The 57,671-nt window shown below is 68.9% G+C and carries 39 protein-coding genes; 13 read left to right on the top strand and 26 right to left on the bottom strand.

Annotation, left to right across the window (positions count from 1 at the left end; genetic code table 11):
• The first annotated feature begins 28 nt into the window (after positions 1-28).
• A complete protein-coding gene (locus ACWEPL_RS39950) occupies positions 29-592 on the top strand; it encodes a DJ-1/PfpI family protein (protein ID WP_452439223.1) in 564 nt (187 codons plus the stop codon).
• Positions 593-621: 29 nt separating this feature from the next.
• Entirely contained in the window at positions 622-918 is a 297-nt protein-coding gene (locus tag ACWEPL_RS39945; protein WP_452439222.1) for a hypothetical protein, read from the top strand.
• Here the strand turns inward: ACWEPL_RS39945 and ACWEPL_RS39940 are convergent.
• From ACWEPL_RS39940 to ACWEPL_RS39900, 9 genes are all read right to left on the bottom strand, one after another.
• Entirely contained in the window at positions 871-2,949 is a 2,079-nt protein-coding gene (locus ACWEPL_RS39940; RefSeq protein WP_452439221.1) for a beta-galactosidase, read from the bottom strand. The genes ACWEPL_RS39945 and ACWEPL_RS39940 overlap by 48 nt on opposite strands.
• 20 nt (positions 2,950-2,969) lie before the next feature.
• Positions 2,970-3,881: a carbohydrate ABC transporter permease gene (locus tag ACWEPL_RS39935; RefSeq protein WP_363984255.1), complete on the bottom strand. Its 912-nt coding sequence runs from the start codon at positions 3,879-3,881 to the stop codon at positions 2,970-2,972.
• Entirely contained in the window at positions 3,878-4,780 is a 903-nt protein-coding gene (locus ACWEPL_RS39930) for a carbohydrate ABC transporter permease (RefSeq protein WP_452439220.1), read from the bottom strand. The genes ACWEPL_RS39935 and ACWEPL_RS39930 overlap by 4 nt, the downstream gene beginning before the upstream one ends.
• On the bottom strand, positions 4,777-6,141 hold the full coding sequence (locus ACWEPL_RS39925; protein WP_452439219.1) for an extracellular solute-binding protein: 1,365 nt from the start codon (positions 6,139-6,141) through the stop codon (positions 4,777-4,779). The genes ACWEPL_RS39930 and ACWEPL_RS39925 overlap by 4 nt, the downstream gene beginning before the upstream one ends.
• Positions 6,138-7,163: a LacI family DNA-binding transcriptional regulator gene (locus ACWEPL_RS39920; protein ID WP_363984261.1), complete on the bottom strand. Its 1,026-nt coding sequence runs from the start codon at positions 7,161-7,163 to the stop codon at positions 6,138-6,140. The genes ACWEPL_RS39925 and ACWEPL_RS39920 overlap by 4 nt, the downstream gene beginning before the upstream one ends.
• Positions 7,164-7,663: 500 nt before the next feature.
• Positions 7,664-9,130: a hypothetical protein gene (locus ACWEPL_RS39915; RefSeq protein ID WP_452439218.1), complete on the bottom strand. Its 1,467-nt coding sequence runs from the start codon at positions 9,128-9,130 to the stop codon at positions 7,664-7,666.
• A complete protein-coding gene (locus tag ACWEPL_RS39910; protein WP_452439217.1) occupies positions 9,127-10,002 on the bottom strand; it encodes an OmpA family protein in 876 nt (291 codons plus the stop codon). Before ACWEPL_RS39910 ends, ACWEPL_RS39915 begins: the two co-directional genes overlap by 4 nt.
• 11 nt (positions 10,003-10,013) lie before the next feature.
• A complete protein-coding gene (locus ACWEPL_RS39905) occupies positions 10,014-12,497 on the bottom strand; it encodes an Hsp70 family protein (RefSeq protein WP_452439216.1) in 2,484 nt (827 codons plus the stop codon).
• Positions 12,494-12,817, bottom strand: coding sequence for a nucleotide exchange factor GrpE (locus ACWEPL_RS39900; protein ID WP_363984269.1), 324 nt, complete (start codon positions 12,815-12,817; stop codon positions 12,494-12,496). Before ACWEPL_RS39900 ends, ACWEPL_RS39905 begins: the two co-directional genes overlap by 4 nt.
• A gap of 648 nt (positions 12,818-13,465) precedes the next feature.
• On the opposite strand from ACWEPL_RS39900, the gene ACWEPL_RS39895 reads away from it, so the two are divergent.
• Together ACWEPL_RS39895 and ACWEPL_RS39890 are read left to right on the top strand one after the other, a co-directional pair.
• Complete coding sequence (locus tag ACWEPL_RS39895) at positions 13,466-15,307, top strand: serine/threonine-protein kinase (protein ID WP_452439215.1); 1,842 nt, start codon at positions 13,466-13,468, stop codon at positions 15,305-15,307.
• Between the two features lie 76 nt (positions 15,308-15,383).
• The gene (locus ACWEPL_RS39890) at positions 15,384-16,145 is read left to right on the top strand and encodes an FHA domain-containing protein (protein WP_452439214.1); all 762 of its coding nucleotides are present in this window, start codon (positions 15,384-15,386) and stop codon (positions 16,143-16,145) included.
• Between the two features lie 569 nt (positions 16,146-16,714).
• Here ACWEPL_RS39890 and ACWEPL_RS39885 read toward each other — a convergent pair.
• Together ACWEPL_RS39885 and ACWEPL_RS39880 are read right to left on the bottom strand one after the other, a co-directional pair.
• Positions 16,715-18,241, bottom strand: a complete 1,527-nt coding sequence (locus ACWEPL_RS39885) for a glycoside hydrolase family 43 protein (protein WP_452439213.1) — start codon at positions 18,239-18,241, stop codon at positions 16,715-16,717.
• A 31-nt stretch (positions 18,242-18,272) separates the two neighbouring features.
• Positions 18,273-19,607 carry an extracellular catalytic domain type 1 short-chain-length polyhydroxyalkanoate depolymerase gene (locus ACWEPL_RS39880; RefSeq protein WP_452439212.1) on the bottom strand — a complete coding sequence of 445 codons (1,335 nt, stop codon included), beginning with the start codon at positions 19,605-19,607 and terminating at the stop codon, positions 18,273-18,275.
• 1,333 nt (positions 19,608-20,940) lie between these two features.
• On the opposite strand from ACWEPL_RS39880, the gene ACWEPL_RS39875 reads away from it, so the two are divergent.
• From ACWEPL_RS39875 to ACWEPL_RS39860, 4 genes are all read left to right on the top strand, one after another.
• Positions 20,941-23,667 (top strand): beta-L-arabinofuranosidase domain-containing protein, encoded by a 2,727-nt coding sequence (locus ACWEPL_RS39875; RefSeq protein WP_452439211.1) that lies wholly within the window; start codon positions 20,941-20,943, stop codon positions 23,665-23,667.
• A complete protein-coding gene (locus tag ACWEPL_RS39870) occupies positions 23,664-25,685 on the top strand; it encodes a family 43 glycosylhydrolase (RefSeq protein ID WP_452439210.1) in 2,022 nt (673 codons plus the stop codon). The genes ACWEPL_RS39875 and ACWEPL_RS39870 overlap by 4 nt, the downstream gene beginning before the upstream one ends.
• 105 nt (positions 25,686-25,790) lie before the next feature.
• Positions 25,791-27,212 carry a non-reducing end alpha-L-arabinofuranosidase family hydrolase gene (locus ACWEPL_RS39865; RefSeq protein ID WP_452439209.1) on the top strand — a complete coding sequence of 474 codons (1,422 nt, stop codon included), beginning with the start codon at positions 25,791-25,793 and terminating at the stop codon, positions 27,210-27,212.
• A gap of 169 nt (positions 27,213-27,381) precedes the next feature.
• Positions 27,382-28,404, top strand: coding sequence for a LacI family DNA-binding transcriptional regulator (locus ACWEPL_RS39860; RefSeq protein ID WP_363984285.1), 1,023 nt, complete (start codon positions 27,382-27,384; stop codon positions 28,402-28,404).
• Between the two features lie 124 nt (positions 28,405-28,528).
• On the opposite strand, the gene ACWEPL_RS39855 is transcribed toward ACWEPL_RS39860, so the two are convergent.
• From ACWEPL_RS39855 to ACWEPL_RS39815, 9 genes are all read right to left on the bottom strand, one after another.
• A complete protein-coding gene (locus tag ACWEPL_RS39855) occupies positions 28,529-29,575 on the bottom strand; it encodes a LacI family DNA-binding transcriptional regulator (RefSeq protein WP_363984287.1) in 1,047 nt (348 codons plus the stop codon).
• Positions 29,576-30,116: 541 nt separating this feature from the next.
• A complete protein-coding gene (locus ACWEPL_RS39850) occupies positions 30,117-31,808 on the bottom strand; it encodes a cellulase family glycosylhydrolase (protein WP_452439208.1) in 1,692 nt (563 codons plus the stop codon).
• A gap of 90 nt (positions 31,809-31,898) precedes the next feature.
• Positions 31,899-33,344 (bottom strand): glycoside hydrolase family 43 protein, encoded by a 1,446-nt coding sequence (locus tag ACWEPL_RS39845; RefSeq protein ID WP_452439207.1) that lies wholly within the window; start codon positions 33,342-33,344, stop codon positions 31,899-31,901.
• 14 nt (positions 33,345-33,358) lie between these two features.
• Entirely contained in the window at positions 33,359-35,374 is a 2,016-nt protein-coding gene (locus ACWEPL_RS39840) for an alpha-galactosidase (protein WP_452439206.1), read from the bottom strand.
• Positions 35,371-37,302 carry a beta-galactosidase gene (locus tag ACWEPL_RS39835; protein WP_452439235.1) on the bottom strand — a complete coding sequence of 644 codons (1,932 nt, stop codon included), beginning with the start codon at positions 37,300-37,302 and terminating at the stop codon, positions 35,371-35,373. Before ACWEPL_RS39835 ends, ACWEPL_RS39840 begins: the two co-directional genes overlap by 4 nt.
• Before the next feature lie 107 nt (positions 37,303-37,409).
• Positions 37,410-38,444, bottom strand: coding sequence for a LacI family DNA-binding transcriptional regulator (locus tag ACWEPL_RS39830; RefSeq protein ID WP_452439205.1), 1,035 nt, complete (start codon positions 38,442-38,444; stop codon positions 37,410-37,412).
• 4 nt (positions 38,445-38,448) lie between these two features.
• Positions 38,449-39,408 carry a carbohydrate ABC transporter permease gene (locus ACWEPL_RS39825; protein WP_363984297.1) on the bottom strand — a complete coding sequence of 320 codons (960 nt, stop codon included), beginning with the start codon at positions 39,406-39,408 and terminating at the stop codon, positions 38,449-38,451.
• On the bottom strand, positions 39,405-40,265 hold the full coding sequence (locus ACWEPL_RS39820) for an ABC transporter permease (RefSeq protein WP_452439204.1): 861 nt from the start codon (positions 40,263-40,265) through the stop codon (positions 39,405-39,407). Before ACWEPL_RS39820 ends, ACWEPL_RS39825 begins: the two co-directional genes overlap by 4 nt.
• A 53-nt stretch (positions 40,266-40,318) precedes the next feature.
• Positions 40,319-41,983, bottom strand: a complete 1,665-nt coding sequence (locus ACWEPL_RS39815) for a hypothetical protein (RefSeq protein ID WP_452439203.1) — start codon at positions 41,981-41,983, stop codon at positions 40,319-40,321.
• Between the two features lie 311 nt (positions 41,984-42,294).
• Between ACWEPL_RS39815 and ACWEPL_RS39810 the strand changes: the two genes are divergently transcribed.
• Positions 42,295-44,991: a glycoside hydrolase family 3 C-terminal domain-containing protein gene (locus ACWEPL_RS39810; protein ID WP_452439202.1), complete on the top strand. Its 2,697-nt coding sequence runs from the start codon at positions 42,295-42,297 to the stop codon at positions 44,989-44,991.
• Positions 44,992-45,067: 76 nt separating this feature from the next.
• Here ACWEPL_RS39810 and ACWEPL_RS39805 read toward each other — a convergent pair whose 3' ends face one another.
• The 6 genes from ACWEPL_RS39805 to ACWEPL_RS39780 form a co-directional block, all read right to left on the bottom strand.
• Entirely contained in the window at positions 45,068-48,472 is a 3,405-nt protein-coding gene (locus ACWEPL_RS39805) for a ThuA domain-containing protein (protein WP_452439201.1), read from the bottom strand.
• Positions 48,473-48,866: 394 nt separating this feature from the next.
• On the bottom strand, positions 48,867-49,700 hold the full coding sequence (locus tag ACWEPL_RS39800) for a sugar phosphate isomerase/epimerase family protein (RefSeq protein WP_452439200.1): 834 nt from the start codon (positions 49,698-49,700) through the stop codon (positions 48,867-48,869).
• A gap of 26 nt (positions 49,701-49,726) precedes the next feature.
• Positions 49,727-50,923 carry a substrate-binding domain-containing protein gene (locus ACWEPL_RS39795; protein WP_452439199.1) on the bottom strand — a complete coding sequence of 399 codons (1,197 nt, stop codon included), beginning with the start codon at positions 50,921-50,923 and terminating at the stop codon, positions 49,727-49,729.
• Complete coding sequence (locus tag ACWEPL_RS39790; RefSeq protein WP_363984310.1) at positions 50,910-51,860, bottom strand: ABC transporter permease; 951 nt, start codon at positions 51,858-51,860, stop codon at positions 50,910-50,912. Before ACWEPL_RS39790 ends, ACWEPL_RS39795 begins: the two co-directional genes overlap by 14 nt.
• On the bottom strand, positions 51,857-52,858 hold the full coding sequence (locus ACWEPL_RS39785) for an ABC transporter permease (RefSeq protein ID WP_452439198.1): 1,002 nt from the start codon (positions 52,856-52,858) through the stop codon (positions 51,857-51,859). Before ACWEPL_RS39785 ends, ACWEPL_RS39790 begins: the two co-directional genes overlap by 4 nt.
• On the bottom strand, positions 52,855-54,288 hold the full coding sequence (locus ACWEPL_RS39780) for a sugar ABC transporter ATP-binding protein (RefSeq protein WP_452439234.1): 1,434 nt from the start codon (positions 54,286-54,288) through the stop codon (positions 52,855-52,857). Before ACWEPL_RS39780 ends, ACWEPL_RS39785 begins: the two co-directional genes overlap by 4 nt.
• Positions 54,289-54,637: 349 nt before the next feature.
• Between ACWEPL_RS39780 and ACWEPL_RS39775 the strand changes: the two genes are divergently transcribed.
• The 4 genes from ACWEPL_RS39775 to ACWEPL_RS39760 form a co-directional block, all read left to right on the top strand.
• Complete coding sequence (locus ACWEPL_RS39775) at positions 54,638-55,771, top strand: inositol-3-phosphate synthase (RefSeq protein ID WP_452439197.1); 1,134 nt, start codon at positions 54,638-54,640, stop codon at positions 55,769-55,771.
• Positions 55,768-56,613 carry an SCO3242 family prenyltransferase gene (locus tag ACWEPL_RS39770; RefSeq protein WP_452439196.1) on the top strand — a complete coding sequence of 282 codons (846 nt, stop codon included), beginning with the start codon at positions 55,768-55,770 and terminating at the stop codon, positions 56,611-56,613. Before ACWEPL_RS39775 ends, ACWEPL_RS39770 begins: the two co-directional genes overlap by 4 nt.
• On the top strand, positions 56,583-57,467 hold the full coding sequence (locus tag ACWEPL_RS39765) for a sugar phosphate isomerase/epimerase family protein (RefSeq protein ID WP_452439195.1): 885 nt from the start codon (positions 56,583-56,585) through the stop codon (positions 57,465-57,467). The genes ACWEPL_RS39770 and ACWEPL_RS39765 overlap by 31 nt, the downstream gene beginning before the upstream one ends.
• Positions 57,421-57,671 (top strand): hypothetical protein (locus tag ACWEPL_RS39760; RefSeq protein WP_452439194.1); only part of this gene is annotated, 251 nt, incomplete at its 3' end. The genes ACWEPL_RS39765 and ACWEPL_RS39760, both read left to right, overlap by 47 nt.

The following is a 57,671-nucleotide window of genomic DNA, read 5'->3' as shown; positions in this document are numbered from 1 at the left end:
ATCCACCATGGGAGAATAGGAGTGAGTCATGGCCCGAGTGCTTGTTCTGACCGGCGATGCGGCGGAAGAGCTGGACTCCATGTACCCCGTCTTCCGGCTCCGGGAAGGAGGTCATGAGGCGATCGTGGCCGCCCCCACCACGCGTGCGGTGAAGCTGGTGGTCCACGACTTCGAGCCCGGCTGGGACGCCTACACCGAGAGGCCCGGCCATCAACTGCCGGTGGATCTCGCATTCGCCGACGTGCGCCCCGAGGACTACCAGGCGCTGGTGATCCCGGGCGGCCGCGCGCCGGAGTACATCCGCACCGATCCCGACGTCGCCCGTATCGTGCACTACTTCTTCGAGCGCGGCCTGCCGGTGGGCACGATCTGCCACGGCCCGCAGGTGCCGGCGGCGCTTGGCCTGCTGCGCGGCCGTACCACGGCGGCGTTCCCGCCATTGAGGACCGACATGGAGATGGCGGGTGCGACCTTCGTGGACGCCCCCGACGTGGTGGACGGCGCGATGGTCTCCTGTCGTGGCTGGCCGGACCTGCCTGAATGGTCGCGTGCTTTCATGCGCGTGCTGGAGGGCGCGAACGTGCCGTTGTAGGTGGTTCGGTCGTACCCCTTCGCCTGGCCTTGTCCGGTGCCGCGCTCGTACTCGGCCAGGATCTGTCGCAGGTGCGCCTGCTGCCGCTGGTCGTGGAAGATGTGGCGGACGAAGGTGAGCGGGCTGGCGAGTTGGAGGAGCGGTTTGCCGCCTTGGCGCGCGAACTCGACCGCTCGGCGCCGGAACTCGTCGCCGCCGAGCGCGCCGATCTCGGCCTGCGCCTGCAGGAGGTGCTTACGGGAGCGGCCCCGGCCCGAGAGGCCGGGGCGAAGCGACGGCTATGGCGTCTCCAGCAGGACGCGTACATCCCATGGACCGAGACGTAGTTCCGCACCGGCCGCATGGTCAGCGCCGGCGAGCACATCACGCACTGCGGTCGGTGCCGTGACGGCGATCTCCTGCCAGGTCCAGTTGTGCAGGAAGCGCAGCCGCCGCCCGTCCGCCGTGACGGCGCCGGTCGAGGTGACGCCCGCCGGCATGCCGCCCCACGACCCGGCGTCGGGGACGAGCCAGCGGAACAGCGCCGTGGCCATGCCGGGGTTGGGGATGGTGCCGACGCAGGTGATGCGGCCCGCGCCGTACGGGCGGGTGGTCACGGCCGCCCACCGGCCGAAGTGCGGGTGCCGGTAGTCGGCGAGCACCTCGGCGTCCTGCGCGTGCACGCCGTCCGCCCATCGGGTGCCCGCGGCGTCGGACGGCAGCGTCAGCGGCGAGCCGGGCATGGCCCGCACGGGCAGGTCGGCCGGCAGGTTGCTGAACTCGTCGTACGACACGCCCGCGGGCTCGGCGAGCCGGGCCGGCTGGACCTCGCGGCGCGCGCGGGCCTCGTGATCGGCGTAGGCGGTGCGCGGCCCGAGCACCAGGTGGCCGCCGGCCGAGGCGTAGGCCGCCAGCCAGTCCAGCGTGGCGTCGTCGGCCGCGTACAGACCGGCGGCGACGAGGACGGGGTGCCGTGCGGCCAGCTCGCCCGGCTCGGCCGCCACCGCCTGAGCCGCGTGCAGCACCCGCACCTGGAGGCCCGCCTCGAACGCGCCACGGTAGAACGGGTCGAAGATGCCCTGGTAGGAATGCCGGTCCGGGCCGCCGTCCGGCAACGCCAGAGCCGGCTGGGCGGTCAGCGCCCACTTGCTCGGCGTGGAGTAGAGCATCGCGACGTCGGCGTCCGGGGTCAGGCCCGCGACCAGCTCGCCGGCCGTCTCCAGCTCCGCGCCGATCTGGGCGATCTCCCGATAGACGCGGCCCGGGCGGCCGCTGTGCGGCAGGACGCCGCCCCAGTAGGTCTCGGTGCCGGAGACCAGGGTGCGCCACTGCCAGTACTCGATCATGTTCGCGCCCCGCGAGACGAGGGCCCAGGCGGCCTGCCGCCACTGACCGTCGTACGCGGGATGGTTCATCCACGACGGACCGATGGCCTGCGCGTTGGTCTCGGTGACCAGGAAGGGCTCCTGACGTGAGGAGAACATCCGGTCGGCGCCGAGGTAGAACGACCAGGTGTCGTGGGTGTCCCACAGCTGCGGGCCGCTCTGCCCGGCGGGCAGGGCGAGACCGTCCTGCATGGCGTAGTACGGGTTGCCGGCGGTGACGTCGAGACGCCGGGTCAGCTCGTCGTCGGCCACTCCGGGCCGTTCGTAGGAGACGCAGGTGGTGACGAACTGGTCCGGCCTGGCGTATTCGCGGACGATGTCCGCCTGCCAGGCGATGAACTCGGTGACCTGCTCGGCCTGAAAGCGACGCCAGGCCTGCTCGTACTGCGGTTGCGCGTTGCCGTCCGGCGTCCACAGGTCCGCCCAGGTCGACAGGCGATGCGACCAGTAGACCAGGCCCCACTCCTGGTTGAGCGTCTCCACGTCGCCGTAGCGGTCGCGCAGGTGATCAACGAAGCGCTGGAAGACGCCGTGGTTGTGCAGCAGCACCAGGCCGGGCTCGTTGTCCACCTGGAAGCCGATCACCGCCGGGTGGCCGGCGTACCGCTCCACGACGCGCCGGATGATCCGCTCGGCATGGAAGCGGTAGGCCGGGTGGGTGAAGTCCATCTCCTGGCGGCCGCCCCACGGGATGCGCCGTCCCGCGCCCCGCTCGCCGGCGATCTCGGGGTACTGGCGGGCGAGCCAGGGCGGCACGGCATAGGTCGGGGTGCCGAGGATGACGCCGATGCCGCGCTCGTGCGCGCCGTCGAGCGTGGGCTGGAGCCAGTCCAGGTTGAAGCGCCCGTTCTCGGGCTCCCAGGTCGACCAGACGGACTCGCCGACCCTGATGACGGAGAAGCGCGCCTCGGCCATCAGGTCGAGGTCGGTCTTCAGCAGCTCACTGGGGTGGTATTCGGGATAGTAGGCGGCGCCGAAGAGTACCCGGGGCACGTGTGTTTCCTTCGTTTCGTTCATTGCTTGACCCCGCCGGCGGTGAGGCCGTTCTGCCAGTAGCGCTGGAGCATCAGGAACGCCGCGACCAGCGGGATGATGGACAACAGCGAGCCGGTGACCACGAGGGGGATGACGTCGCCGGTGCCGCCGCCGCCCACCGACGCCCGCGCGGCCCAGTTGGCCAGGCCGACGGTGACGGGGTAGAGGGAAGGGTTGTTGAGCATGATCAGCGGCAGGAAGTAGTTGTTCCAGGTGGCGACGAGCGTGAAGAGCAGCACGGTGACGAAGCCCGGCGCGAGCAGGCGCAGCACCACCTGGCGGAAGATCCGGAACTCGCCGGCCCCGTCGATGCGGGCCGCTTCGAGGATGCTGTCGGGCACCGCCTCCTCGACGTACACCCGCATGAGGTAGAGCCCGAACGGGTTCGCCAGCGAGGGCAGGATGACCGCCCAGGGCGTGTTCACCAGCCCGGCATTCGAGAAGATCAGGTACGTGGGAATGACCAGGGCGGTGCTGGGCACCATGATCGCGCCGAGGACGGCTCCGAACAGCAGCCTGTTGCCGCGGAAGGCGAACTTGGCGAACCCGTAGCCGCCCAGGGCGGCCAGCAGCGCCGCGCCGCCCGCGCTCACCAGCGCGTACATCGCCGTGTTGAGCAGCCAGTGGACGTACACTCCGCCGTCGGCGGTGAAGACGTTCCGGACGTTGGCCGGCAGCGCGAAGTCCCCGCCGAACCAGAGCCCGAAGCTGGAGAACAGCGCGCCCGTGGTCTTCGTGGCCGCCACCACCAGCCAGAACAGCGGCAGCAGGAAGTAGACCAGGACGGCGAGCATCCCCAGCGTGAGCACCGGGCTACGACGCCGGACCACTGCGGCGGAATGGGCGGCGCCGGCCGCGGCCCGGGGCGGCGCCGTTGCGGTGACGGTCATGTTCTCCTCCGGGCGACGGCGAGCTGGACGGTGTACGACACCACGACGATGACGAGCCCGAGCAGGAAGGAGACGGCCGCCGCGTAGTTGACGTCCTGGCTGATGAAGGCCAGGGAGTAGGTGTACAGGTTGGGGGTGTAGGCGCTGTCGATGACGTTGGGGGCCAGGCGCTGCAGCAACGCCGGCTCGTTGAACAGCTGGAAGCTGCCGATCACCGAGAAGATCAGTGCCATCAGAAGGGCGGGACGCAGGGCGGGGATCTTCACGCTCCAGGCGATCCGCCAGGCGCCGGCACCGTCCACGGCCGCGGCCTCGTACAGCTCGGTGGGGATGGCGCGCAGCGCGGCATACAGGATGATCATGTTGTACCCGGTGAACTCCCAGGTCACGATGTTGGCCACCGAGCCCAGCATCAGGTCGCCGCTGAGCAGGTTCGGCGCGGGCAGGCCCAGCGCCTCGACGAGCTGGGTGATCGGTCCGAACTGCGGGCCGTACAGGTAACTCCACATCAGCGCGGCGATCACGCCGGGCACCGCGTACGGGACGAAGATCCCCAGCCGGATCACCCGCGACAGCCACATCACCCCGCTGTCCAGGGCGAGGGCGAACAACAACGCCAGCCCCAGCATGATCGGCACCTGGACGAGGAAGAACCGGCTCACGCGCAGCACGCCGTCGAGCAGCCGCTCGTCGCTCAGCGCCTGGATGTAGTTGTCGAGACCGGAGAACCTGACACCGCCGATCAACTGCTCCCGGAACAGGCTCAGATATCCGGCGTACGCCAGCGGTGCCACGAGCATGGCGACGAACACGAGGAGGAACGGCGCGACGAAGAGGTAACCCACCCGGTTCCGGCGGGCGCTCGCCCGCCGGGACGGCGGCACTGTCATGACGCTCATGGCGCGACCTTGAAGCCCTGCTTCTCGGCGTAGGCGGTGATTGTCTGCTGCCACTTGTCCAACGCGGCGGCCGTGTCGGTCTTGTCGGCGAGCGACTTGCCCACCGTCTCGTTCCAGTCATTGTTGATCTGGTCCATGAACGGCAGCCAGGTGAAGTCGGTGGGGACCGTGCCGCTGATGTCGGCGAACACCTTGTTCACCTGCTGCCCGCCGTAGAAGTCCGATTTCTGCTCGACAAAGCCCGGGTCGCTCAGCAGCGCCTTGATCGGCGGATACAGGAACTGCAGGGTCGTCAGCATCTTGGCCGACTCGGGGTCGGTGTTGAGGAATTGGGCGAACATGGCCGCGGCGATCGGGTTCTTGGTCGTCTTGACGACGGCGCTGGTCGAGCCGCCCCAGTTGCCGGATTTCTGTTCACCGGCCGTCCACTGCGGCAACGGCGCGACACGCCACTTTCCGCGGGTCTCCTTGGCGCTGGTGGACAGGAAGAGCGGGCCCCAGGCGGCGGTCAGCCAGGTCGCGTACCTTCCCTTGTTGAGACCTTGGAACCACTGGTCGCTGAAGTCGGCGTCGGCCGACAGGACCCCCTCCTTGACCAGGCCGCTCCAGTAGGAGGCGAGCTTCTTCGGCGTCGCACCGGCGACGTCGACGGAGATTTGGTCGGCGCCCTTCATCTGGAACGGCTTGACGCCGGCCTGCCACATGAGGCCCGTCCAGATGGAGTTGTGGTTGGTGGGGAAGTTGGTCAGGTACACGCCGGGGTCGGCGGCGTGCAGCTTGCGGGCCGCGGCGGCGAACTCGTCCCAGGTCTTCGGCGGCTGGATGCCGTGCTTGTCGAAGATGTCCTTGCGGTAGAGCATCCCCATCGGCCCGGTGTCCTGGGGGATCGCCCAGACCTCGCCGTTCCTGCCGCTCACCTGCCCCCACGCCCAGTCGACGAACCGGTCCCCGAGCGCCTGCGCGCCGTACGGCCGCAGGTCCAGCAGACCGCCGGTGATGGCGAAGCCGGGAATGTGCTGGTACTCGATCTGCACGACGTCCGGGGCGCCACTGCCGGCCTTGAGCGCCGTCCGCAGTTTCGTGTACTCCGCCTGGCTGTTACCTGCGTTGACCACCTTGACGCTGATGGCGGGATATTTCTTCTGGAACAGCGCCACTTCCTTCTCGATGTCGGGCAGCCAGGTCCAGAACGTGAGCTCGGTAGGCGTCTTCATCGCCTTGTCGATGTCGGCCTGGCTGATGGCGGCGGTGGGCTTGCCCCCGCCGCCGTCGGTGCTGCCGGTCGTGCCGCCGGCGCATCCGGCGAGGAACAGGGTGGCGGCGGCTCCCACGGCGAGCCGCCTCATCCTTGGCATGGTCATCTCTTACTCCTTGGGGGGGTGGTCGACCGGCGCAGCACGAGCTGCGCCGGCAAGTCGTCGACGGTCGCCGAGCCGGGGGCGTTCTCGATCTGGTGGAGGAGCAGGTCGAGCGCGTGTGCGGCGATCGCCTCGAAGTCCTGACCGATGGTGGTGAGCGGTGGCGACAGGTACGCCGCGGCCGGGATGTCGTCCATCCCGACGACGCTCACCTCTTCGGGGACGGCACGGCCCGCCTCGGTCATGGCCCGCAGCAGGCCGATCGCCATCTCGTCGTTGGCCACGAACACCGCGGTGACCTCCGGGTCTGCGGCAAGTCGCCGGCCGGCCTCGTAACCCGAGGCGGGCGACCAGTCCCCTTCAATCGGCGGTGGCGCGGCGATCCCGGCGGAGTCGAGCGCGTGCCGCCAGCCGCGGGCCCGGTCGTGCGACGACGGCCACTGACCAGGTCCCGCGACATGCCAGACCGTCGCGTGCCCCAGGCCGAGCAGGTGCTCGGTGGCGACCCGGCCCGCATCGAAGCCGGATGTTCCGGTGACCACCATCCGGGGCCCGTCGAGACCAGGGAACCTGCCGAAGCTGAGCACGGGGATGTCCGGGTCGATGCGCAGCTCCTGCCCATCGTCTACCGGCTCGGACAGCACGATGCCGTCCACACCCTGGTCCAGCAGGGACTCCACCGCGCTCATGATGCTGTCCGGTCCGCCCTCGAACGTGTGGACGACGCTCAACGCGTAGCTCGTCTGCCTGGCCCGCCGCTCCAGCGCGACCAGCAGCGACGAGGGCCCGTACAGCGAGCTGCCGAGCGAGACCACCCCGATGCGCTGGAAGCGGCCCAGATTGAGCGCGCGGGCCGCGGTGTTGGGCCGATACCCGAGCTCGCGTGCCACCGCGAGAACCCGCTCCCGAACGTCGGCGCTGACGTACGGCTCGCCGTTCATGACACGCGAGACGGTCTTCTGCGAGACGCCGGCGCGCCGCGCGACGTCGATGCTGGTAGGGGCGCGGCGCCTGGCCTCCGGCATGAGAGCTCCTCGATACTGACTACGTAGTCATACACGGCGGATCTGTCGTCTGACTACGTAGTCAGACGGGGGATGCCCATTACTCTCGATTCCGGACACACCTCTTGTCAAGGGCTGGTTTCACGCTCGTTTCGCCCACGGCCACCCCACATGCGCCGGCCGCGCCGACTGGGGCGCTCACAGGCGGTGGCTTCTCCCTGGAAAGCCGCTGCGGGTCACACCCCATGCTGCGGCGGTGGCGAGAAGCAGGCTCGCCTACAGCAAGGCGAGGACGGCGAGCCTCCCTTGCTGACTTCCTCGCCCTGCACGGTTCCGTCTGCCGACCGCACCGGCAACCACTCGAGCCGTCCCCATCAGTGGGGACATCACCCCGCACGCTCTCCGCCACACCATGATCACCATGCTCCGCGACGGCGGTGTCGCCCCCGGCGTCATGCAACTCATCGCCGGAGCCCTGGTCGGTCCAGATCAACGCTCCCGTAGGCAACCGGCATGGTCGGCTAGCGTCCGGCCTCCGACGGACGGTCACCGGGCCGCCAACCCTTGGCGTACAGCTCCTTGACCGGCCCGAACTCGGTGAGGTCGCGGCGCGAACCCGCGATCAGCCAGCTCATCACGAAGACTCCGACCGCGATCAGGGCGGTGCCCAGGGCGATGGCGTCCATCAAGAACGCGACGACCGTAACCGCGGCCAAGGGTCCGATCAGCACGGACCCGGCGATTCTCCAGCCGCGCTTCCTCCTGCACCGGCGGCAGCGCGGCACGTGGACCGTAACCGTCCGCCAGGTTATCCGAGTCTGGTAATACGCGGTCTCGCGGTTGACGTCACCGTGCATAGGCAGTTTCAGCGCGCACGCCTTGTCGGCGTCCTGTCCGCAGAAGAAGCAGGAGGCATAGGAGAGGTTGTCGCGAATGATGTCGACGTTCTCCTGCACGCGGTCACGGACCGATTCCGTGTTCGCCAGGGCGAGAGCGGGCTGGAGAAGGTCCAAAGATCGCTGATACCCCTTGGCCGTGTTGACGTAGGCCACGACGCAGCCGAGAACTGTCAGGGCCATGTCGTCACCGGCGTCCCGCACCACCCGGTGATCGTCGGGCAGCACGCTGGTCACCACTCTGAGAAGGGGCTTGGCCTCATCGAGGAACCGCTCGGCCAGCTCGTCCCCACGCCCAGGGGCCGCTCTGATGGCCTGCCCCGCGTTCTCGCACAGCGTCTTGATCCTGGACTTCTCGTGCTCCACCGCGCCGTGCAGGGCCTCGTCGACCAGCTCGGACGCGAATCCGGACGCACGCATTCCGCTGATGTGCCCGCGTGAGTCCTTGAGCTGCCCGTCCCGTGCGGCTGCGACCGCCAGTTGGGCGTTGATCGCCAGCAGGGCAGCAGGCAGATCCTCGCGTATCCGGCGGACCGTGCCCGCGGTCAGCCGCGGATCGTCGAGCTCCTTGGCCCGTGCCCGCATCAGGTCCCAGAAGGAGTCGTCGGCGATCACCTCGGCCCAGCACTTGTAAGCCCGCTTCCACAGCCGTATGGCGTCGGCGTCCAGCCTGTCCGCGTCAAGCGCCCAAACGTGTGACAACACCGCGATGTTGTGCACCGCGATGGCCTTGGCGGGCCGCTTCGTCGTGCGCTCCCACACGCGGAGCGCGTCGTACGGCTCGCCCTTGAGCAGGGCGGCCATGGCGGCGTCGGTCTCGCCGTCGGCCATCGGCCACAGCCAGAACAGCTCGTCCACCAGCCGGGACACCGGATCCCTGAGCCGCTGCGCGGCCCGTTGCCGCGCGTCCTCGTCAGGGGGTTGCGCGGGCGGCAGTATCCCCTCGCTCGCGCCGGACCTGCCGAGGCTCTCCATGAGGCGCAGTTTCTCTGTGTGCCTCCGGATGTCGCGTGTCGTCGCGCGCACCGGGAGCCCCGTGATCCGGAAGGCGTTCTCCCGGTACAGGTCCGGCCGCAGCCCTACCAGCTTCATCCGGCGGCTCCGGAGATCCGCAGGGTGACCGTACGATTCCGAGCGTCGTCGCGGTACGGCGGCATGACCCCGCCCAGGGACGACAGCGCGAACCTGGTCGTGGGGATCCGCGACGTGGTGCGGAGGATCTCGCGAACGTAGGTGGCCCTGGCCAGGCCGAGGTCGGTGTTGCTGACGTACTCGCCGCCCGGCAGGAGCGCGTCGCGGTCCGTGTGGCCGACGACGGCCACGTCTATCTCGTTGGCGTACGGGCGCAGGCGCCCGCCCAGGCCGTCGAGCACGGCCTGACCGCGGCGAGTCAGCTCGGTGCCCTGACTGAACAGGGCCTCTTCGAAGACGATGGAGATCTCCCCCGGCGACCGCCTCACCCGGATTCCCGGCACATCGAGTCTCATGCGGGCGAGCACGTCGGGCTTCTCCGGCGGCGAGATCGTCACGACTGTCGGTGGGGCGGCGACCTCCTGGCCCGTCGGCAGGGCCGCGGGCTGCTGGGACATCCGCAGCCCGGCGGTCTCCAGGCGGATATCGACGAGCAGGACGAGCACCGCACCTGTGACCAGCACCGTGCACGTGACGAGCAGGCCCTTGCCGAGCCCGCGTCGCCGAGCGGCGGGGCGCATGGCCGCGATCCGCCGCCGCCCGGCGGCGATCTCCGCCCCGCCGGGGGCCAGCCGCTCCGCCTCGGCCCAGCACTGGTCCGCCCGGTCGAGGTCGCCCTGCTGGGCGTGGATGCGAGCCAGCAGGTCCAGCACGGTCACGCTGGGCTCCTCCTGGAGATCTTCCAGCAGTTCCACGGCCTCGCCGTGGCGACCGCTCCGTGCCAGGGTCCTGGCCTGGGCCAGGACCAGCTCGCGGGTGATGGAAAGGGACATGGTCACCTGCTTCATGACCCGCGTACGACGGTGCTGGACAGATCGAGCGGTGGCGGCGCGGGCAGCATGCTCTCCAGTTCGCGGTTCACGTCGCGTACCGTCCTCATGTCGCCCCGCTCCATCGCCTTCCTGCCCGTGTCGATGAGCTGGGCGGCCTCGTGCCTGTCACGCATGTCAGGCAGCAGGCTCCGGAGATGGTCGAACCGGATGCGGGGGAGCTCGTCCGTTCTCTCCAGCACTTCCGCCGCCAGTCCGTACAGGTCGTCGACACGTCTCCTGAGCAGGTCGGCGTCATGAGCGTTGATCGCCTCCCGCATCGCGGACTCGAGCGTGGTCAGGGTCCGCTGGTCGTTCAGGTCGCCCATGCTCAGCACGATGTCCCGGACGCCGGCCATCGTGTCCTTCGCCTCCTGGACCAGCTTGGGCCACTCCACCATCTCCTCGACCTCGTCGATGGCAACCTGGAGATCGAGCAGACGCTTGCCGCACTCCGTGGCGGCGTTCGGATCGGCGCGGGCCGCGTCGACAAGCCGGTCGAGGTCCTTGGCGGTCCCTTCCGCGTCGATCCTGGCGAGCAGCGTCTCGGCCCTGGCGTCGCCGAGGTCGCCGGCCTCCGTGCGCAGCTCGTGCAGCCGGTGCTTTTCCGCATGCACCTTCCTGTTCAGCTCGTCGTGCGTGGGAGTCGTCTCGGTACGCAGGTTGACGACGTGCTCGAACTCCTCGTCAAGGAGCGGGATGTAGGCACGGGCGACGACCAGCCGGGATTCGTCGACCACCACGGAGAACTCCACCTCGCTGCCCGCCGGCACGTCACGGGTGACCTGGCCAGGATCGATCTGCAACCGGCCGACCCGCCGGTTGCGGTCGGCGCGCGAATGCTCGCCCTCCACGATCGGGATGCGGATGTAGCCCTCGAGACGGCTCCGGCTGAGCGCGATCGTGGTGCGCAGCGTGTGCCTGCGCCGCGCCGGGAGCGGCGTCCCCCTCGGGAGCAGCCAGGCCACGCCTTGGTCCTCCAGCCATACGCCGATCGCGTTGGTGAGCGTGGGTTGGGAGTCGACGGCTCCGACGGTGTAGGTCAGCCGGTCGGGGGTCACCTTGCGCCGGGTTCCCGAGCCGTCGGTGAGCTCGACGCGGAACGTGTTGGCCCGCCCGCGCTCGGCCCACAGTGTGGTGGTGAACGTCCCGTCGGCGTCCAGCGCGATCTTGCCGCTCCGCCACTCCGGCCGGGCCTCCGGGTTGACCAGCTCGATCGCGAACCCCGCTGTGTCCGCCCCCGACACCCGGCCTCCGATGAGCGGCTCGGTGTCCGCCCCCACCGGCTGGTAGGCCAGATCCACTGCGTACTCACCGGCGGGCGGGACGGACAGCGGCTCCATGGCGTCCAGGCGTTGGGTTCCGGCGAAGATGGCGGCGCCCGTGGCCACGGCCGTGATGGGGTCCTTGCTGTGGTCGAGCGGGATCCCGAGCCCCTCCCGGGGGTCGGCAAGCCGTTCCCGGAGGTACGGCGACAGTGTGGGGCCGCCCACCAGCAGGACCTTCTCGATGTCGGCCGCGCCGAGCCCGCGCTCCTCCAGGGCCTTCTTGCAGAGGTTCACCGAGCGCACGATGAGCGGCTCGGTGAGCCGCTCCAGCTCCGCCCGCCCCAGGTCGTAGAAGAAGTCGATATCGTCGCCACGGTCGTCCTTCAGCAAGAGGGAGATCGACGCGGAATCGCTCCGCGACAGCTCGATCTTTGCCTCTTCCGCGGCCCGCTTGAGCTGGCTGATGGTCGCGAGTGAGCTCGGGTTGCCCCGGCTGAGATCGGCGAACCGGTACTCCCTCGTCAGGGCCGGGACGAACAGCTCCTCGACGATCTTCCAGTCGACCAGCTTCCCTCCGAGGGTGTTGTCACCCCGGTGGTTGACGACGGTGAACTCGCCGTCCCTGATATTGACCACGGCCGCGTCGAACGTCCCGCCTCCCAGGTCGTACACCAGCCAGAAGGCGTTGTCAGCCGTGCTCTGGAACCCGTACGCCAGCGCGGCCGCGGTGGGCTCCTGCAGCAGCGGCGCGTGCTCCAGCCCGGCGAGCCTGGCGGCCTGCTTGGTCGCCTCGCAAGCGCTCAACTGGAAGGCCGCCGGCACCGTGATGACCGCCGCCCGCAGATCATCGCCGGTCCGCTGCACCACGTCGCCCTTCAGTGACTTCAGCACTTCAGCGGACATCTCCTCCGGCGTCATCGACCGGCCGCCGTCGGCGAAGACCTTGGGCTGGTCTGTCATGCCCATCCTGGCCTTGAACTCGATGCAGGTGTTCTCGTGATCCAACTCGCTGCGCTTCTTGGCGACGTCGCCGACGTGGAGCCGTTCCGCTCGGTCGATCCAGATGGCGGAAGGGGTGATCTCTGATTGGCGGTTGTTCTTGACCACCTCGACATCGACGCCGTTCAGCACGGCGATCGAGCTGTTGGTGGTACCGAGGTCGATCCCGTAGCCGATCGTGGTCCTGGTCACGGGGTGGCTTCCTTCGCGACGGGGTCGGGGGTTCCCACGATCACCTCTCCTCGCTGAATCACATGATCGTTCAGGTAAATGCTCGGCCGGATGGTCTCCACCACCCGGTCACGGTCGAGTCCGAGCGCGGGCTGGTAGGACAGCACCTCGATCGCGAGCCCCGGGTCGAACGGATCGTTCAAGTGCTCCTGGATCTTGATGCCGGCCTGGGCGAAGGCATCCCAGGCCATCTCCAGGTAGCGGGTCACGGCCCGCGTCTCCCCCGGGAGCCGCCGCACCCGGCGATCGAGCCGCCAGATACTCGTCACCACCTCGGCCACCGAGCGCCCTGGGAGAGTGTCGTCCGGAGTCTCCGTGGGCCGGTCCGTCACGAGGCGCTCGAACGCCACCAGGGCATCCTCAGGCCAGGCCGCAGCGTGGATGCGAAATTCCCTCGGGTGACGTAGCTGCCGTACCTGCGCCCTTATGGAACTCAGCAGTCCCACGTCCGCACGTCCCTTCCCGCTTGATCGCCGCTGTTCGACGCAAGGTAGCGCCACACATCCGGGACCGGTCCCGTCTTGTGTCCGACTCCTCGACCATGGACGTGTAGCGAAAGCCGTCAAAATGCAATTGAGCCTCTGCGTATCTCGCGCGCATGGTTGAGCTGGGGTTTCTCCGAGCGCACGTGACGCTCGCCATGGATCAGCATGCAGTCGGTTCACTCGACTCCCACCGTCCGGACCCAGCGCTCGGCATGGCAGTTCACCTTCGACGTCCGCGGCGGCGTCTTCACCGCCGCGATGCCAGGGCGTCGGTGGCCGCTGTGGCGCAGTTGGTGCAGGTCGAGGCCGGCGTAGCAGTCTGGGCTGTACCGAGCTGACTTCGGGTGACATAGGCCGTCAAAACGGGTGACCAAGACGCTGTGTATTTCCCCGCTCACCCAGTAAATTCGAGGTTCCCGGTGATCGGCGAGGGGAGAACGGACGGTGCGCCAGGGCAGGACGGTCGGCGGGCGCTACCGCCAGGAGACCTGCCTTGTCAGCAGCCGCGCCACAGAGGTCTGGGTGGCCCGCGACCTGCTGCTCAACCGGGATGTCGTGCTCAAACGCATGCTCGTGGACAACGCCGGCTTCAGCCGTTTACAGGCCGAGGCCCGCGCCCTGGCCGCCTTCAACCACCCGCACGTGGTCACCCTGTACGACGCCGTTCAGGACGAGGACGAGGCGGCATCGTGGTTGGTGATGGAGCACGTGCCCGGCGGAAGCCTCGACGAACACCCGCCCATGCCGCCGCAGCAGGCGGCTCGGCTCGGCGCGCAGATCGCCGGCGCGCTGGCCGCCCTGCACGGCAAGGGCATCGTGCACCTGGACGTGAAGCCGGGCAACATCATCCTTACCGACGACGGTGTGACCAAGCTGGCCGACTTCGGCGCCGCGTACCGGGTCGGCGGCAGGGAGACGATCACGCCCAACGGCGCCATCAGCTACACCGTCGACTACGCCTCCCCCGAGGTGGTCCTGGGGCGGCCGGAGCCGGCCTCGGATGTGTTCTCCCTCGGCGCCACCCTGTATGCGCTGGTCACCGGGCGGCCGCCGCGGCCGGGGGCGGACGACGAGGAGTCCGACACGTACGTCACGGCGTGGGAGGCCGCGCGTGGCGCCGTCGATATGACGGCCGACGTCGGGCCGCTGGAGAGCCTGCTGGCGGACATGCTGCAGCGTGAGCCGGTGGAGCGGCCGAGCGCCGCTGAGGTCCAGCGGCGGCTGGAGAAGATCGCGGGATCCGCGGCGGCCCGTCCCCGGCGGTGGCCGTTCATCGTGGCGGGCGCGGCGTTGGTCGTCGTCGTCGCCGCTTACGCGGTGTATCACACGGTGGGCGGGCCGCCGGGCGAAAGGAACCCAGACGCGCTCACAGCAAGCTCGGCCAGTTCGGCCAGGCCCTCAGCCGGCCCGGCAGGGCACCCGGCCGGCACGGTTGCTCCATCGGTCAGCCCATCGGCTTCCCTGATCGGTGACCCGCGCACCGCCGACCCGTGCGCCCTGACCGACCCCACCGCGCTCAGCCGGTTCGGCAGGACGGAGCTCGACGTCGACTACGGCAACTTCGACCGGTGCGACGTCATCGTGCTCCCGCCCGCCAAGGGCGTCGTCGACGTCAAGGTGCTGCTCGACCGCGACCCGCCGCCCGAGCGGGCCCGGCCGGCCAGGACCGTGGGCCCGATCGAGATCGTCCACGACCCTGCCGAGAGCACGGTGTGCTCACGCACGCTCTTGCTGCCCGGCGTCCATGACACCGTCGTGAAGGTCTTCGCGGACATGGTGGAGGACGGCGAAGCCGACCTGTGCGCCATCGCCGACGCCGCCACCACCACGGCGGCCCAGGTGCTCGCCGGCCCGATCAAACGCCGCTCCCCGCCACCGCCCGCCGGCTCCCTGGCCCAGAAGGACGCCTGCGCGCTGCTGCGCGGCGACGCACACATCGACGCCGCCGGCCTCGATCCCGGGTTCGGTGGATGGCGGTGCTCCTGGGACAGCACCACCGACGACACGTCGGTGTATCTGCAGTTCGACCGCGAGCTTCTGCGAAACACCGAGGACGACGGGACGCCCACCCGCGTCAACGGCTACCGGGCCTTCGTCACGCCGAAGGGCGAGGGCGGCGGGACCTGCCTGCTCCAGGTGGTCTACCGGTCGTACACTGACCAGCGCGGCGAGACCGCCGTGGAGAAGGTGCGGATCGTGGTCGACGGCTCGCTCCCCACGGACCGGCTGTGCCGGATGGCCACCGACCTCGCTCGCTCCGCCGCTGCCCAGCTCCGCGGATCGTGACCTCTGGGACCGGTCCGGACGAACCCTGAGATCCTGCTTGTGCGCACATCCGACCAGCGCCGATGGAGGCGAAACGATGAGTGGCAGCCTCGCGCACGGCGTGGGCTCGGCCCTGCCCGGCACGCTGCACGCCCGTACGATCATGGGCGGTATCAGGGTACGACCCACTCCCGGTCGCAACGTGCGCTTCGGCCGTGCCGAACGCCCCGACGTCGACCTGAGCGTCGGCGTGGACGACCAATCGGTGAGCCGCCTGCACGCCGAGGTGACCTACCGGGACGAACGGTGGTGGCTGCGTAACGTGGGCTGGCAGCTCCTGCGCCTGCCGCGCGGCCGGCTGGTGCATTCCTCGACCGACCCCATCCCGCTGGCCGACGGCTACACCCCGCTGTTCATCAGGGGCTCCGGCTACCGGCAGCACCTGGTGGAGCTCTACGTCACCGGCGAGGACGGCGAGCCCCAGACGAACCGGCACCGGGCCGAGACCATCCCGCCCAGGATCTGGGATCTGAGCGACGCGGAACGCCTGCTCCTGGTCGTCCTGGGTGAGCACTATCTGCTGTACGAGGAGTCGCCCCGGCCGTTGACGTACAAGCAGGCCGCGGAGCGACTGGCCTACCTCCGTCCGGAGGAGGGCTGGCGGACACGCACCATCGAGAACAGGATCGAGATCGTCCGCCACCGCCTCGACGCCGGCGGCTTCCCGTACCCGCTGCTCCACGACAAGGACGCCGGCCGGCCGTACGACAACCAGCTCCTGCACAACCTCCTCAGGGGCCTGGTGGAGTCGACGACCCTGGTTCCGCCGGACCTGAACCTCCTGGAATCCGACCTATGACTCTGCGCCTGCCGAAAACCACATCCATGCACGTCAAGCAGGCTCTGCGTCACTTTCGAAGCGACTACAAGTTCTGCTGGCAGCTCGCTGGCTGCTCGCGTGTACACGATACGGCGCGGCATCCTCCGCCACTTCCCGACGCGATGACAGGGCCGGACCGTGTATCGCGGTAGATCGTTTAGGCGGCCATCGCCAACTCGGACCCCGGTGATGAGCAACAAAGATCCGCTGCTTCTCGCGGCGATCCTCTCGGCCCCGTTTACATCACGGGCTAGGGATCGATCGGCCGCATCACGACAGCGCTGAGGACAAAGACGCAGGCCCGCCGAAGCAACGACGGGCCTGCTGGGTTCGGTGGTTCAGGTTGTGGCGTCGCCGGTGTGGTTCGGCAGGGTGATCAGCCGGGAGGTCTGGGCGCCTGCGGCTGCGGTGTTGACGAGGGCGGCGGTGGATTCCGCGGCGGCGCGGGCCACCTCTGGGTAGACGCCGGTGCAGGCGTCACGGGTGAAGGTGGACGGGACATGGCGGAGGGGGCGTTCGGCATCGGGGAGTTCGACGACCGCGGCCGGTCACCGTGGGATTGAGGTCCTGGCGGGTGCCGGACCTTGCGCCGCACCTCCTCCACCGGTGACAGACGACAGGGCCCCGCCGGACGCGCCCCAGCCCGTCGTGCCGCTCTCCACGTCGCCGTTGGTCAGCAGGTTCCCGCCGGCAGCAGTGCCGCCGGTGAACTGCCACCAGTTGACGTTGAAGAGATTGCCGCTCCCGCCGGTGTACTTGAAGTACAGGTCATGGGTGCCCGTCGCGCCGTTCACCGGGCAGGTGACGGTCGTCCACGTCTGCCAGCCGCCGGTTCCCGGCACGGTGCAGGTCCCCACCAGCGTGCCGTTGACACCGTCGAGGTGGAGCTCGATCCGGCCCCCGCTGGTCGCGGAGGCCACCCGCGCGGTGAAGGACGTCGCGCCGGAGCCGAAGGCGACGCCCTTGACCTTGATGTGGTCGCCGTTCTCGATCCAGCCGACGTTCATGCCACCCTCGCTGGAGGGCTGGGTCTCCACGCCTGACTCCCCGGCGATCGTCTCGGCCTCCTGGCGGACGTAGGGGTTCAGCGTGGCCACCTGGGGTGCTCCGGTTGTGGTCATGTTGATCGTGGGGATGGTGCCGTCGGCGTTGTAGCTGAATTTCTCCACGGCGACCGAGCGGGTGAAGCCGCCGCCGCCCGGCAGGGCACCGTTGTGGTAGAAGAAGTACGACCCGCCGTTGAAGTCGATGATTCCGGGGTGGTTGGTGAAGCTGCTGCCCTGCGTGGGCATGACCGTCCCGCGGTAGGTCCAGGGCCCGGTGGGGCCGGGGGCCGTCGAGTAACCGATGAACTCTGAGCAGCATTTCGCCGCGAAGACGTTGTAGTACAGGCCGTTGCGCTTGTAGACCCAGGGTCCCTCTTCGTACAGGGTCGGTCGGCTCGTGTTGCCGGTGCGGGTGCCGAAGCCCGCGGTGGTGAGGGGGATCTGCGTGGGACTGCCCGAGTACGAGATCATGTCCGGGTTGAGCCTGACGTACCACAGGTTGGGATTGCCCCAATACAGATAGGCCTGCCCGTTGTCGTCAATGAAGACGGTGGGGTCGATCTCACCGTTCCTGACCAGCGGGCGCCCGATGGCGTCGGTGAAAGGCCCGGTGGGGCTGTTCGAGACCCCGACGCCGATGGCCATCTGACCGCTCGCCCGGTCTTTCACCGGTACGTACCAGTAGAACTTGCCGTTTCTGTAGACGGCCTGACCGGCCCACGCGTCCGCGCTCGCCCAACTGAAGGTGGCGACGCTCATCGGCGAGCCGTGGTCGGTCCAGTTCACCATGTCCGCGGACGACCAGACCCGCCACTCCTTCATGGTGAAGTACGTCGAGCCGTCCTCGTCGTGTCCCGTGTAGAGATACACCCGGCCGTTGTGCACCAGCGGAGCGGGGTCGGCGGTGTAGATGGTCTGGACGATCGGGTTGTCCGCCCTGGCCGTGCCAGGGATCATCGTCACGAGGCAGAGCAGCGCCATGATCACAAGCGCGCCGCGCCCGGGTAAGACTTCGAACCGAAGTTTCATGATCACCTTCCGGATTGCGGACCGCGGTGCGTCAGGTACGGGTCCAGCGCTGGTTGACGCCGCCGTGGCAGGTGTAGAGCTGGAGCCGGGTGCCGTTCGCGGTGCCCTGACCCACGGCGTCCAGGCACAGCCCGGACTGCACGCCGGTGATGGAGCCGTCGGAGTTCACGCGCCACTTCTGGTTGTCTCCGCCCCAGCAGGAGTAGATCTGGATCCTGGCACCGTTGCCGGTTCCGGCCGCGTCGAGGCACCTGTTGCCATAGACCCTGATCTCGCCGGCCGACGTGGCGGTCCATTTCTGGTTGTCCCGCCCGTTGCAGTCCCACAACTGCACTGCGGTGCCATCCGCGGTGGCGGCGTTCGGAACGTCCAGGCAACGTCCGGAACCCACTCCCCTGATCGGCCCGGTGCCGTCACCGGGCACGGTGGGCGTCGACGTCGGAGTGGACGAGCCGCCGTCCAGCCCGAAGAAGCGGATGGCGTAGGCGGCCATCCCGGCATGCGGCAGATCGTGGCCGGCGCCGGTGATGGTGTACGCCTCGACCTGCCCGGAGCCGAAGACTCGCCGAGTCCATCCGGATTGCGGGCTGTCAGTGGAGGCCGGAGTCTGGGTCAGTCCGTGCACGTTGGTCCACTGGTCGACCTCTTCCTGCAGCATCGTGTACGGCAGCACGGAGTCGGCGGTGCCGTGCCAGGCCATCACGCGCGGCCGGGGCCCGGCATAGCCGGGGTAGGCGTTCCTGACCAGGTCGCCCCACTGCTGCGGCGTCTTGTCCCCGCATCCGGCGGGCCCGAGGCAGCCGTAAGGAACTCCGGAGAACGGCGCGCCGGCCTTGAACACGTCCGGATACGTGGCGAGCAGGTTGTTGGTCTCCATCGCGCCGGAGGAGAAGCCGGTGGCGAACACCCGCTCCGGGTCACCGTTGTAGCGCTGCAGCACGTAGGCCGTCATGGAGACGATCGACACCGGGTCACTGCCGCCACCGTGGCGCAGGGCCTCGTTCGACCACACGTCGAAGCAGTTCGACATGCCGTTGGCGCTCTTGTTCGCCTGCGGGTAGATGACGATGAAACCGTACCGGTCGGCGAGCGAGGCGAACTCGGTGCCCTGGTGGAAGCCCGGGGCCCAGCCGTTGCAGCCGTGCATCGCCACCAGCACGCCGGGCCGGGAGGCCACTCTGTCGGGGACGTAGAGGTACATCCGCAGGCCGCCGGGGTTGGCTCCGAAGTTCGTCACTTCGGTCAGGGCCGCCGCCGACGCTCGCGGCGCAACGGTGAGGAACATGGACAGTGCGGCGGCCACGACAGCGATCAGAGCCGCCACGCCGGCTCCGATGGTGGCGTACGCCTTAGGACGCGGTTTCATTCGCTGCCCTTCTCTTCAACTATGGGGCTGCCGTCTTGGCGGAGACACGTCGGACGGCCCCTACTTCCGAGTCGCCGACGCTCGCGAGCCGACTGCGCCGATACGGGACGGGGAGCGGCCACGGAGCGTCCGGCGGCCTGGTGTGTGGTGCCTGCGCGGATCTCGCTCGGCTGCGGTCATCAGCGCCCGCTCGGCCAATGCCAGTTGTTAGCGCTAACAAGCAGCTTGCTCGTCGAACTCCTCCTCGGAGGGCCGGTGGGAGGTGGTGGCCTCACGGAGCAAATACGAGACAGAAAGGTAATGTCAAGAGCCTCCGGGTCGGCAGCGGATCAAAGGAGACGGAGGCCGAGCGCGCTCACCTGGCGTTTCCCGGACAAGGCCGCAGTCGATCGACAAGAGCGTCGCCATGAAACTTTCATCTGAGGTCCCGCACGGCCAGTCGGGCCGAAAATTTCAGGTCCACCTGATCGACCATAGTGCCACTACAAGGGGCATAAGCATCGGACGGCGTCGCCGAAAATTTTCACCGTTCCATTGACAGGTTTCGGTGAGATTCCCACACTGAGTTCCCGAGGGCGATTTCCCTGTCAGATCGGTGGTGCGCGACAGGGGGCGCTGTAACGACGCCCTTGTGGTGCGGAGCCACGCTCTGCGCGGCAGCCGCGCAGAGCGGCCGTTACTTCGGCACCGCCATCGCCGCGGGCAGCACCGAGAACTGCGGGTTCCCGGTGTTCGCGAACCGCTCAGGGACGAAACTTAACTAAGATCAATTAGGGTGCCGGCCGCGCCAGTAGCGCAGCCACGGGCCGGCAGCATGTTGCCGATGAGCGGCGACCTGAGCGCAGCGCCAGGCCCAAGGCTCATCCACGCCTCGACTCCAGGTCAGCAACTTAATTCGCGAGCTGCCGCAAGTTACCCTATTGCCAACGCGTAACTTCTGTGAAACTTTCACATGCACGAGCAGTGCGGCGCGATCTCCCTGGAGGCAAAACTCCAGGCGGGAAGGCATTCCGACGGCAACGCCCAGGTCGGCGAGGGCGCCCCTCGTTGACGCCGGGCCTGACCGTCGGATGTACTCCGCGACAACGCGCTCAACGGAGTAGGCCAAGGATCGACTGTTAGCGCTAACAGGTTGCCCTCTGCGATTCGGTAACGGAGGCCTGGATGTCCCCTCTCGTCCCCCACGACGACACAGGAGCCATGACGGCTACGGTTCGCTCACCAGCGATGTGTTAGCGCTAACACATCGCCAAGAACGGCCTTCGAGGGCCTGACCTGGTGAACACGTGACCGGCGGACGCCGGTCACCGCCCCCCACCTCCAAGGAGCCCCCATGTCCTTGAGCCGTCGCCGGCTCTTACAGGCCGCGGGCGCGACCGTCGCGTTCTCGGCCGCCGGCCAGGTAATCGGCACGTCCTCCGCTCTGGCCGCACTCCCCTGGGCCAGATCCGACATCGGCGTCTCGGCCTACGAGTTCGACCTCGGCCAGGTCCGGCTGACCACCGGCCGGTGGCTGGACAACCAGAACCGCACCCTGAGCTACCTGCGCTTCGTCGATGTCGACCGGCTGCTGTACGTCTTCCGGGCCAACCATCGCCTGTCCACCAACGGCGCGGCGGCCAACGGCGGCTGGGACGCGCCCAGCTTCCCGTTCCGGTCCCACATGCAGGGCCATTTCCTGACGGCGTGGGCGCAGGCCTACGCGGTGCTCGGCGACACCACCTGCCGGGACAAGGCCAACTACATGGTGGCGGAGCTGGCCAAATGCCAGGCCAACAACGGCTCCGCCGGATTCACCAGCGGCTACCTGTCCGGTTTTCCCGAGTCGGACATCACGGCCGTGGAGAACCGTACCCTGACCAACGGCAACGTGCCGTACTACTGCATCCACAAGACCCTGGCCGGGCTGCTGGACGCGTGGCGGCTGATCGGCAACACCCAGGCCCGGACCGTGCTGCTGGCCCTGGCCGCGTGGGTGGACACCCGCACGTCGCGGCTCGGCTCGAGCCAGATGCAGGCCATGCTCGGCACCGAGTTCGGCGGCATGAACGCCGTGCTGACGGACGTGTACCAGATGACCGGCGACTCCCGCTGGCTGACCACGGCCCAGCGGTTCGACCACGCGGCCGTGTTCAACCCGCTGGCCGCCGGCCAGGACCAGCTCAACGGGTTGCACGCCAACACGCAGGTGCCCAAGTGGATCGGGGCGGCCCGCGAGTACAAGGCCACGGGCACGACCCGCTACCGCGACATCGCCGCCAACGCCTGGTCCATCACCGTCGGCGCGCACACGTACGCGAACGGCTCCAACAGCCAGGCCGAGCACTTCCGCGCCCCCAACGCGATCGCCGCCCACCTGACCAGAGACACCGGCGAGGCGTGCAACACCTACAACATGCTCAAGCTCACCCGGGAGCTGTGGCTGCTGTCGCCGACCCGGACCGACTACTTCGACTACTACGAGAACGCCCTGCTCAACCACCTGATCGGGCAGCAGAACCCGGCTGACGCGCGCGGGCACGTCACCTACTTCACCCCGCTCAACCCGGGCGGACGCCGGGGCGTCGGCCCGGCCTGGGGCGGCGGCACCTGGAGCACGGACTACAACTCCTTCTGGTGCTGTCAGGGCACCGGCATCGAGACCAACACCAAGCTGATGGACTCGATCTACTTCCACAACGGCACCACGCTGTTCGTGAACCTGTTCGCGCCCTCCACGCTCAACTGGAGCCAGCGCGGCATCACGGTCACCCAGACGACTTCCTACCCGGTCGACGACACCACGTCGCTGCAGGTCACCGGCAACGTGAGCGGATCGTGGGCGATGCGCATCCGCATCCCGGCCTGGACCCAGGGCGCGACGATCAGCGTCAACGGAGTCCAGCAGACGATCGCCACCACGCCAGGCACCTACGCCGACCTCACCCGCTCGTGGACGTCGGGCGACACCGTGACCGTGCGGCTGCCCATGCGGGTGGTCATGAAGGCCGCCAACGACAGCCCCGGCGTGCAAGCCGTCACCTACGGACCGGTCGTGTTGTCGGGCAACTACGGCAACACCAGCCTTTCGTCGGCCCCGGCCCTGACGTCCTCATCGATCACCCGGACCAGCACCTCGTCCCTGGCCTTCACGGCCACGGCCAACGGGGCGTCGGTGCGGTTGGGGCCGTTCTACGACGCCCATGACCACAACTACGTCGTCTACTGGAACACCGGTGGTCAGGGCGGTACCGGCGCGGCGAGCTTCCGGCTGCTCAACGCGGCCAGCGGGCTGGCCCTCGGCATCCAGAACATGTCCACCGCCGACGGCGGCCTGGCCCTCCAGTGGACCGACAACGGCACCGCCGACCACGACTGGGTCCCGGTCGTCGACGGTGACGGCCTGCGGTTCCGCAACGTGCACAGTGGCAAGGTGCTCGGCGTCGAGAACATGTCGACCGCCGACAACGCCCGGGTGCTCCAGTGGGGTGACACCGGTACGGCCGACCACCGCTGGACGATCAGCGACGTCGGCGACGGCTCCGTCAAGATCCGTAATGTCCACAGCTCCAAGCTGCTCGGCATCCAGAACGGCTCGACCGCCAACGGGGCCCCGGTGGTCCAGGACTCCGACAACGGCAGCACGGACAACCAGTGGCGGTTCGTGCCGAACGGTGCGCGGCGTATCCAGAACGTGGGCACCGGGATGGTGCTCGGCGTCACCGGCATGTCCACGGCCGACGGCGCGCTCGTCGTCCAGTGGGGCGACACCGGCACCGCCGACCACCTGTGGACGGCGATCGTCGACACCGGCGGCTACCTGCGGCTGCGCAACTCCAACAGCCAGAAGGTGCTGGGTGTGGAGAACGGCGGCACCGCCTCCGGCTCGCGCGTCACGCAGTGGGCCGACAGCGGCACCGACGACCACCGCTGGCGGCTGCGCTACGGGTCGGGTGCCGCCTTCCGCGTCCAGTGCGCCAACGGCGGCCGGGTCCTCGGGCTCGGTGGGACGTCCCAGGGCTCGCAGGTCGTGCTCGCCGACGACAACGGCTCGAACAACAACCTCTGGAGGTTCCTGTGAGGCGCGTGCTCGCGGTGCTCTCGTCCCTGCTTCTCGTGGGCGTGCTCCTCACGCCCACGGCGTCGGCCGCCACGGTCGACACCAACGCGTGGTACGTCCTGATCAACCGCAACAGCGGCAAGGCCCTGGACGTCTACAACGCATCCACCGCCGACGGCGGCCGGATCACGCAGTGGACCCGTAACAACCAGAACCAGCAGCAATGGCAGTTCGTCGACTCCGGCGGCGGCTACTACCGCCTCAAGTCCCGTAACAGCGGCAAGGTCCTGGACGTCAGCAACTCCTCCACCGCCAACGGCGGCGCGATCGTCCAGTGGACCGACCACAACGGCACCAACCAGCAGTGGCGCCTGGCCGATTCGGCGGGCGGCTACGTACGCCTGATCAACCGCAACAGCGCCAAGGCCCTGGAGGTCCAGAACGCCTCCACCGCCGACAACGCCAACATCGTCCAGTACGACGACTGGGGCGGCGACAACCAGCAGTGGCAACTCGTCCCGATCGGCAGCGACCCGAACCCGGGCGGCGACTACACCAACCCGGTCGTCTGGCAGGACTTCGCCGACGGCGACATCATCCGGGTCGGCGACGCCTACTACTACTCGGCCTCGACGATGCACTACTCGCCGGGCGCGCCGATCCTGCGCTCCTACAACCTGGTCGACTGGGAGTACGCCGGACATTCGGTCCCGAGGCTCGACTTCAACTCCGGCGCCTACGACCTCAACGGCGGCCGGGCGTACGTGAAGGGCATCTGGGCCTCGACCCTGAACTACCGGCCCAGCAACAGCACCTACTACTGGATCGGCTGCGTCGAGTTCAACCGGACCTACGTCTACACCGCCTCAGCCGTCGACGGCACGTGGACCAAGCGCTCGCAGATCAACAACTGCTACTACGACGCCGGCCTGCTGATCGACACCAACGACACCATGTACGTCGCCTACGGCAACAGCACCATCAGCGTGGCCCAGCTCTCGGCCGACGGGCTCAGCCAGGTGCGCTCCCAGCAGGTGTTCCAGACCCCGAGCAACGTTGGCACCCTGGAGGGCTCCCGCTTCTACAAGCGCAACGGCTACTACTACATCTGGCTGACCCGCCCCGCCAACGGCCAGTACGTGCTCCGCTCCACGTCGCCATGGGGCCCGTACGAGATGCGCCAGGTCCTGCTCAACATGCCAGGGCCCATCTCCGGCGGCGGCGTGCCCCACCAGGGCGGGCTCGTCCAGACCCAGAACGGCGCCTGGTACTACATGTCGTTCGTCGACGCCTACCCCGGCGGCCGGGTCCCGGCGCTCGCGCCGATCACCTGGACCGACGACTGGCCGACCGTCCAGACCGTCAACGGCGGTTGGGGCGTCAACTACCCGAAGCCGGACATCCAGACCAGCCGGACCGTGGCCTCCATGATCGGCCCCGACACCTTCACCTCAGGCAGCCTCGGCCACCGCTGGGAGTGGAACCACAACCCTGACACCAGCCGCTTCTCCACCGGCAACGGCCTGCGCCTGCAGACCGCGACGGTCACCAACGACCTCTACAACGCCCGGAATACTTTGACCCACCGCATCCAGGGCCCGTCGTCGACGGCGACGATCGAGCTCGACTACTCGCAGCTGGCCAACGGCGACCGCGCCGGGCTGGCGATGCTGCGCGACCAGTCGGCCTGGATCGGCGTCAAACGCGACAACGGCGTCAACCGGGTCGTGATGACCAACGGGCTGACCATGAACAGCTCCTGGCAGACCACCGGCACCGGCACCGAGGCGGCCGGCGCCAACATCTCAGGCGGCCGGATCTGGTTGCGGGTCAACGCCGACATCAGGCCCGGCTCCGGCAGGCAGGCCCGCTTCTCCTACAGCACCGACGGCAGCAACTTCGTCAGCCTCGGCCCGGCCTTCACCCTGAACAACGCCTGGCAGTTCTTCATGGGCTACCGCTTCGGGATCTTCAACTACGCCACCCAGTCCCTCGGCGGCGCGGTCACCGTACGCCGCTTCGACCTCACCACCCCCTGACGCACACGTCGACACGGGAAGGCACCAACCAGGAATGGCAACTCGCCCAAGTCGGATAAATCGGAGCACATCATGAAATTTAGATCCCTATCCGTTCTCGCGACGGTGGTCACCTTACTGGCGAGCCTGTTCGTCGCCCTTCAGACTCAGTCCGCCAACGCGGCCACCGTCGACACCAACGCCTGGTACGTCCTGGTCAACCGCAACAGCGGCAAGGCCCTGGACGTCTACAACCTCTCGACCGCCGACGGCGGCCGCATCACCCAGTGGACCCGTAACAACCAGAACCAGCAGCAATGGCAGTTCGTCGACTCCGGCGGCGGCTACTACCGCATCAAGTCCCGCCACTCCGGCAAGGTGCTCGACGTCTACAACTTCTCCACCGCCAACGGCGGCGCGATCGTGCAATGGGCCGACGGCAACGGCACCAACCAGCAGTGGCGACTGGCCGACAGCTCGGACGGCTATGTCAGGTTCATCTCGCGCCACAGCAACAAGGCCCTGGAGGTCCAGGGCGCCTCCACCGCCGACGGCGCCAACATCGTCCAGTACGACGACTGGGGCGGCAACAACCAGCAGTGGCAGCTCGTCCGGGTGGACGGCGGCGGCAACCCCGGTCAGTGCGATCTTCCGTCGACGTACCGCTGGACATCGACCGGCGCGCTGGCGAACCCGAAGTCGGGGTGGGTCTCGCTCAAGGACTTCACCGTCGCCCCCTACAACGGCAGGCACCTCGTCTACGCCACGACGCACGACACGGGAACGAGCTGGGGTTCGATGAACTTCGGCCTCTTCACCAACTGGTCCGACATGGCCTCGGCCAGCCAGAACACGATGTCCTCCTCCACAGTGGCGCCCACGCTCTTCTACTTCGCCCCGAAGAACGTCTGGGTGCTCGCCTACCAGTGGGGCGGGACCGCCTTCTCCTACCGGACCTCCAGCGACCCCACCAATCCGAACGGCTGGTCATCGCAGCAGGTGCTCTTCTCCGGAAGCATCTCCGGCTCCGGAACAGGCCCCATCGACCAGACGCTCATCGGTGACAGCACCAACATGTACCTGTTCTTCGCCGGGGACAACGGCAAGATCTACCGGGCCAGCATGCCCATCGGGAACTTCCCGGGCAGTTTCGGCTCGACCTCGACGGTGATCATGAGCGACACGACGAACAACCTGTTCGAGGCCGTTCAGGTCTACAAGCTCCAGGGCCAGAACAAATACCTCATGCTCGTCGAGGCGATCGGCTCGCAGGGCCGCTACTTCCGCTCGTTCACCGCCACCAGTCTGAACGGCTCGTGGACACCCCAGGCCGCCACCGAGAGCAACCCCTTCGCAGGCAAGGCCAACAGCGGCGCCACCTGGACCAACGACATCAGCCACGGCGAGCTGATCCGCGCCGGCGCCGATCAGACCATGACCGTCGATCCCTGCAACCTGCAGCTGCTCTACCAGGGACGCAACCCCAACTCCGGCGGCGACTACGGCCTCCTGCCCTACCGGCCCGGTCTGCTGACACTGCAACGCTGATGACGTGACAGGGTCCGGCTCGGAGCCGGGTGGCAGGGCCGCCCTGCTCGCGCCCGTCCGCGAGACGGCCCTCCGGCTCGGAACACCGTTTCGGGGCGGCCCGGCGATCCGGGTCGCCCCTCCGTCAGCGGCTGCCCGTTTCCCCGCGCTCCGTGACTAAACTGCCGCCATGCCCACGGAGCCGTCTCCTCTCACCCTCGCTCAGCTCGCCGAGCTGGCCGGAGTTTCCACCGCGACGGTCTCCAAGGTCGTGAACGGCCGTTCCGAGGTGTCGTCCGAAACCCGCGCCGCCGTGGAGGAGCTCATCCGCCGGCACGGCTACCGCCGCCAGCGCCGCCGCTCCATGCCGACGGCCCTGGTGGAGCTCGTCTTCCACGCTCTGGAGGGCGACTATCCCGTCGAGATCACCAAAGGCGTGGCGGAGGTCGCCCGCCAGCACGACCTCCTGGTGGGGATATCGGACCTGCACCGTGACCACGCCGCCGGAGACGCCTGGCTGGAGAGCGTGCTGCGGCGCCGCCCGAGCGGCGTGATCGCGGTGTTCTCCGGCCTGACCGAGACCCAGCACGAACAACTCGCCCGCCGCGAGATCCCGCTGGTCCTGCTGGATCCGGCCGACACTCCCGCGCGGAACATCCCATCGGTCGGCGCCGGCAACTGGAACGGCGGGCTCACGGCCACCCACCACCTCCTGGAGCTCGGGCATCGCCGTATCGCCATCATCACGGGGCCCGACTCCGCGCTGTCCAGCCGGGCCCGTCTCGACGGCTACCGCACCGCCCTCGACATGGCCGGCGTGCCCGTCGACCCGGAGCTGATCGGCCGGGGGGACTTCTTCATCGAGGGCGGTCTGGCCCAAGCGCACCGCATGCTGCGCCTGCCCGACCGGCCAACCGCGATCTTCGCCACGAACGACGGCCAGGCCATCGGCGTCTACCACGCGGCCCATCGGCTCGGCCTGCGCATCCCGGATGATCTCAGCGTGATCGGCTTCGATGACATGCCGTCCGTGCGGTGGGCCGTTCCACCGCTGACCACCATCCGCCAGCCCCTCACCGAGATGGCCGCCGCGGCAACCTCGATGCTGCTGACACTGGCCCAAGGCGAGCAACTGCCGCAGAGCCGCGTCGAGTTGGCCACCGAACTCGTCGTACGCGAGAGCACCGGACCTCCCATGCTCCCGCCCGCCTGAGCCGGAGCGCGGCATCCAAGGGTCAACGGGCCGAGTTCGCCAGCAGGCGCCCCGAGGGCTCCCCTCGCCGAGCAGGTCGTCCCCGGACGTGGACGCCTTGGTGGATCTGCTCCACCGAAACAGCTCAGTCCCTCGGTGGTGCTGTGCTCTCGCGGACCGTGAGAGTTGTCGCGAGCTCCAGCCCCGCTTGGGGGACCGACTCCCCGCGGCCGATGGCCAGCGCCAGTTCGGTGGCGGCGACCGCCATCTCGCTCAGCGGCTGGTGGACCGTGGTCAGAGGCGGATCGACCCAGGCCACGACCGGAACATCGTCGAAGCCCACCACGCTCAGGTCCCCGGGGATGGACAGCCCGAGCTCGCGAGCGGCTTGGTAGACGCCGAGCGCCTGCATGTCGTTCGCGGTGAAGATCGCGGTCGGCCGGTCAGGCCTGGACAGGAGCTCGCGCGCCGCGGCACAGCCGTCATCGCGGGTGAGAAGGGTCCTGACCAGGAGTTCGGGATCCGCGGGCACGTCGGCTTCAGCCAGCGCGGAGAGGTAGCCGGCCACTCTGGCGCGGCAGAAGGCATGATCCGGGCCGCTGATCATGGCGATGCGGCGGTGCCCCAGTTCGAGCAGGTGCCGGGTCGCCGTCTGGCCACCCCTCCAGTTGGTGGCGCCCACGAAGGGGACGCCGTCCGGCAACTCCTCGATCGGGTCGAAGACGACGAACGGGATGCCTTTCGCCTTCAACTTGTCACGCTCGGACGGCGAGAGCTGGGCCACTGACAAGACGCAGCTAGGGCGCCGGCCGACCGTGTCGTCGATGGACATCGTAGGCGTGCCGTGGAGGCCGAACTCCGAAACCATGACCCCGACGCGGGTCTTTCGCGCCACCTGCTCCACACCGCGGATGATCTCCACGGCCCACATGTGCTCAAGCTCGCGGAACACGAGCTCCACGACATTGCTCCGGCTGGCCGAGGGCCTGCGGTATCCGTGCCGGTTGATCAGCTCTTCGACACGGGCACGGGTCTGCTCCGAGACTCCCGACCGTCCGTTGAGCACTTTCGACACGGTGGGGATCGAGACGCCCGCGGATTCGGCGATGTACGCGATGGTGACCGACGCCGGTCCGTCACCACGCGGGCTCTGCTCGTCGGCCGCCGGTTCGCCCGATCGGTTGTCCGTCACGTGCACCCTTCCTCATCAGCGGCGGGTCCGCCACGGCTTGTCCCCGGCCATTGTCGCACCGGGCGCCAGGGCGGCCGGACCGTAGGCGATGCGTCCTGCCCACGCGGGGCGGCAGGCCACGAATCATCACCTACACCAAGGAAACTATAGAGCAAGTCCGACGAAAACTTTCCTGCTGCCAGGACGCCGTCACTGATGGCAAACGGGTGGTTTCGCCTCGCACCCATGCGGGCGAGCGTCGCAGCGGCCGGCATGCAGAGCCAGGGCATGGCTGTCATCGCTGGTACGGCAGGGCTTTCCCGCACAAGATGTTCGATAGTACGGTTTCGCGAGAAACTTTCGCGCTGCCCTGAGAATAGGCACGCCCCCTCGCTATTTCGAAGACTTCTCACCCGGCTACGGCAAGCCGGTACCGCGCCGTCCTCGCAGACCGGTGGGCTTCGAGGGGGTGGACTCGTGTCGGCGGGATCCGGGACGTGTTCGTGCAAGCCGACGCCACCGCCCCGCGTATGCGCGGGGCGGTGGCGTCAGATCAGAAGAGTCACGACGCGGTGCCGGTGACCGTGTCGCCGGACCTGGTCACCTGGTAGGTGACCTTGGCGCCACTCCAGAAGTGGAAGGTGAGCGTCAGCGGGGCGCCCTCGCGCATGACGCCGAGGAAGTCCTTGAGGAGGCGGATGGAGTTGCCGGCGTAGTCGGGAGAGAAGGTCCTGCCGTACTCCTTGTAGGACGTCCACTCGTGGGGAGCGGCGTTGGTGCCGTCGGCGTACTTGGCCTCCATCGTCGCCACCCGGTCACCCCGGAACTGGGCCGGGACGGTCAGGGACTCGGTGGTGCCGGCCGCGCCCGACAACACCGGCGTCTCGTAACTGATCACGTTGATCTGCCACGGGATGCCCTGGGAGAACCGGGCCTGGATCGTCGCGTTGACGCCGTGGGCGCGATCGCCCGCCAGCCGGGTGAGGGCGGCCGCCGTGAGCGTGAGCTTGTCGCCGGACACCGTGTAGTCCCGGCCCGGGGCGAGCCTGGCATCGCCATGCCAGAGTCCACGGAACGAGGTCCCGTTCAGGTTCAGGGTGAGCGACTGGGCCGCGATCGCACTCGACTTCGGCACGTAGATCGAATCAGCGGAAGCCGTGCCCGAACGCGTGGTCCAGCTCGACTTGATCTGGGCGAACAGCTCGGGGTCCTTCCACTGCAGGGTCTCCCGGTTGAGGTGCTGGCCGTTGTCCCACCACATCGTGGTCAGCTTCTTGATCCGCGCCTGGTAGCCCAGCAGTTCGAAGAACTTCAGCTTCTCACCCCGCTGGACGGCGTTCACGTCCACGTCGAAGCTGAGCAGGCCGTACTCACCGAGGATCGCCGGGATGCCGCGGGAGATGAACGTCTGGGCCGTCCTGTCGTAGTAGCCGATGAGTTCCTGCTGGGACTCTTCGTTGAAGGTGGTGACTCCGGCGATGTTCACGCTGAACGGCCAGTAGCCGTAGTGGTGGATGGTCACGGCCAGGTTCTTGTCGTTCAGCGAGGTGATCTCACCGTTCAGGGCGTCCAGGAGATTCTGGGACGCGTTGGTGTGGAGGGTCGGCAGCACCAGGATGCGGTCGGCGTTCTGGCCGCCGGAGGCGCGGACGATGCCGTGGAAGGAGCGGTTGAGCTCGGCCAGGAGCTTGGTCGCCTCCTCCTCGGTGGCGTTGTCGAACTGGGGTTCGTTGACGCTCTCGAAGAGCACCTTGCGCGGCGCGTCGCGGAACGCGGCGGCGATCTGGGTCCAGGAGGCGTTGAAGCGGGCGACCACCTGGTCGCGGTCGGTGGCCATCTTGGCGATCCACTGCCATGAGTCGTGGTGGACGTTGATCAGGACATAGAGGTCGGAGGCGAGCGCCAGGTCGACGACCTCCTTGACCCGGTTCATCCACTTCGCGTCGATGGTGTACGGCGCGGTGGCGGACTGGTGGTCGGTCCAGGTGACGGGGATGCGGACGCTGCGGAAGCCCTGGGCACGGATGGTTTCGAACAGAGCCTTGGTGGCCCGCGGGTTGCCCCATGAGGTCTCGTCGGGGATCGCGTCCAGCGTGTTGCCCAGGTTCCAGCCGGGCTGCATCGCCGCCACGACATCCATCGCGCTGCGGACGCCCTTGTCGGTCGAGGCCGCGGTGGGACTGCTGGCCAGCCCCAGTACGGTGATCAGCGCGATGAGAAGGCTCGCCGCGCGCGAGAGGGGGGTTCTCCTCATTTGTTCCCTTCCATGAGTCGCCACAGCGCCTGCTGCGCCGTGGAGTGGATGCGGTGCGTGAGGATCAGGCGGCCGGCGCCGGCAGGGAGTTCATGGCGTGACCTCGTAGTCGAACCAGTCGAAGTGGACGGTGCCGGTCGCGGCGTACATGCCGATCACCCGGCCGGTGAAGCCGCCCGCCACCTCGGTGGACAGGAAGCGGCCGTCGAGGGAGGCGAGCACGGTGGAGCCCTCGACGCTGAACGAGAGCGTGTCGGGCGCCGAGCGCGGATCACCGGGAGACCGCGGGTCGTCGGCCTGGACCGCGAGCACCAGCGGACCGGCGGGGACGGCCTGTTCCGCGACCACGCTCCGTACCGAGCCGATGCGGGCGATGACCTGGACCCGGCCGTCGCCCGCCTCGATCTCGTAGTGGTGGTGCTCGTCGAGCCGGACCGCCAGGCCGCCGCGCCCCTGCGCGGAGTCGATCAGGGTCCTGGCCCGCCACCTCAGGTGCTGCGCGCGGCGGCCGAGGAAGGTCACGTCGTGCTCGTCCAGGGAGGCGCCGGCGGCGCGGAGCGTCAGCGATCCGGCCCGCTCCTTGGTGGTGTACAGGTCCGCCGGGCGGCTCCGCATCGAGATCCAGCAAGCCTGAAGCTCAGCCAGGTCGAAGTCGTCCATGAACGATCCGGACGGCGAGCCGGAGACGATCCCGCCGACGACCGGCCAGCCCTCCTCCCAGGTCACCGGGGCGAGGAAGGTTTCACGGCCGAGGACATGCCAGCCGGGAGTGCCTCCACCGGGCCGAACACCGAGAAAGGCCATCCACCAGGAGCCGTCGGGAGCCTGGACGAGATCCGCGTGGCCGGTGTTCTGGACCGGATGGCCGGTGCTGCGGTGCGTCAGGATCGGGTTGGCCGGGCACGGCTCGAACGGCCCGTCGGGCGCGGGCCCGCGGGCGATCGACACGCCGTGGCCCCGCTCGGTGCCGCCCTCGGCGATGAGCAGGTACCAGTAGTCACCGATCCGGTAGAGATGCGGCGCCTCCGGGGCGGCCGCGCCCGGCGTGCCTGACCAGAGCTTGTGCGGCTCCCCGAACGTCTCTCCCGTCCGCGGGTCGATACGCACCTGCACGATCCCGGCGACCGTACACCAGCAGGTGCCGTCGGCGTCCCAGGCCAGATCGGGGTCGATGCCGGGGACGCCGGGCAGCCGGATCGGGTCGGACCACGGCCCGGCCGGGTCGGTGGCGGTGAACAGCATGTTGCCGCCGCCATCGGCCACGACGGTGACGATCAGCCAGAACCGGCCGTCGTGGTGGCGGAGCGTGGGCGCGTAGACCCCGGCCGACGAGAGGGTGCCGGCGGACAGGCGCAACTGGCTCGGCCGCTCCAGCGCGTTGCCGATCTGCGTCCAGCGCACGAGGTCGCGGCTGTGGAAGACGGGCACGCCGGGGAAGTATTCGAAGCTGGAGCAGACGAGGTAGTAGTCGTCGCCGACGCGGCAGATGCTGGGGTCGGGATGGAATCCGGCGATAACCGGATGAGGGTTGGACACGCCGCGTGGTCCTTTCATCGGAGGCGGAGCAACGCTGCGGACGGAGCGGTGGGCAGGGTCACGGTGAGCTGCCGACCCGCTCTGATCGCGGTCTTGCCGCCGGCGGGATAGAGCAGTTCTGCTCGGTTCGGGTACGGCAGGCGGAGGGTTTCCTCGCCGCCGCGTCGCCAGAGGGTGAGATAGGTGGCGGTCGGGGCGTGCAGGGCCAGCACGATCCACGGGTCGTCCCAGGCCGGCAGGCCGAGCGGCCAGGCGGGTACGGCCTGCGGCAGGTCGGCCCGGAGGTCCTTGTAGACGGTCACGGCCTCGTGGACGAGGTCGCGGGCTTCGGGGCCGAGTTCCGTGATCAGGCCGGACAGGTGGATCCGGCCGAGCAGCGCGCCGGCCATGGTGAACGCCACCTCGTCCGGGGAGTCCCCAGGCTGCGGATAGGCCCAGACGGCGCCCTGCTCGGGCGGGACGGCGGTGGGGGCCGAGGCCGCGATGGGCGCGTAGAGCTGCAGGTTCTGCTGGTCGCTGGTGGACTGCAGTTGGAGCCGGGAGAGCAGGGCGTGGTCGGAGCGCATGCCCCCGGAGGCGCAGTTCTCCAGCACCAGGCGCGGGTGGCGGTCCAGGATGCCGTCGAGCCAGTCGAGCTGGGCGCGGTTGTGGCCGAGCAGCCCGGCGGCGGGGGCCTCGCCGTCATGGCTGCTCGTTCCGGAGCCGGGGTCGATGTTGTGGTCCAGCTTGAGGTAGCCGATGCCCCACTCGCTGACCAGGCGGTCCACCACCCGGTCGAGGTGGCCGCGGGCCGCCGGGTGGCGCAGGTCCAGGTGGTGCCGGAGGTTCTCGGTGACACGGACGCCGTCGCGGCGGAAGAACGCCTCGTCGGGCAGGGACTCCGCCAGAGGGCTGCGGACGCCGATCACCTCAGGTTCCAGCCACAGGCCGGGGGTCATGCCACGTGCCCTGATGCGATCCAGGACCTCGTGGATGCCCCGCTCACCTGGGAAGCGCGAGGCGGACGGCTCCCACGCCCCGACCGAGCCCCACCAGTCCTCGTCGGCGTCGGCGTACCAGCCGGCGTCGATGACGAAGTACTCCGCCCCGGCTTCCGCCGCCGCGTCGATGAGGGGAAGCAGTTTCTCCGTCGTGGGATCGCCCATCAGGCAGTTCATGTAGTCGTTGAAGATGACGGGCAGCCACTGGTGGTCCGGGTGCGGGCGGCGGATGGCCCGGCGATATCGGGTCAGCGCGGCGAAGGCTCCGTCGTGGTCGCCCACGGCGAGCGCGACGGGCACGGAGCGGAACTCTTCGCCGGGCGCCAGCGGGTGACGCCAGCCGTGGTGGGCGTCGCTGGGACCGGACAGCGCCACGTAGGCGGCGCCTTCGCGCTCCCCGCACTCCCAGCGCCAGCCACCGCCGTTGTGCTCGATCTGCCACAGCCACGTGCGGCCGGTCTCGCGGTCGGCCAGGCCGCCCATCGGGAGGTTGCCGCAGCTCGACCAGACCCCCTGCCCGGCCAGGGTGAAGCAGCACTTGCCGTTGCCGTACCTGACCCGGCCGCTGAGCTGTGGGGAGGTGACACGCAGCGGCCGGCGCTGCCACCTGTACTCGGCGAGCCAGTCGTTGTCGGCCCACAGCACGTCGGCGCTGTCCACGTCGGCGGTGAGCCCGCCGACCGTCAGGGAGGTGACCGACTCCAGCAGCAGCGTCTCCTCGCCCTCGTTGCGGAGGATCACCTCACTGCGGAGCACGGGCAAGCCCTCCGGCGACCGGTAGATCACCTCCGCGGCGAGCCCCGTTTGCGGGTCGTGAAGTTCGACGGTGAGCACGTCCGCGGTGGCGTGGTGTCGCCGGTAGCGCATCCGCGCGCCGATGGTGGTGTCGACGAGCCGGTGGGTCGACCAATGGCGGCCGTGCCCGGTCGCGGTCACCTCGACCAGCGGGAGCGCCGCCTGGTACGGCTCGCCGCCGGGCGGGCCGAGGTAGACCAGGCGAGCGTCGTCACTGATCTCGAGTCGTAGGGCGTCATGGCCCCAGGTGATCATCGGTTCTTCCTCAGAACGACGCAGCCGCCTGGCGGCAGCTCGCTCACGGGAGCGCCGGTCAGCAGATCGTGGGCGCTTTCGGGGAGGCTGATGGTTGTGGCGGTGTGGTTGAGGAGGAACTGCCAGCTGCGACCGTCCGTGGCATGCCGGGTGACGGATTCGACGCCGGGCGGCTCCGCGCCGACCCCGAGGATCCGGGTGATCAGGGCGGCGTAACCGGGGTCGTCGAGCCGCGTCGACAGGTACCAGCCCTCGCCCTGACCGAACCGGTGCCGGGTGAGGGCGGGTTGCCCGGTGAGCATGCCGTGGGTGTAGGTGAGGACCGTTTCGGCGCCCTCGGTGCGCAGCAGTTCGCTCCAGACCGTGGCTCGGGTGCCGTCCGACAGGACAATGTGCTCGCCTCGCCGCAGCGGACGGTGCTCCTCGACACGGATGCCCAGCGCCTCGCGCAGCGGCGTCGCGGGGTAGCCGCCGAGGCGGGCGTGGAGGTACTCGTCGACGGAGCCGGTGAAGTGCTGGACGAGCAGCGTCCCGCCGCCGAAGACGTAGCGGCGCAGGTTCGCCGCCCCGGCGTCGGAGAGCAGGAAGAGGGCCGGAGCGACGATGAATCGGTACCGGCTCAGGTCGTGCTCGGGGTGGGCGAAGTCGACCGTGACTCCGGCCTCCCACAGCGCGCGGTGGGCGCGGCGCAGGCTGCCGTGATAGTCGAGGTCCGCCGAGGGCAGGCCGTCGACCTCCAGCGCCCACCAGGCGTCCGCGTCGTGCAGCACGGCCACTTGCGCGGTGACCGTCGAACCCTCGACCTCGCCGAGCCGCTCGACGGCCTCGCCCACCGCCTGGACCTCGCGGAAGATCCGGCTGTCGGCTCCCGCGTGCGGAACCATCGCCGAGTGCCACTGCTCGGCCCCGGCGCGGGACTGCCGCCACTGGAAGAACAGGGCGCCCTCCGAGCCACGGGCGATGTGGCCGATCGTGTGGCGCAGGATCTCGCCGGGCTCCTTGCCGAGGATCCGGTCGCCGTCGTAGACGGTGTTGGTGCCCTGCTCCATCAGCAGCCAGGGGCGCCCGCCAGCGAAGGAGCGGGCGCGGTCGGCGGCGAAGGCGGTGTCCGCGGCGGCGGCCAGGCCCGGCGCGTCCGGGTAGTGGTCGATGGCGATCACGTCCACCTCGCGGCCCAGGGCCCACAGGTCCACGTTCTGGTAGCCGGGAAGCATCATGTTGGTCGTCACCGGCCGGTCGCTGTGCTCGCGAATCGCGTCGCGCTGCTCCCGGAAGGCCACCAGCACCAGGTCGGACCAGAACCGCCGGAAGTCCAGGTGCTGGCCCGGGTTCTGGTGCCAGTTGGTGGCACGCGGCGGCAGCACCTGCTCCCAGGAGCCGTACCGCTGACTCCAGAACGCCGTCCCCCACGCCTCGTTGAGAGCCTCAAGCGACCCGTGACGGTCACGCAACCAGTCGCGGAACGCGGCGGCGGTGTGGTCGCACCAGCAGAGCGTGACGTACTCGTTGTGCACGTGCCACATCACGACCGCCGGATGCTCGCCGTACCGCTCCGCGAGTGCTCTTGCGATGTTTCGCGCAGCAGTGCGGTAGGCGGGGGAGGCCAGGCAATAGGTGTCCCGGCTGCCGTGAATGTGCCGGGCGCCGTCTCGTGTGACGGGCATGGCGTCGGGATGGGCCAGGGTGAACCACGGTGGCGGGGAGGCCGTGGGAGTCGCCAAGTCCACCGAGACGCCGTTGGCGTGGAGCCGGTCGAGGTGTGCGTCGAGCCAGGCGAAGTCGTAGCGGCCCTCTTCCGGCTCCAGCAGCGCCCAGGAGAAGACGCCGACCGTCGCCAGGTTGACCCTGGCGCGGCGCATCAGCGCGTCGTCTTCCTTCCAGACCGCTTCGTCCCACCGCTCGGGGTTGTAGTCGCCGCCGAAGAACATCACGCTTCCTCCGCCCTGATCGGGAGCCGCGCTCCGTCGCGCAGGAAAGCGTCCTCGATGCGCCAGGCCTCGGGGTCGCGAAAATTGGGGGGACATATGGAGTGCTCCTAGATGAGGCTGTGCCGGGGGGCCGGGCCGGTGCTCTCGCGGATGGTCAGGGTGGGGGCGAGCAGCACCAGTTCGTCGGTGGGCTGCTCGCCACGCATAGACGCGGTGATCCGTGACATGACCTGCTCGACGGCGATCCGGCCGAGCTCCTTCGCGGGGCCGGTTACCGCTGTGAGGGCGGGCGCGTACCGTTCGGGCAGATGTTCGGGGCACAGGGCGATCACCGACGCGTCCTCGGGAACCGTCCGCCCGCCGGCGCGCAGGAGGTCGAGCAGCGGCCCGATGGCTCCCTCGTTCTGCACCACGAAGCCGGTGGTGTCGGGCCTGTCCGACAGGATCCGTCCGAGCGCACCGGCCGTGCTCTCATAGGTGCCCTCGCATGGACGGTGCAGGAAGCGCAGACCGCGCTCCTCCGCACGCGCGCGGAACCCCGCCAGGGTTCGCTCGGCGTATCCTGCGTGCCGCCGGTAGATGCCGGAGCCGTAGCCGATGAAGGCGATGTCGCGGTGGCCCTGGTCGGCCAGATGATCCGCGCACAGCGCGCCTGCGGCGGAGAAGTTGTGGTCGACGCAGGACAGCCCTCGGGGATCGTCGGGCAGGCCGATGAGCGCCGCCTGGGTACGCAGGTCCCCCAGCGTCGGGATGCGCTTGTCGTCCAGCTCGACGTCCATGAGGATGACGCCGTCGGCCAGGCCGCTGGCGGCGAGGCGGCGGATACCGCCGGGGCCCTCGTCATTGGTGATCAGCAGGACGTCGTAACTGTGCTTGCGGGCGGCCACGGTGACCGAGGTGGCGATCTCCATCATGATCGGCACGTACACGTCGCTGCGGAGCGGCACTGCCAGAGCGAGGATGTGCGAGCGCTTGCCCGCCAGCGCCCGGGCGCCCGCGTTCGGGTGGTATCCGAGCTCGATCACGCACCGCTCGACGCGCCGCCGGGTCTCGGCGGAGACGCGGCGCTTGCCGCTGAGCGTATAGCTGACCGTGCTCGGGGAGACGCCCGCCGCCTTGGCCACATCGGCGATGGTCACCATCGGTTCAGCCCTTGATGGCGCCGGTCAGGACGCCGGTCCGGAAGTGCTTCTGAACGAACGGGTAGACGAGCACGAGCGGCACCAGGGTGAGGACCACCACGGCCATCTGCAGCGACAGGGGGGCGGTCTGCGCGTGTGCCATGCCGAAGCCGGCGTTGACCATGCCGGGCATGCCGACTCCGCGGTTGACGTAGGTCAGCAGGACGTACTGCAGCGGCCACTTCTCGCTCTCTGTCGGCATGTAGAGCATGACGTTGAAGAAGGAGTTCCAGTAGCCGACGGCGTAGAAGAGCGCGATCACCGCGGTCACCGCCCGCGAGGTGGGCAGGACGACGGACAGGAGGATCCGCCAGTCCGACGCGCCGTCCATCCGCGCCGCGTCGATCAGCTCGCCCGCGGTGCTGGAGTAGAAGGAGCGGAGCACCAGGATGTTGAAGACCGAGACCGCGCTCGGGAGGATCAGCGCCCACCACTGGCCATAGCCGCCGAGCCCGGTCACCACCAGGAAGGTCGGGATGAGGCCGCCGCCCACGAACATCGTGACGATCAGCAGCACCAAGATGAAGCGGTGCCCGAGCGAACGCGGCCGCGACAGGCCGTACGCGCACAGGACCGACACCACCATGGACAGCGCCGTGCCGACGACGGTGATGCCGAGGCTCACCAGCAGCGCGGTACGTACGGTCGAGTCGGTCAGCATCTCCTCATATGCCTGGAAGGTCAGGCCATCCGGCCAGATCACCAGGCCGCCGGCCCGGCCGATGGCGCCGCGGGTGGACAGGCTGGTCACCACGACGATCCACAGAGGGACCAGCACGACCAGCAGCACACCGCCGAGGGTGATGCCCTTGGCCGACTGACCGGCGACAGTCGGCGGTTCCTGCCAGCTCGGGCGTGTCGCCCGCCGCGCTCGCGGCGCCCGCACCGCGCGCCTGGCGCCTCCGATGGTGAATACCTTGGTCATTTCCGGTACAACCCGTCCTCGCCGAAGGAGTGCGCCAACCTGTTGGCGCCCCAGATGAGCAGGAGCGAGATCACGCTCTTGAAGAGCCCGGCCGCCGCGCCGAAGCTGTAGTTGGCCGTGGCGACGCCGTAATAGAAGGCGTAGGTGTCGAGCACCTCCGCGCTCTCGTGGCCGACCGCGTCCCGCTGGATGAGGAACTGCTCGAACCCGACGGAGAGCGCTCCGCCGAGCCGGAGCACCAGCATCAGCACGATGACTCCCCGCAGGCCCGGCAGGGTGATGTGCCATATCCGCCGGAAGGGCCCGGCGCCGTCCGCGGCCGCCGCCTCATAGAGGCCGGGGTTGATGGCGGCCAGCGCGGCCAGGAAGACGATGATCCCCCAGCCGGCCTCCTTCCACACCCCCTGGAAGGTGACCAGGAGCGCGAAAGTGTCCGGGTTGGTCATCACGTCCCAGGTCTGGAGGTCGTGCGAGCGCAGGAACTGGTTGAGCGCGCCCGCGCCGCCCAGCATCTGCTGGAAGATCGTGATGACCAGCACCCACGAGAAGAAGTGCGGCAGGTAGACGACCGACTGGACGAAGTTGCGCACCCGCTCGCTGAGCACCGAGTTGAGGAGGATCGCCAGCGCGATCGGGACGGGGAAAAACAGGACGAGCTGGACGAAACTCAGGTAGAGCGTGTTCTTCAGCGCGCCCCAGAACAGCGGGTCGGTGAAGAGCTGGCGGAACTGGTCGAGTCCTGCCCAGTCACTGCTCCAGATCCCCACCAGCGGGTCGTAGTACTGGAAGGCGGTGATGACCCCGACCATCGGGGCGTAGTTGAAGATCAGGAGCAGGACGACCGCGGGCGTCACCATGATCAACAGTGACCGGTCGCGGCGCAGCCTACCCCACCAGGTCAGGCCCTCGTTCACTGGCCCGTGCCGTACTTGTTCAGCACGTTCTCGGTCATCCACCCCTTGAGCCGGTCCAGGCTGCTCTTCTTCCAGGTGTCGATGACCTCCTGGACCTCGGAGACCTTCTTCTTGCCGTGGTAGCAGTCCTTGACGGCGTCGTCGATGGACTGCGGCGCGTTGGCCATGGACAGTTGCTGGGGCATGTTGATGTTCATGTTCCAGAACACCGGCTTGTAGAGAGCGTTAACATTTGCGGCCTGCCAGGCGGCGTAGTCCTTGGTGACCTGGCCGGCGCCGGGGTTGCTGATCACGGCGGGCAGCGAGGCCAGGAACGGGAAGGTCTGCGGCTGGACGAACTTCTTGCCGTCCTCGTTCGCGGTCGGCACTCCGTCCTTCATCGTGTAGTGGACGCCCTCCACCCCGAAGTTGACCATCGTGTACTCGGCGGACCCGAACGGGGCGGCCAGATAGTTGGCGACCGCCAGCAACTCCTCGATCTGCTCGGGCTTCAGGTTGGCGTTGAGATAGCTGAAGATGCTCGTGGAGGCGCCCAGGAAGGTCTGCGGCTTGCCCGTGCCGTCGTGGGTGAAGTAGTTGAACGCGGCGCGCCGGTAGTTCTTGTCGGCGGCGGTGCCCGACTCGTGGTCGGTGAGGTTCCAGCCGCCGGTGCCGCCGCCGTGGATCAGCTCCTTGCCCGAGTAGAAGCGGGTGATGCCGTTGGCGTTCTGCCCGGCGATCGCGTCCGGGTGGAGGTAGCCGGCCTTCGCCAGGCGGTAGTGCCAGTCGAGCGCCTCGAGGTATTGCGGCAGCTCGTACTTGTGGACCAGCTTGCCACCCTCGACCTTCCAGTTGTACGGGATGTCCCAGGCGGTGAAGAGGTAGGTGAAGACGTCGCCGAAGGCCCACACGCCGCGCTTGGCGTCGGTCAGCTCCTTGCCCAGGTTCATCATGTCATCGACGGACTTCACCTGGTCAGCGGTGATTCCTCGCGCCTCCAGGATGTCCCGCCGGTAGTAGATGCACCCGTTGACGACGAAGTTGCTGGAGAAGGAGGGGATGCCGTACAGCTTGTCGCCCCACGCGCCGGCCTGCCAGGCGCCGGTGGGGATGGCAGCGAGGTTGGGATACTTCTTGATCTTGTCGCCGGCCAGGTAGGGGGTCAGGTCGGCGAGCTGGGTCCCGACCAGCCCGCCGATGTTGAAGTTGGTGTTCCACCACGTCGGCAGCTGGATCCAGTCGGGTAGGCGCTTGGCGGCCGTCATCGGCGGGACGATGGTGTTGTAGTTGTTGCCGTCCGCCGGCTTCATGGTGAGGGTGACGCCCAGGGCCTTGTTCATGGCCTCGTAGAAGGAGTTCCCCGGCTTCGGCGCCGTCCCCCAGAGCGGAGTGACGGCGGTGTAGCTACCGCCCTTGCCCGGCACTGCCGAGACGGTCTTGACCGCAGTGGACGGGGATGGGTAGGCCAGAAAGGCGGGGTCGGTCGCCGCTCCGGGCGGCCCTGGCACGGACGGGATGTCGGCCTTGACGGAGGCGCTCGGCACGTACGACGGAAGCGCTGCCTGGAGCCCGGTCTTGGTGTTCGTGCCGATCTTCCGCTGGGGCGCGTTGCTGCAGGCGGCGAGGAGAGGAACCATCGCCGCGGCGCCGATGAAGGCTCTGCGGTTCAACTCGGGGGTCATGGGGGGTTACCCTTCGAAGTCGTCGAAGCGCTTCTATGTTGCCGCGAGACTAATGACATGTTTCCGACAGCACAAGGGAAGTTGTTAAACGAAAGTTTCTCTCCTGTGAGGCATTGACACTCCAGCAGGCTCGTGACAGCGTCGATGCGCTTCGCTGACCGCCCTCCCATCGAGCCTGCTTAGAGGTCTGACACGTGAGCTTCCCGCCTCCGTCCGCAGCCGACACGTTTCCCTTCAGGGACCACGCTCTGCCGATGCGCAAGCGCGTCGATGACCTACTCGAACGGTTAACACTCGACGAAAGAATCGCGATGCTGCACCAGTACGCGCCTGCCGTACCGCGTCTGGGCATCGCCTTGTTCCGCACCGGGAGCGAAGCCCTGCACGGGGTGGCGTGGCTGGGGGTGGCGACGGTATTTCCGCAGGCAGTTGGCCTGGGTGCGACGTGGGACGAGGAGTTGGTGCGGCTGGTCGCCGAGGCCGTCTCGGTCGAGCTGCGCGCCTTCCACCGCCACCGCCCGCCCGTGATCGGCTCCGGCGCCAACAGCCTGCAGGCGTGGGCTCCCGTGGTGAACCCGTTGCGCGACCCGCGCTGGGGGCGCAATGAGGAGGGCTACTCCGAGGACCCGGTGCACACCGCACGGCTCGGCGTGGCCTACTGCCAGGGCCTGGCCGGCGATCACCCGGCCTTCCTTCGTGCGGCCCCGGTGCTCAAGCACTTCCTCGCGTACAACAACGAGGACGACCGATGCGTCACCTCCTCCGGCGTCCGTCCCCGGGTGCTGCACGAATACGATCTGGCAGCGTTCCGGCCCGTGGTCGCCTCGGGCCTGGCCACCGGCGCGATGGCCGCGTACAACCTGGTCAACGGCCGTCCCTGCCACGTCAGCCCGCTCATCGAGACGGAGCTGCGGCGCTGGGCCGAGCCGACCGGGCACGAGCTGTTCGTGGTCAGCGACGCGGAGGCGCCGTCCAACCTGGTCGACCTGGAGCATTACTTCGACGATCACGCCGAATCCCATGCCGCCGCGCTCAAGGCCGGGATCGACAGTTTCACCGACCACGGCGAGGACAGCGGGACTCCGGTCGGCAGGCTGCACGAGGCGCTGGATCGAGGACTGATCGACGAGGACGACATCGACCGCGCGGTGCGACGGCAACTTTCGCTGCGCTTCCGGCTCGGGGAGTTCGATCCGGACCTCGACCCGTACGCCGCCATCGGCCCCGAAGTGATCGACTGCGCCGACCACCGGGCTCTCGCCCTGCGCGCCGCGACCGAGTCGGTGGTGCTGCTCAAGAACGACGGCCTGCTGCCCCTGGAGCGCAACCCGCGAGTCGCCGTCATCGGACCGCTCGCGGACACGTTGTTCGAGGACTGGTACAGCGGCACCATGCCGTACCGGATCAGCGTCGCCGCCGGGCTGGAGGCGGCGCTCGGCGAGGTCGTCCGCGTGGAAGGCGCCGACCGGATCGCCCTGCGTTCACGCTCCACCGGTGAACTGCTGGGCAAGTCCTCCTTCGACGTCGTCGACTGGGGCGGCGGGGCGTCCACGCTGCGTGACGCCGCCAACGGCCGCTACCTCAGCCTCCAGGCGGACGGCTCGCTCGCCGCAGATCGGGAGGTGCTCAAGACCTGGCACATCAACGAAACTTTCTACCTTGAAGCGGTCGCCGATGGCGTGGTGCTGCGCAACGTTCGCACCGGCCGGTACGCTGTCGTCGACCCCGTTGACGGGCGGGTCAGCGTCACCGCCGAAACTCCTGCCGACGCCGAGTGCTGGGAGCGGGAACTGCTCCATGACGGTACGGCAGCGGCCCGGTCCGCGGCCGAGGACGCAGACGTCGCCGTCGTGGTGCTCGGCAACCACCCGCTCATCAACGGCCGCGAGACGGAGGATCGCCGGGACCTCGCGCTGCCCGAGGGGCAGGAAGCGCTGCTGCGCGCGGTCGCCGAGGTGCGCCCTGAAACCGTGCTCGTCACCATGAGCAGCTACCCCTACGCTCTGGACTGGGCCGATGAGCACCTGCCCGCCGTGGTGTGGACGTCTCACGGCGGGCAGGAAACCGGCCGGGCGGTGGCCGCCGTCCTGCTCGGCGAGGCCGAACCGGGCGGGCGGTTGCCGCAGACCTGGTATCGCGGCGACGACGAGCTTCCGCACCCCCTGGACTACGACATCATCAAGGCGGGCTGGACCTACCAGTACCACCGGGCCGCTCCGCTGTACCCCTTCGGCCACGGGCTCTCCTACACGGAGTTTGCCTACGGCGACCTGCGGCTGTCCTCGGGAACTTTGCCCCAGGACGGTACGGTTGAGGTCTCGCTCACGCTGACCAACGCCGGAACCCGGCAGGGATCCGAGGTGGTTCAGCTCTACGTCCGGGCGTTGAACGCCCGCTACGAGGCCCCTTCGCTCCGGCTCGCCGACTTCCGCAAGGTCGCGCTGTCTCCGGGCGACAGGCTGGACCTCACGTTCCGGCTGTCAGCCGAGCACCTCGCCCACTGGGACGTGGCCGGCGGGGCCTTCACCGTCGACCCCGGCGACTATGAGGTGCTGGTGGGCCGCTCCGCCGGTGACATCACCCTGACGGCGCCGATCACAGTGAGCGGTCCCGTCCCCGAGCCGCGCGTCGTCGTCGACAGGCGCACGTCGGCCGTCGACTTCGACGACCACGCGGCCATCATCCTGGTCGACGCCACCCGTACCACCGGCGACGCGGTCGCTCCCGCGGAGCACGAGCAGCCCGCGACCCTGCTGTTCCGCTCCGTCGAGCTGTCCGGCGCGGTCCGGGTCGAGGCCGAGGTCGCCGGTGTGTGTCCAGGGAAACTGGAGTTCCTGGCAGGTGACCGGCTGGTGGCGGAGATGTCGGTGCCGGTCACCGGGAGCCGCTACGCATGGACGACCGTGGCCGGCGACCTGACGACGTCGCCGGACGGCGTCCATGATCTGCAGGTGAACGTGCACGGCGACGTTCGGCTCGCGGCGTTCCGCTTCGGCTCGACCGCCTGAGATGAGCGGCCGTCCAGACCGCTGGAGCCGCCGCAGGAGAGCGGGCCGGCTCCAGGGTCCGGACGTCACATGGCGTTCAGACGCGGGTCCACTTCTGGTTGTTCTGGCCGTTGCACGTCCAGATCTGCACCTTGGTGCCGTTGGCGGTGCCGGCGCCGCTGACGTCCACGCACTTGTTCGCTCCGACGGCGGTGATGCTGCCATCGGCGTTGAACCGCCATTTCTGGTTGTTCCGCCCGTTGCAGTCCCAGATGATCAAGGCGGTGCCGTCCGCCGTGCCGCCCCCGTTCACATCCAGGCACTTGTTGCCGTACACCCGCAGCTCACCCGCGGCGGTCGACGTCCACTGCTGGCCGGGCTGCCCGTTGCAGTCCCAGATCTGCACCTGTGTGCCGTTCGTCTGCGAGGCTCCGTTGACGCATCGGTTCGATCCCACACCCCGCAGCGCGCTGGTGCTGCCAGGGGGCGAGCCGTCGCCCTGCCCGACGCCCTTGCCGTTAAAGGTGAACGAGTCCGCGTCGAACGAGTTCGCGGACGGCGCCTTGAACACGACGTAGACATTGTGGGTGCCACCGGGATCGGTGACCTGCACCGCGGGCAGGGACACGTAGGTGTTCCATCCCCCGGTGGCCGGGACGGGGCTGGAGGCGATAAGGGCCCCCGTCGGCGAGTCGGCGTGCAACTCGATGGACGCCCCGGTGTTGGACGGTGCCGAGACGCGGAAGGACACCGTGTCGATCCCGGACAGGTTGATCGGGCTGAAGGAGATCCAGTCGTTGTTGGAGATGTCGCCGATGCGCCTGCCGCCTTCGGCTCCGGACTCGTCGACGATCCGGATTCCGGACGAGCCGGTGAAGTGCTCGGCCTGCTTGTGCTTGGGCTGCAGGGTGACGCCGGCGCTGCCCTTCAGACCGCCCTTGTCCGTGTAGTCGGCGGACAGGGCGTAGTAGACGTTGGCGGCCTCGTCATGGCCGGACGCGGTGGTCGTGACCGTCCCGGAGCAACCGGTGTACTGGCCGGTGTCGTGGGCGTGCTGGTCATGGCCGAGCGCCGTGATCACGTTGACCTTGGTGCAGTCGACGGCGCCGTCCTCGGGGTCGGTGACGTTCACCGTGTAGGCCACCTGGTCGCCGAAGTCGATGAACCCGCCGTCGGGCGGAGCCGAGAAGACGACCTTCGGACGGGTGTTGCCGACGGCGATGGGCAACGTGACGCTGCCGGTCTTCCCGCCGGAGTCCCGTACGGTCAGCTTGGCCGTGTACGTGCCGTTGGCGTTGTAGGTGTGGGACGGGTTGGCGCTGGTGGAGGTCCCGCCGTCACCGAAGTCCCATGCGTAGGTGATCGCGTCGCCGTCGGGGTCGGACGAGCCGGCCGAGGAGAACGCCACCGTCAGCGGCGCCGCGCCCGAGTCGGGGTTGGCGCTCGCCTTGGCCAGGGGCGCGCGGTTCCCGGCTACGTAGTCGACCCGGTAGACGCTGTCATCGGTGTTCGAGTGGCCGAAGCCGTTGCCCCAGTCGGCCATGTACAGGGCGCCGTCCGGGCCGAACTTCATGTCGATCGGCGCATGCGGGGCGAGCTGTGCCACGAAGGGGTTGATCTTCAGGAGGTTGCCCGAGGAGTCCAGGCGGAACTCCTTGACGAAGTTGCGGCTCCATTCGTAGAGGAACGGCGTGCCGTCGAAATACTCGGGGAACTTGCGGTCAGAGGTGCTGGTCGGGTCGTAGCGGTAGAAGGGGCCGCCCATCGGCGCGGCACCGCCGCAGCAGTCGATCTCCGGGAACTCGGCCGAGGCGTGGTAGTTGTACCAGACGGTCGCGGGCTTGGCCGCGGGCAGATTGGTCAGGCCGGTGTTGTTGGGCGAGTCGTTGACCGGTGCCGAGCAGTTGAACTTCGCGCCGGAGGTGTTGGTGGCGAAGTTGAAGTCGTTGAACGGGATGTTGTTGCCGACGCAGTACGGCCAGCCGTAGAAGCCCGGCTGCTTGATCAGGTTCCACTCGACGGTGCCCTCGGGACCGCGGTTGGGGTTCGCGGCGCCGGCGTCGGGACCGTAGTCACCCGCCGAGATCCAGCCCGTGACCTTGTCGACCGAGAAGCGGAACGCGTTGCGGAAGCCCATCGCGTAGATCTCCGGCCGCGTCTTGGCGGTGCCGGGCGCGAACAGGTTGCCGGATGGAACCGTGTAGGTGCCGTCGGCCTCGGGGTGGATGCGCAGGATCTTGCCGCGCAGGTCGTTGGTGTTGGCCGCGGACCGCTGGGCGTCGTAATGCTCCCGGCCCGGCCGCTCGTCGATCGGGGCGTAGCCGCTGGACCCGTTGGGATTGGTGTCGTCACCCGGGCCGATGTACAGGTTCCCGCCCGGCCCGAACGCGAGGTAGCCGCCGGTGTGGCCGGGCTCGTCGACGTTGCGGTACGCCGGAACCTCGATGATCTTCTTCTCGCTCGCCAGGTCGAGGCTGGTGCCGTTGAAGGTGAACCTCGACACCCGGTTCACCTCACCGCCGTTGGACGGCGAATAGTTGACGTAGATCCAGCCGTTGGTGGCGAAGTTCGGATCCAGCGCCAGCCCGACGCCACCGTCCTCGCCGCCGTCGTACACCGACAGGGTGGCGATGACGCGCGTGCCCCCGCCGTTGGCGGGGATCAGATTCACCTTGCCCGAGCGTGAAATGTAGAAGACCCTGCCGTCGCCGGCCACGTCGAGTTCCATCGGCTGGTCCGGTGCGCCGTCGAGGGTCACCTTCTGGAACCGGGCCGCGACGGTGCCGCCGCAGTCACCCGGCGCCGCGCCCGCCGCCCACTTCACCCCGCCCAGCAGGTGCTGCTTGAACGACGACTCCGAATAGGAGGACGCCTGGTGGCCCATCGCGGTGGCCCACACCCGGCCGCCCTCCGGATTGTGACACCAGGAGATCGGGTGGTCGGCACCCATCTTGTTCGGCCCCGCGTCATAGGTGGTCTCGTCCGCGCTCACCAGCACGTGCACCGAGCCCCGCAGGTTCTTGTCGAAGTTGTACCACTCCTCTGTGCGCACCCACCGATCCGGCAGCCCCTTCGTGGAGGGGTGAACCTTGTCGGCCACCTTGGCGGTGCCCTGCAGGATCGCCGAATGCGCGGTCATGTGCGCGCCGGCCAGGGCAACCTGGTCCCACCAGGGAAACTGCGCCTCGATGTTCATGTCGGTGGCGTTGTGGATCGCGACGACGCCGTGGCCGCTGCGTACGTATGCCTGGAAGGCCTGACGCTGGGCGTCGTTGTCCCAGACCATGCCGCTGGTCTGCAACATGATCACCGCGTCGTAGGTGTTCAGGGTCGCGGTCGTGAAGACGGCGGAGTCCTCGCTCTGGTCGAGCTGGAAGTTGTTGTCGGTCGCCAGCTGCTGGAACATCGCGACACCGGCGGGGATGGAGTCGTGCCGGTAGGCGCCGCTCGCGGTCTTGGTGAACAGCAGCACCTTGAACTGCGGGGCGGCCGCGTGCGCCACCAGTGGCACCGCGGACAGCCACAGCCCTAATAAGGCTGCGACGAGGGCGGGGAGCAGGCGGGATGTTCGCATGAAGGATCTCCTGGGGGGTTACCGGCTACGGTCGGAGTTGAAGGGTGGGAAGCAGCAGTGGCTCACCCATCGATCCGGGCGTCGGGGCCTGACCATGCGACCAGATATCGAATCGATTCGGAACGAAAATAGGTCGGGCCAATCTTAAGTGTCAAGCATGCTTATCCAGCGAATCCAAGACCACCTTTTCGCTTCCGCTGGGCCGGAGTCCTGCTGCTTTTACTGCATATCTGCAGGTGTAGGCGGCGTCGCCGGTGCCCTCTGTCTCACCGATACTAGAAAAGGCCGTAAATAAGTATGAAACTTTCAAGCACCACCTTGATCAGAGAGTGCGCAGGTAGGCGAGGCCGTCCACGGCGAGCGCGTCCTGGCTTTGCGCGAGGGGCCGCCAGATGGAGGCCGCGGTGGCGATGGTCTGGTTGTGCGCGGTGAAGGACTCGATGACGAGCGGCCCTTGATAGCCGACGTCGCGCAGGGCCCGGGTGAAGCCGGGCCAGTCGAAGCGGTCGGCCCCCGGCGTGCCGCGATCGGTGCCGCACACCTGCACGTGCGCGATCCGGTCTGCCGCGACCCGCACCGCCTGGGCGGGGTCTTTCTCCTCGATGTTCATGTGGTAGGTGTCGAGTGCCAGGTGGCAGTCCTCGGGCAGCGCGTCGAGGGCCTGCTCGACGGTGTTGACGAGGCTGGTCTCGTACCGGTTGAGGGGCTCGACCGCGAGCTTCACCCCGCACTCGGCCGCGTGGTCCAGGACGGGCCGGAGATGCTCACGCAACTCGGCGTAGACCTGCCGGCGCTCGTCCGGTGACAGCCGCCACGTACGGCCGACCGAGGCGTACGCCGGCCCCCCGATCACGGGGGAACCGACGGTCACCGCCACGTCCACGCAGTGCCGCAGATAGTCCTGGGTGTCGCGGACGGTTTCGGGGGAGGCGGCCACGAGCTCGCGCCCCGGCGGCATGACCAGCACCACGGACGCGGCCAGCCCGTGCTCGGCCAGCACCGCGGCGGCCTTGTCCGGGTTCCAGTCGCCGGGTTGCTCGACGGGCAGCTCGATGACGTCGAAGCCCCACCCGGCGATGCGGGGCGCGAGCCGCGCCAGGTCGTCGTCGGTCAGCGGGGAGACCCAGACCCAGGTGTTCACGCCGATGGAGTACATGCGCCCCTCTTCGCGGTCGGTGTCGATCAGTTCTTCTTCCCGCCCCAGTTCTCGGGGAACCCGGGCAGGGTCTCGCAGCCGCAGAGCGCGTAGTGCAGCGGCGGCATGTTGGGCTGCAGGTAGGTCGACAGGTTCTCGCTGGTGACCTTCGGTTGCGGGAGGTTCCACATCTTGGGCACTTCCTCGCCCTTGAGGATCTTCAGCGCGGCGATGATCGGGGTGCGCCACTGGTAGGTCGGGTACGTGGGCGCGACGGCGGTGAGGTTGGCGTCCTTCCACTTCTGCAGGAAGTCCTGCTGGTCCTCGCCGTTGATCGGCGGCACCGGCACGCCCGCGTCCTCGAACGCCTCGATCGCCGCCACCGCCGTGGCGCCCGCGTCCATCCAGACGCCGTCGATCTTGCCGTATCGCTGGATGTAGTCGCTGACGATGCTCTTGGTCTTGGCGGCGTCGCCGTCGGTGAACTCCACCCCCGCCACCTGGAGCTGGCTCTTGTCGAAGACCACCTTCGCCGCCGACCAGCGGGTCTCCAGCACGTCCACGCCGGGCAGGATGCGCAGCGCCAGCACCTTCCCACCCGCCGGCACCTTCCCGACCAGGAACTCGGCGGCGTCGGCGCCGAAGGCGTAACCGCCGATGGGCTTGATGAACGTCACCGGGCAGTCCGTCTGCACGCCCCGATCGAACACGATGACGGGCACCTTCCCGCAGGCGGCCGTCACGGCGGGGGTGAGCGTGGCCGTGGTGTTCGGCGAGACGATCAGCGCGTCGCAGCCCTTGGCCTGCAGCTCGGCGATGTCGGAGATCTGCTTGTCGTCCTTGCCCTCCGCGTCGAGGGCGGTGAACTTCTCGATCTCCTTGTGCAGGCCTGCCTCTGCCTGCATCGTCTTCCAGCCGACCTGGCGCCAGGGGTTGTTGACAGCGGCGTTGGAGAAGCACAGGTGGTACGGCCCGTCCTTCTTGTACTTCGCCGTGTCGACCATCTTCGGGGCGATGGCCTGCTCCCAGGGCTTGTCCGCGGGACCCTGCGGCGTCTGGGAGCGCATCGCCAGCTGGGCGTCGAAGTCCGCCTGCACGAAGAACTTCGACTGCGCGCCCGTGCCCGAACCCTGAGCGCTCGTGGCGGGCGCCGCGGACTGGGTGGTGGACGTCGGCTTGTCGGTGGTGCAGCCGGCGAGAACAAGCGCGGCGAACACCGCGACTGCGGCCTTATGACGCGGCATGTGCGTCTCCTCTTCGGGGGGTGAACTTCCGGGGAAGCCGGATGGCTCCCGCCGCGACCGCGGCGATGATGATGACGCCCTGCACGGTGAACTCCAGCGCCCCCGAGATTCCGTACAGGTTGAGCAGGGTGAACAGCGCCTCCAGCGTGAAGGCGCCGGCCATGGCGGCCGGCACGGAGCCGCGCCCGCCGCCGAGCGCCACGCCGCCGAGGACGACCGCGGTGATGGCGGAGAACTCGAGTCCCTGGCCGACCTGTGCCGAGACTCCGGCGAAACCGCCGAGCAGGATCGCCGCGACGGCGGCGGCCAGACCGGAGAGCATGAAGGCGAAGATCTTGGCCCGGTCCACCCGGACCCCGGACAGCGCGGCAGCACGCTCGTTGTCGCCGGTGGCGATGAGCGTCTTGCCGAAATCGGCACGCATGAGCCAGATCGCCGCCACGCCCACGGCCAGCAGGATCAGCACCGACCACGGCAACGGCCCGAGGCCGCCGCGGCCGAACACCCGGAAGCCCTCCGACAGCGCGCCACGCGGCGCGCCGCCGGTCCAGAGGAAGACCGCCCCGCTGAGGACGAGCAGCATGCCGAGCGTCACGATGAACGACGGCACCCGCAGCTTGGTGGTGAGCACGCCATTGACCAGCCCGACGAACAGGCCGACGACGATCAGGAGGACCAGGACCGGCCAGGTGGCGGACTCGTCGCCGTCGATGAGCCGCGCGGCGATCACCACTTCGGCCGTCACCAGCGAGCCGACCGACAGGTCGAACTCGCCGGAGACGATGACGAAATACTGTCCCGCGGCGAGGATCACCAGCGGCGCGGCCCGTTTGAGGAACGCCAGGAACCCGGCGGGCTCCAGGAATAAGGGGTTGGCGACCGCGATCGCGGCCAGCAGCACCACGAGGACCGCGAGGATGGGAAGTGCCCGTTTCATGCCGACCGCCTTGTTCCGCGCCGGGCGTAGGCGGCCACCGCGATGACGATGACCACGCCGCGGACCACGTCCTTGACGAAGGAGTTGATTTCGAGCTGGTTGAAGATGCTGTCCAGGACAGCCAGCAGCAGGACCCCGCCCACGGTTCCGGCGACCCCGCCCTTGCCGCCGGCCAGCGCGGTCCCGCCGAGCACGACCGCGGCGATGGACTCCAGGTCGTAGCCCCCGTCGGTGCCCACCGTGGGCGCCCCCGCCCCGAGCCTGGCGGCCAGCAGCAGGCCCGCGATGCCGGCGCAGACGGAGCAGACCACGTGGGTGATCACGATGACGCGGCCCGTACGGATCCCGGACAGGCGGGCGACCTCCTCGTTCCCGCCCACCGCGTAGATCCGGTAGCCCAGCCGGGTCCTGCTCAGCAGGAACCAGGCCACGACAGCCACCCCTGCCCAGAGCAGGGCCGAGATGGGGATCGGCCCGATGCGGGAGTAGCCGAGGATCTGGAACGACTCGGGCACCTTGCCCGCCGGCCCGTCGTACAGGTGGTCGACGACGCCCTTGATGATCAGAGCGACGCCGAGCGTGGCGATGAAGGCGTGCACCTGGAGCCTGGTGATGATCAGCCCGTTGACCAGCCCCACCAGCGCGCTGATGGCCAGCACCGCGACGACCGCCGGCAGGATGTTCCCGTCCCGGCCCGCCATGATCTCCGCCGCGACCAGCGAGGTCAGGCTGATCAGGTACGCCACGGACAAATCGAGCGAGCCGGCCAGGATCGCCAGCGTCTGACCGACCGCCACGATGCCGAGGGCCGCCGAGCGCTGCTGGATCCCGACGACGCTTTCCATGGTCAGGAACTGACCGCCGTCGAGCGCGACGAGGACCCAGCCGACCGCGACCAGGCCGAGCAGCGCCAGAAACACCACCTGCGTGGGCTCACGTAACCGGGCCGCCAGGCCGCCTTGCGCCTCGCCGCGGCGGGCGGGCACGAGCAGGTTCATTCAGGCCCCTCTCCCGCAGCCAGGCGCATGACGGCCTCCTCCGAGGGGCCGACCGGCAGCGTGCCGGCGATGCGGCCGTCGCGCAGGACGACGACGCGATCGCTCATGCCGATGAGCTCGGGCAGTTCGGAAGAGATCATCATGATGGCCATACCGTCATTCGCCAGTTCGCGCATCAGGTCGTGGATCGCGGCCTTGGCCCCGACGTCGACGCCCCGGGTCGGTTCGTCGAACAGCAGCACGCGCGGCGCCATGGTCATCCATTTGGCGAGCACGACCTTCTGCTGGTTGCCTCCGGACAGGTAGCGGACCTCCTGTTCCTGGCGCGGAGGCGAGAGGCGTACCCGTTCGAGCAGGTCGCGGAGGCCGTTGCGGCCCTTGGCGCCCACCGCGCGGGCGACGAGCAGGGCGTTGTCGCGTACGGACTGGCGCAGCGCGAGCCCTTCGGCCTTGCGGTCCTCGGTCACCAGCCCGATGCCCATGGCCACGCCTTCCCGGACCGAGCGGGGGCGCGACGGGGTCATCTCGCCCGTGGTGAACGGCTCCGCGCCGAAGATCGCTTTGGCGAGTTCCGATCTGCCGGATCCCTGCAGGCCCGCGATGCCGACGATCTCCCCGGCACGCAGTTCCAGATCGATGTCGCGGAGCTTGCGGTTGCCCGCTCCGCGCAGGCTGAGCCGTACCTCGCCGGCGCCTCCCGAGCGGGGCGGGAAGTAGGTGCCGAGGTCGCGTCCCACCATCAGGCGGATCAGCTCGTCGGGGGTCACCTCGCCGATCGGGAGCGTGGTGACGCGCGAGCCGTCCTTGAGCACGGTGACCCGGTCGGCGAGGTCGAACACCTCGCGTAATCGGTGGGAGATGTACACGACGGCGACGCCGCGTTCCCTCAGCCGCCCGATCAGCCGGTAGAGCAACTCGACCTCGTGCTCGGCGAGCGCCGCGCTGGGCTCGTCCATGACGACGAGCCGGGCGTTCACCGATAACGCCTTGACGATCTCGACGACCTGCTGCTGGGCCACCGACAGGCGCTTGACGGCGTCGCGGGGGCCGAAGGAGTGCTCGCCGAGCTCGTCGAGGAGCCGCCCGGTCGCCTGCTCCATGGCGGCCCGATCGACCAGGCCGCGCCTGACGGGCTCGCGCCCGAGGAAGACGTTCTCGGCGACGGTGCGCTCGGGCAGCAGGTTGAACTCCTGGTAGATGATCGCGATACCGGAGCGCTGCGCCTCGAGCGGATGGCCGAAGGAGACGGGATGACCGTCGATCTCGATCGTGCCCTCGTCCGGCGGGTGAACGCCGCAAATGATCTTCATCAGGGTGGACTTTCCGGCGCCGTTCTCGCCGACTACGGCGTGGACCTCACCGGCCGTCACGTCCAGGTCCACTCCGGACAGCACCCGCACGCCCAGGAAGCTCTTGCCGATGCCACGCATGCTCAGCACCCCGCCCACCTCCCCATCTCCCCCGCCATGAGGGTGAGCCTGGGGCCATCGGCAAATTTCGGGCTCATGTCCCTCATGCTGCCGGATGTTAAGCGGGCTTATATCGACGGTCAAGCAAAAGTTCGCACCTGCACGACATAACCGGGAGGCCGTGGCAAGCGAGCTCGCATCACCGGTGCGGCAGCGGACCGGGCGGTGATGGCCGTAAGCGGCGGACGATAAGGACGCCGATTAGCCTGCTTATGGTTGACCATCGACAAAAATAGCTCTTACCATCGCGGAGACTTACCTACCGGATGCCTTCCGCATGCGGGGGTAGTCCCGACACGATGGAGCTTTCATGGACAAGCTCGGTGTGTGGCTTATCGGGGCACGGGGATCCGTGGCGACCACCGTCATCGTGGGCGCCGCGGCCATCAGGGCGGGAGCCGCGACCCCGCAAGGATGCGTGAGCGAGTCCCCCGGCTTTCCCGGGCACCTGGTTCCGCTGACCGACCTGGCCTTCGGCGGCCATGACATCACCGAGACCTCCTTACGCAAGCGCGCCGAACAGCTGGGCAGAGCAGGGGTCATATCACCGGACCTCCCGGGGCTGCTCGCGTCCGACCTGGACGCCGCCGACGCCGAGATCCGGCCGGGCTACGTCCCCGGCGACGGCGGCCGGACCGCGACCCGGCTGATCGACGACATCTCCGGCTTCCGTGCCCGGCACGGGCTGGCCCGGGTGGTCGTCGTCAACGTGTCGTCGACCGAGCCTCCCGTCGGCCCGCGTCCTGAGTTCGAGAGTCTGGCCGATCTGGAGGAGCGGCTTGCCGCGGGGGATGACGTCCTGCCGCCGAGTTCGCTGTACGCCTATGCGGCGTTCCAGGCCGGGTGCGGCTATGTGGAGTTCACGCCCTCCACCGGGCCGACCCTGCCGGCGCTGGCGGAACTCGCCGCCCGGCGGGGCGTGCCGTACGCGGGACGCGATGGGAAGACCGGCGAGACCCTGGTCAAGAGCGCGCTCGCGCCCATGTTCGCCGATCGGGCGTTACGGGTGCGCTCCTGGTCAGGGCTCAATCTGCTCGGCGGCGGGGATGGGGCGACGCTCGCCGATCCGGCCGCCAGGTCGAGCAAGGAGCTCTCCAAGGACCAGGTCGTCGCGAAGGTCCTGGGAGGACCCGTCGAGGGTGAGACGCACATCGACTACGTCCCGGATCTCGGAGAGTGGAAGACCGCCTGGGACCATGTGACCTTCGAGGGCTTTCTCGGCGTGCGGATGGCGCTGCAGTTCACCTGGCAGGGCTGCGATTCGGCGCTGGCCGCTCCGCTCGTCCTGGACCTGGCCCGGCTGGTCGCTCGTGCGCATGAGAAAGGGCGGTGTGGCGTCCTGCCCGAGCTCGGCTACTTCTTCAAGAGCCCGCTGGGAACGGACGAGCACGCGCTGGCCGTCCAGTACGCCCGGCTGCGCGCCTTCGCCGAGGAGCTGTCATGAGAGCGCTGCTCGAGCTGGTGCGCGCACCGGCCGCACTGTCGGTGCCGGGGGACACGATGGCGGGGGCCGCCGCCGCGGGGCGGCGTCCGGCACCCGGTCTGGCACTGGCGTCGGTGCTCATGTACTGGTCGGGCATGGCGCTCAACGACTGGGCAGATCGTGAGGCGGACGCCGTCGAGCGTCCTGAACGCCCGATCCCGTCCGGCAGGGTCCGCCCGGGCGCCGCGCTCGGGCTCGCGGCCGCCCTCACCGGCGCGGGCCTGGCCACCGCCGCCCTCGCCGGCGGCCGCCGCGCTCTCACCATCGCCAGTCTGCTGGCCGGTGCGGTGTGGGCCTACGACCTGGGCCTCAAACGGACGGCGGCGGGCCCCGCCTCGATGGCCGCCTGCCGCGCCCTGGACGTGCTCCTGGGCGCCGGCTCGGACGGGAGAGCCGCCGTGCCGATGGCGCTGGCGGTCGGCGCGCACACGTACGGGATCAGCATCCTCGGCCGGGCCGAGGTGGCGGGGGCGGCACCCGGGACCGCCGAGCGAGCGCTCGTGGCCAGCACCGCGGCGGCCGGGCTCGCGGTTGCCTCCTGCGTGCGCAACCGAGCCGCCGCCCGGACGGGCGCCGGTGTCCTCATCGCCGGCTATCTCGCCTTCACCCTCCCGGTCCAGGCCGGGTTACGGACCCGTCCCGACCCCGAGAACGTACGGCAGGCCGTCCGCCTCAGCATCCTCGCCCTGATCCCGCTCCAGGCGGCCGCGGTCGCTGGTGGCGGGCGGTTCGCGACGGCAGGCGCGCTGCTGTGCTCGCTACCCCTGGGCAGATGGCTCTCATCCCGGATGGCGACATCGTGAAGTGGGCCTACTGCACCAACGGCTTCGCCGATCATCGGCTCCCCGAGGCACTCGCGGTCCTGGCCGATCTCGGGTACACCGGTGCGGCGATCACGCTCGACCTCGGTCATCTCGACCCCCACTCCCCCGGTCTGGCCGCGGAGGTGTCGCGGATCGCCGGGCTCCTCGAACGCCTCGGCCTCGCGGCCGTGGTCGAGACGGGCGGACGCTACACCCTCGATCCCCTGCGCAAGCATCATCCGACCCTCATCAGCGACGACGCCGAGCGCAGGGTGGAGTTCCTGACCACCGCGATGCGGGTCGCCGCCGATCTGGGCGCTCCCGTGGTGCACCTGTGGAGCGGGGTCCGGCCCGACGGCATGACGGAGGAGGAGGCGTACACGCGGCTGGCCCGCCAGTGCGCACGGCTGCTCGACGAGGCCGACCAGGTGGGTGTCACATTGGGCTTCGAACCCGAACCCGGGATGCTCGTCCGGGACCTGGACGGTTACGAACGGCTGCGCCGGATGCTCGGCGACCATCCCCGGTTCGGCCTCACCCTCGACATCGGGCACTGCCACTGCGTGGAGCGGGACGATCTGCCCGCCTGTGTCCGGCGGGCGCTGCCGTACACCGTGCACGTCCAGATCGAGGACATGCGCCGCGAGGTCCACGAGCACCTGGAGTTCGGCGAGGGTGAGATCGACTTCGTCCCGGTGCTCGCCGAGCTGCACGGCTACTCGGGTCTGGTGGCCGTGGAGCTGGCCAGGCACAGCCACGCGGCCCCGCAGGTCGCCCGCCGATCGATCGAGTTCCTGAGGAGGGCACATGAGGGACGAGTGGCAGACAGAGGCCGTACGGCGGGTCGAGGCTGACCCGGACGCGATCCACCTGCTCTTCCCGCAGGCCGAACGGCGGGGCGGCCCCGCCGCCCGGAGCGCGCTGCTCAAAGCGCTGGGCGGCGACCACGCGGTGATCCGCAAACTGTACGAGCGCGGCGACAGCGGCGAGCGGCTGGCCATCCTGTCCGCGCTGCCCGAGCTCGATCTCGGCCCGGCGGCGGTCGACCTGGTGGAGGA

Source organism: Nonomuraea sp. NPDC004186, from assembly GCF_053603495.1.
Note: the sequence above shows the minus strand (reverse complement) of the source record. Positions and strands in the feature narration are given on the sequence as shown.

Coding starts and splice junctions, on each gene's coding strand:
- ACWEPL_RS39910 (WP_452439217.1), bottom strand. CDS start 10,002: ATGTCCCTTTCCATCACCCGCGAGCTGGTCCTGGCCCAGGCCAGGACC.
- ACWEPL_RS39930 (WP_452439220.1), bottom strand. CDS start 4,780: ATGAGCGTCATGACAGTGCCGCCGTCCCGGCGGGCGAGCGCCCGCCGG.
- ACWEPL_RS39830 (WP_452439205.1), bottom strand. CDS start 38,444: ATGGTGACCATCGCCGATGTGGCCAAGGCGGCGGGCGTCTCCCCGAGC.
- ACWEPL_RS39810 (WP_452439202.1), top strand. CDS start 42,295: ATGCTGCACCAGTACGCGCCTGCCGTACCGCGTCTGGGCATCGCCTTG.
- ACWEPL_RS39875 (WP_452439211.1), top strand. CDS start 20,941: ATGTCCTTGAGCCGTCGCCGGCTCTTACAGGCCGCGGGCGCGACCGTC.
- ACWEPL_RS39890 (WP_452439214.1), top strand. CDS start 15,384: ATGAGTGGCAGCCTCGCGCACGGCGTGGGCTCGGCCCTGCCCGGCACG.
- ACWEPL_RS39795 (WP_452439199.1), bottom strand. CDS start 50,923: ATGCCGCGTCATAAGGCCGCAGTCGCGGTGTTCGCCGCGCTTGTTCTC.
- ACWEPL_RS39860 (WP_363984285.1), top strand. CDS start 27,382: ATGCCCACGGAGCCGTCTCCTCTCACCCTCGCTCAGCTCGCCGAGCTG.
- ACWEPL_RS39785 (WP_452439198.1), bottom strand. CDS start 52,858: ATGAACCTGCTCGTGCCCGCCCGCCGCGGCGAGGCGCAAGGCGGCCTG.
- ACWEPL_RS39825 (WP_363984297.1), bottom strand. CDS start 39,408: ATGACCAAGGTATTCACCATCGGAGGCGCCAGGCGCGCGGTGCGGGCG.
- ACWEPL_RS39815 (WP_452439203.1), bottom strand. CDS start 41,983: ATGACCCCCGAGTTGAACCGCAGAGCCTTCATCGGCGCCGCGGCGATG.
- ACWEPL_RS39840 (WP_452439206.1), bottom strand. CDS start 35,374: ATGATCACCTGGGGCCATGACGCCCTACGACTCGAGATCAGTGACGAC.
- ACWEPL_RS39770 (WP_452439196.1), top strand. CDS start 55,768: ATGAGAGCGCTGCTCGAGCTGGTGCGCGCACCGGCCGCACTGTCGGTG.
- ACWEPL_RS39935 (WP_363984255.1), bottom strand. CDS start 3,881: ATGACCGTCACCGCAACGGCGCCGCCCCGGGCCGCGGCCGGCGCCGCC.
- ACWEPL_RS39765 (WP_452439195.1), top strand. CDS start 56,583: ATGGCTCTCATCCCGGATGGCGACATCGTGAAGTGGGCCTACTGCACC.
- ACWEPL_RS39850 (WP_452439208.1), bottom strand. CDS start 31,808: ATGAGGAGAACCCCCCTCTCGCGCGCGGCGAGCCTTCTCATCGCGCTG.
- ACWEPL_RS39915 (WP_452439218.1), bottom strand. CDS start 9,130: ATGAAGCTGGTAGGGCTGCGGCCGGACCTGTACCGGGAGAACGCCTTC.
- ACWEPL_RS39775 (WP_452439197.1), top strand. CDS start 54,638: ATGGACAAGCTCGGTGTGTGGCTTATCGGGGCACGGGGATCCGTGGCG.
- ACWEPL_RS39885 (WP_452439213.1), bottom strand. CDS start 18,241: ATGAAACTTCGGTTCGAAGTCTTACCCGGGCGCGGCGCGCTTGTGATC.
- ACWEPL_RS39835 (WP_452439235.1), bottom strand. CDS start 37,302: ATGTTCTTCGGCGGCGACTACAACCCCGAGCGGTGGGACGAAGCGGTC.
- ACWEPL_RS39780 (WP_452439234.1), bottom strand. CDS start 54,288: ATGCGTGGCATCGGCAAGAGCTTCCTGGGCGTGCGGGTGCTGTCCGGA.
- ACWEPL_RS39950 (WP_452439223.1), top strand. CDS start 29: ATGGCCCGAGTGCTTGTTCTGACCGGCGATGCGGCGGAAGAGCTGGAC.
- ACWEPL_RS39880 (WP_452439212.1), bottom strand. CDS start 19,607: ATGAAACCGCGTCCTAAGGCGTACGCCACCATCGGAGCCGGCGTGGCG.
- ACWEPL_RS39800 (WP_452439200.1), bottom strand. CDS start 49,700: ATGTACTCCATCGGCGTGAACACCTGGGTCTGGGTCTCCCCGCTGACC.
- ACWEPL_RS39925 (WP_452439219.1), bottom strand. CDS start 6,141: ATGACCATGCCAAGGATGAGGCGGCTCGCCGTGGGAGCCGCCGCCACC.
- ACWEPL_RS39820 (WP_452439204.1), bottom strand. CDS start 40,265: ATGGTGACGCCCGCGGTCGTCCTGCTCCTGATCTTCAACTACGCCCCG.
- ACWEPL_RS39790 (WP_363984310.1), bottom strand. CDS start 51,860: ATGAAACGGGCACTTCCCATCCTCGCGGTCCTCGTGGTGCTGCTGGCC.
- ACWEPL_RS39920 (WP_363984261.1), bottom strand. CDS start 7,163: ATGCCGGAGGCCAGGCGCCGCGCCCCTACCAGCATCGACGTCGCGCGG.